The sequence below is a fragment of the Rhizobium sp. ERR 1071 genome (genome assembly GCF_007828675.1).
In the GTDB taxonomy this organism is placed as follows: domain Bacteria; phylum Pseudomonadota; class Alphaproteobacteria; order Rhizobiales; family Rhizobiaceae; genus Rhizobium; species Rhizobium dioscoreae.
Genome location: NZ_VITM01000004.1, coordinates 454,192 through 511,862 on the forward strand (window position 1 = coordinate 454,192; position 57,671 = coordinate 511,862).

52 protein-coding genes and 1 pseudogene (2 of these 53 only partly in view) are annotated in these 57,671 nt (G+C 59.6%); 24 read left to right on the forward strand and 29 right to left on the reverse strand.

Annotated features, from left to right (window positions below):
* On the forward strand, positions 1–253 hold the 3' portion of the coding sequence (locus FBZ99_RS16825) for a porin (protein ID WP_113390404.1). The gene continues 839 nt to the left of window position 1, outside the view; the window shows 253 of its 1,092 coding nt (coding positions 840–1,092); its start codon lies off the left edge, out of view; its stop codon occupies positions 251–253.
* 235 nt (positions 254–488) lie between these two features.
* Here the strand turns inward: FBZ99_RS16825 and FBZ99_RS16830 are convergent, their stop codons facing one another.
* Positions 489–1,130, reverse strand: a complete 642-nt coding sequence (locus FBZ99_RS16830; protein ID WP_113333244.1) for a TetR family transcriptional regulator — start codon at positions 1,128–1,130, stop codon at positions 489–491.
* 451 nt (positions 1,131–1,581) lie between these two features.
* Between FBZ99_RS16830 and FBZ99_RS16835 the strand changes: the two genes are divergently transcribed.
* From FBZ99_RS16835 to FBZ99_RS16860, 6 genes are all read left to right on the forward strand, one after another.
* Positions 1,582–2,415 carry an EF-hand domain-containing protein gene (locus FBZ99_RS16835; protein ID WP_113353652.1) on the forward strand — a complete coding sequence of 278 codons (834 nt, stop codon included), beginning with the start codon at positions 1,582–1,584 and terminating at the stop codon, positions 2,413–2,415.
* Positions 2,416–2,783: 368 nt separating this feature from the next.
* Positions 2,784–3,356 carry an RNA polymerase sigma factor gene (locus FBZ99_RS16840; RefSeq protein WP_113353653.1) on the forward strand — a complete coding sequence of 191 codons (573 nt, stop codon included), beginning with the start codon at positions 2,784–2,786 and terminating at the stop codon, positions 3,354–3,356.
* Complete coding sequence (locus tag FBZ99_RS16845; RefSeq protein ID WP_113333247.1) at positions 3,349–3,801, forward strand: hypothetical protein; 453 nt, start codon at positions 3,349–3,351, stop codon at positions 3,799–3,801. The genes FBZ99_RS16840 and FBZ99_RS16845 overlap by 8 nt, the downstream gene beginning before the upstream one ends.
* Entirely contained in the window at positions 3,798–4,247 is a 450-nt protein-coding gene (locus FBZ99_RS16850; protein WP_113333248.1) for a periplasmic heavy metal sensor, read from the forward strand. The genes FBZ99_RS16845 and FBZ99_RS16850 overlap by 4 nt, the downstream gene beginning before the upstream one ends.
* Before the next feature lie 75 nt (positions 4,248–4,322).
* Positions 4,323–5,855, forward strand: a complete 1,533-nt coding sequence (locus FBZ99_RS16855) for a DUF1800 domain-containing protein (RefSeq protein WP_113353732.1) — start codon at positions 4,323–4,325, stop codon at positions 5,853–5,855.
* A gap of 2 nt (positions 5,856–5,857) precedes the next feature.
* Positions 5,858–7,078 (forward strand): DUF1501 domain-containing protein, encoded by a 1,221-nt coding sequence (locus FBZ99_RS16860; protein WP_113333250.1) that lies wholly within the window; start codon positions 5,858–5,860, stop codon positions 7,076–7,078.
* Positions 7,079–7,123: 45 nt separating this feature from the next.
* Here FBZ99_RS16860 and FBZ99_RS16865 read toward each other — a convergent pair whose 3' ends face one another.
* Positions 7,124–8,305, reverse strand: a complete 1,182-nt coding sequence (locus FBZ99_RS16865) for an MFS transporter (RefSeq protein WP_186450317.1) — start codon at positions 8,303–8,305, stop codon at positions 7,124–7,126.
* Positions 8,306–8,495: 190 nt separating this feature from the next.
* Here FBZ99_RS16865 and FBZ99_RS16870 point away from each other — a divergent pair, with 190 nt between their 5' ends.
* A complete protein-coding gene (locus tag FBZ99_RS16870; protein WP_113353656.1) occupies positions 8,496–9,209 on the forward strand; it encodes a FadR/GntR family transcriptional regulator in 714 nt (237 codons plus the stop codon).
* Here the strand turns inward: FBZ99_RS16870 and aspA are convergent.
* Positions 9,181–10,608 (reverse strand): aspartate ammonia-lyase, encoded by a 1,428-nt coding sequence (aspA, locus tag FBZ99_RS16875; RefSeq protein WP_113353657.1) that lies wholly within the window; start codon positions 10,606–10,608, stop codon positions 9,181–9,183. The genes FBZ99_RS16870 and aspA overlap by 29 nt on opposite strands.
* Before the next feature lie 274 nt (positions 10,609–10,882).
* Between aspA and FBZ99_RS16880 the strand changes: the two genes are divergently transcribed.
* The 4 genes from FBZ99_RS16880 to FBZ99_RS16895 all read left to right on the forward strand — a co-directional run bounded on the left by FBZ99_RS16880 (position 10,883) and on the right by FBZ99_RS16895 (position 14,068).
* Positions 10,883–12,334, forward strand: a complete 1,452-nt coding sequence (locus FBZ99_RS16880; protein WP_113353658.1) for an amino acid permease — start codon at positions 10,883–10,885, stop codon at positions 12,332–12,334.
* Positions 12,331–13,290: an asparaginase domain-containing protein gene (locus FBZ99_RS16885; RefSeq protein ID WP_113353659.1), complete on the forward strand. Its 960-nt coding sequence runs from the start codon at positions 12,331–12,333 to the stop codon at positions 13,288–13,290. Before FBZ99_RS16880 ends, FBZ99_RS16885 begins: the two co-directional genes overlap by 4 nt.
* Before the next feature lie 107 nt (positions 13,291–13,397).
* Complete coding sequence (locus FBZ99_RS16890; RefSeq protein WP_113353660.1) at positions 13,398–13,667, forward strand: antitoxin; 270 nt, start codon at positions 13,398–13,400, stop codon at positions 13,665–13,667.
* Positions 13,664–14,068 carry a type II toxin-antitoxin system VapC family toxin gene (locus tag FBZ99_RS16895; RefSeq protein WP_113353661.1) on the forward strand — a complete coding sequence of 135 codons (405 nt, stop codon included), beginning with the start codon at positions 13,664–13,666 and terminating at the stop codon, positions 14,066–14,068. The genes FBZ99_RS16890 and FBZ99_RS16895 overlap by 4 nt, the downstream gene beginning before the upstream one ends.
* A 56-nt stretch (positions 14,069–14,124) precedes the next feature.
* On the opposite strand, the gene FBZ99_RS16900 is transcribed toward FBZ99_RS16895, so the two are convergent.
* Together FBZ99_RS16900 and aceA are read right to left on the reverse strand one after the other, a co-directional pair.
* A complete protein-coding gene (locus tag FBZ99_RS16900; RefSeq protein ID WP_069614529.1) occupies positions 14,125–14,370 on the reverse strand; it encodes an SMc00767 family acetate metabolism repressor in 246 nt (81 codons plus the stop codon).
* Between the two features lie 26 nt (positions 14,371–14,396).
* Positions 14,397–15,686 carry an isocitrate lyase gene (aceA, locus tag FBZ99_RS16905; protein ID WP_113353662.1) on the reverse strand — a complete coding sequence of 430 codons (1,290 nt, stop codon included), beginning with the start codon at positions 15,684–15,686 and terminating at the stop codon, positions 14,397–14,399.
* 207 nt (positions 15,687–15,893) lie between these two features.
* Between aceA and FBZ99_RS16910 the strand changes: the two genes are divergently transcribed.
* Positions 15,894–17,306, forward strand: a complete 1,413-nt coding sequence (locus tag FBZ99_RS16910) for a helix-turn-helix domain-containing protein (RefSeq protein WP_113353663.1) — start codon at positions 15,894–15,896, stop codon at positions 17,304–17,306.
* A gap of 78 nt (positions 17,307–17,384) precedes the next feature.
* Here the strand turns inward: FBZ99_RS16910 and FBZ99_RS16915 are convergent.
* The 15 genes and pseudogenes from FBZ99_RS16915 to FBZ99_RS16985 all read right to left on the reverse strand — a co-directional run bounded on the left by FBZ99_RS16915 (position 17,385) and on the right by FBZ99_RS16985 (position 34,344).
* Positions 17,385–19,105: pseudogene (locus tag FBZ99_RS16915) on the reverse strand (ABC transporter ATP-binding protein).
* 312 nt (positions 19,106–19,417) lie between these two features.
* The gene (locus tag FBZ99_RS16920; RefSeq protein WP_113353664.1) at positions 19,418–20,371 is read right to left on the reverse strand and encodes a sugar kinase; all 954 of its coding nucleotides are present in this window, start codon (positions 20,369–20,371) and stop codon (positions 19,418–19,420) included.
* On the reverse strand, positions 20,368–21,426 hold the full coding sequence (locus FBZ99_RS16925; RefSeq protein WP_113390413.1) for an ABC transporter ATP-binding protein: 1,059 nt from the start codon (positions 21,424–21,426) through the stop codon (positions 20,368–20,370). The genes FBZ99_RS16920 and FBZ99_RS16925 overlap by 4 nt, the downstream gene beginning before the upstream one ends.
* 33 nt (positions 21,427–21,459) lie before the next feature.
* A complete protein-coding gene (locus tag FBZ99_RS16930; RefSeq protein ID WP_113353666.1) occupies positions 21,460–22,275 on the reverse strand; it encodes a carbohydrate ABC transporter permease in 816 nt (271 codons plus the stop codon).
* Between the two features lies 1 nt (position 22,276).
* Positions 22,277–23,212 carry a carbohydrate ABC transporter permease gene (locus tag FBZ99_RS16935; RefSeq protein WP_113353733.1) on the reverse strand — a complete coding sequence of 312 codons (936 nt, stop codon included), beginning with the start codon at positions 23,210–23,212 and terminating at the stop codon, positions 22,277–22,279.
* A complete protein-coding gene (locus tag FBZ99_RS16940; protein WP_113353667.1) occupies positions 23,212–24,543 on the reverse strand; it encodes an ABC transporter substrate-binding protein in 1,332 nt (443 codons plus the stop codon). The genes FBZ99_RS16935 and FBZ99_RS16940 overlap by 1 nt, the downstream gene beginning before the upstream one ends.
* 59 nt (positions 24,544–24,602) lie before the next feature.
* A complete protein-coding gene (locus FBZ99_RS16945) occupies positions 24,603–25,262 on the reverse strand; it encodes a GntR family transcriptional regulator (RefSeq protein WP_113333262.1) in 660 nt (219 codons plus the stop codon).
* 21 nt (positions 25,263–25,283) lie between these two features.
* The gene (locus tag FBZ99_RS16950) at positions 25,284–26,168 is read right to left on the reverse strand and encodes a dihydrodipicolinate synthase family protein (RefSeq protein ID WP_113353668.1); all 885 of its coding nucleotides are present in this window, start codon (positions 26,166–26,168) and stop codon (positions 25,284–25,286) included.
* Positions 26,169–26,329: 161 nt separating this feature from the next.
* Positions 26,330–27,622 carry an amidohydrolase family protein gene (locus tag FBZ99_RS16955; protein ID WP_113353669.1) on the reverse strand — a complete coding sequence of 431 codons (1,293 nt, stop codon included), beginning with the start codon at positions 27,620–27,622 and terminating at the stop codon, positions 26,330–26,332.
* A gap of 15 nt (positions 27,623–27,637) precedes the next feature.
* Entirely contained in the window at positions 27,638–28,579 is a 942-nt protein-coding gene (locus FBZ99_RS16960; RefSeq protein ID WP_113353670.1) for an ABC transporter permease, read from the reverse strand.
* A complete protein-coding gene (locus tag FBZ99_RS16965) occupies positions 28,576–29,625 on the reverse strand; it encodes an ABC transporter permease (protein ID WP_113353671.1) in 1,050 nt (349 codons plus the stop codon). Before FBZ99_RS16965 ends, FBZ99_RS16960 begins: the two co-directional genes overlap by 4 nt.
* Positions 29,615–31,141 carry an ABC transporter ATP-binding protein gene (locus FBZ99_RS16970; protein ID WP_113353672.1) on the reverse strand — a complete coding sequence of 509 codons (1,527 nt, stop codon included), beginning with the start codon at positions 31,139–31,141 and terminating at the stop codon, positions 29,615–29,617. Before FBZ99_RS16970 ends, FBZ99_RS16965 begins: the two co-directional genes overlap by 11 nt.
* Positions 31,138–32,562, reverse strand: a complete 1,425-nt coding sequence (locus FBZ99_RS16975; RefSeq protein ID WP_113353673.1) for an amidase — start codon at positions 32,560–32,562, stop codon at positions 31,138–31,140. Before FBZ99_RS16975 ends, FBZ99_RS16970 begins: the two co-directional genes overlap by 4 nt.
* 15 nt (positions 32,563–32,577) lie before the next feature.
* Positions 32,578–33,564, reverse strand: a complete 987-nt coding sequence (locus FBZ99_RS16980; protein ID WP_113333269.1) for a BMP family protein — start codon at positions 33,562–33,564, stop codon at positions 32,578–32,580.
* Between the two features lie 198 nt (positions 33,565–33,762).
* On the reverse strand, positions 33,763–34,344 hold the full coding sequence (locus FBZ99_RS16985) for a TetR/AcrR family transcriptional regulator (protein ID WP_113353674.1): 582 nt from the start codon (positions 34,342–34,344) through the stop codon (positions 33,763–33,765).
* A 69-nt stretch (positions 34,345–34,413) separates the two neighbouring features.
* Between FBZ99_RS16985 and FBZ99_RS16990 the strand changes: the two genes are divergently transcribed.
* The 3 genes from FBZ99_RS16990 (at position 34,414) to FBZ99_RS17000 (ending at position 36,637) form a co-directional block, all read left to right on the forward strand.
* Positions 34,414–34,845 (forward strand): VOC family protein, encoded by a 432-nt coding sequence (locus FBZ99_RS16990; RefSeq protein ID WP_113353675.1) that lies wholly within the window; start codon positions 34,414–34,416, stop codon positions 34,843–34,845.
* 116 nt (positions 34,846–34,961) lie between these two features.
* The gene (locus tag FBZ99_RS16995) at positions 34,962–35,168 is read left to right on the forward strand and encodes a KTSC domain-containing protein (RefSeq protein WP_092706279.1); all 207 of its coding nucleotides are present in this window, start codon (positions 34,962–34,964) and stop codon (positions 35,166–35,168) included.
* Positions 35,169–35,326: 158 nt separating this feature from the next.
* Positions 35,327–36,637, forward strand: coding sequence for an MFS transporter (locus tag FBZ99_RS17000; RefSeq protein WP_113353676.1), 1,311 nt, complete (start codon positions 35,327–35,329; stop codon positions 36,635–36,637).
* 85 nt (positions 36,638–36,722) lie between these two features.
* Here the strand turns inward: FBZ99_RS17000 and FBZ99_RS17005 are convergent, their stop codons facing one another.
* The 5 genes from FBZ99_RS17005 to FBZ99_RS17025 form a co-directional block, all read right to left on the reverse strand.
* A complete protein-coding gene (locus FBZ99_RS17005; RefSeq protein WP_113333273.1) occupies positions 36,723–37,910 on the reverse strand; it encodes a galactarate dehydratase in 1,188 nt (395 codons plus the stop codon).
* 129 nt (positions 37,911–38,039) lie between these two features.
* Positions 38,040–39,761: an ABC transporter ATP-binding protein gene (locus FBZ99_RS17010; protein ID WP_113353677.1), complete on the reverse strand. Its 1,722-nt coding sequence runs from the start codon at positions 39,759–39,761 to the stop codon at positions 38,040–38,042.
* Between the two features lie 7 nt (positions 39,762–39,768).
* Positions 39,769–40,890 (reverse strand): ABC transporter permease, encoded by a 1,122-nt coding sequence (locus FBZ99_RS17015; RefSeq protein ID WP_113353678.1) that lies wholly within the window; start codon positions 40,888–40,890, stop codon positions 39,769–39,771.
* A gap of 9 nt (positions 40,891–40,899) precedes the next feature.
* Entirely contained in the window at positions 40,900–41,886 is a 987-nt protein-coding gene (locus FBZ99_RS17020) for an ABC transporter permease (protein ID WP_113353679.1), read from the reverse strand.
* Between the two features lie 86 nt (positions 41,887–41,972).
* Positions 41,973–43,919, reverse strand: a complete 1,947-nt coding sequence (locus FBZ99_RS17025) for an ABC transporter substrate-binding protein (protein ID WP_113353680.1) — start codon at positions 43,917–43,919, stop codon at positions 41,973–41,975.
* 212 nt (positions 43,920–44,131) lie between these two features.
* Between FBZ99_RS17025 and FBZ99_RS17030 the strand changes: the two genes are divergently transcribed.
* Both FBZ99_RS17030 and FBZ99_RS17035 read left to right on the forward strand, forming a co-directional pair.
* Positions 44,132–44,845: a FadR/GntR family transcriptional regulator gene (locus tag FBZ99_RS17030; protein ID WP_069614737.1), complete on the forward strand. Its 714-nt coding sequence runs from the start codon at positions 44,132–44,134 to the stop codon at positions 44,843–44,845.
* Between the two features lie 87 nt (positions 44,846–44,932).
* Positions 44,933–45,853, forward strand: a complete 921-nt coding sequence (locus tag FBZ99_RS17035) for a dihydrodipicolinate synthase family protein (RefSeq protein ID WP_113353681.1) — start codon at positions 44,933–44,935, stop codon at positions 45,851–45,853.
* Positions 45,854–46,036: 183 nt separating this feature from the next.
* Here FBZ99_RS17035 and ampC read toward each other — a convergent pair whose 3' ends face one another.
* The gene (ampC, locus tag FBZ99_RS17040; protein ID WP_371864857.1) at positions 46,037–47,209 is read right to left on the reverse strand and encodes a class C beta-lactamase; all 1,173 of its coding nucleotides are present in this window, start codon (positions 47,207–47,209) and stop codon (positions 46,037–46,039) included.
* A gap of 111 nt (positions 47,210–47,320) precedes the next feature.
* Positions 47,321–48,214, reverse strand: coding sequence for a class A beta-lactamase (bla, locus tag FBZ99_RS17045; RefSeq protein WP_145634096.1), 894 nt, complete (start codon positions 48,212–48,214; stop codon positions 47,321–47,323).
* Between the two features lie 171 nt (positions 48,215–48,385).
* On the opposite strand from bla, the gene FBZ99_RS17050 reads away from it, so the two are divergent.
* Entirely contained in the window at positions 48,386–49,264 is an 879-nt protein-coding gene (locus tag FBZ99_RS17050; RefSeq protein WP_113390416.1) for a LysR family transcriptional regulator, read from the forward strand.
* Between the two features lie 74 nt (positions 49,265–49,338).
* On the opposite strand, the gene FBZ99_RS17055 is transcribed toward FBZ99_RS17050, so the two are convergent.
* The gene (locus FBZ99_RS17055; protein ID WP_113353685.1) at positions 49,339–50,841 is read right to left on the reverse strand and encodes a globin-coupled sensor protein; all 1,503 of its coding nucleotides are present in this window, start codon (positions 50,839–50,841) and stop codon (positions 49,339–49,341) included.
* A 332-nt stretch (positions 50,842–51,173) separates the two neighbouring features.
* On the opposite strand from FBZ99_RS17055, the gene cml reads away from it, so the two are divergent.
* Positions 51,174–52,370 (forward strand): CmlA/FloR family chloramphenicol efflux MFS transporter, encoded by a 1,197-nt coding sequence (gene cml, locus FBZ99_RS17060; RefSeq protein ID WP_145634098.1) that lies wholly within the window; start codon positions 51,174–51,176, stop codon positions 52,368–52,370.
* Between the two features lie 149 nt (positions 52,371–52,519).
* Here the strand turns inward: cml and FBZ99_RS17065 are convergent, their stop codons facing one another.
* On the reverse strand, positions 52,520–53,542 hold the full coding sequence (locus FBZ99_RS17065) for an LLM class flavin-dependent oxidoreductase (protein WP_113333283.1): 1,023 nt from the start codon (positions 53,540–53,542) through the stop codon (positions 52,520–52,522).
* Between the two features lie 359 nt (positions 53,543–53,901).
* Here FBZ99_RS17065 and FBZ99_RS17070 point away from each other — a divergent pair, with 359 nt between their 5' ends.
* The 4 genes from FBZ99_RS17070 to FBZ99_RS17085 form a co-directional block, all read left to right on the forward strand.
* Positions 53,902–54,402, forward strand: coding sequence for an invasion associated locus B family protein (locus FBZ99_RS17070; RefSeq protein WP_113353687.1), 501 nt, complete (start codon positions 53,902–53,904; stop codon positions 54,400–54,402).
* A 181-nt stretch (positions 54,403–54,583) separates the two neighbouring features.
* Complete coding sequence (locus FBZ99_RS17075) at positions 54,584–55,513, forward strand: ArsR/SmtB family transcription factor (RefSeq protein WP_069614498.1); 930 nt, start codon at positions 54,584–54,586, stop codon at positions 55,511–55,513.
* Positions 55,514–55,731: 218 nt separating this feature from the next.
* Positions 55,732–57,240 (forward strand): arabinosylfuranosidase ArfA, encoded by a 1,509-nt coding sequence (gene arfA / locus FBZ99_RS17080; RefSeq protein WP_113353688.1) that lies wholly within the window; start codon positions 55,732–55,734, stop codon positions 57,238–57,240.
* Between the two features lie 191 nt (positions 57,241–57,431).
* A protein-coding gene (locus FBZ99_RS17085; protein ID WP_113353689.1) for an ABC transporter substrate-binding protein crosses the window boundary here: on the forward strand, positions 57,432–57,671 show its start. It continues 1,662 nt past the right edge of the window; only the first 240 of its 1,902 coding nucleotides appear in the window; the start codon lies at positions 57,432–57,434; its stop codon lies off the right edge, out of view.

Genomic DNA, 57,671 nt, shown 5'->3' on the forward strand with positions numbered 1-57,671 from the left:
TGTTAACGATGAATCGAAGTGCGGCTGGGGTGACTGGGCTGTCTGGGGCGGCGTTGGCGTTCCGATCAACGAAAAGCTGAAGTGGAACCTCCAGCTCGCCTACACCGACTCCAAGATCTTTGCCGCTACCACGAACGTCAAGTGGAACCCGGTCAAGAACCTGCTCATCGAGCCGGAAGTCTCCTACACCAACTTCGATTCCGTGAACCAGGATCAGTGGGCTGGTATCCTGCGCTTCGAGCGTAGCTTCTAATATTGAATTACCCGGCTTAGCGCCGGGTATGAGAAGCCTGACGTTCCAATCCGTCAGGCTTCTTCCATCGATCGGTTGACCTCCGATCAAAGCAAAGGATCTGGCTTTCCCTCCGGATCCTTTTTTATTTCCAGCTTTTGGCAATCGATTCAGCGCCCAGCAGAAGCTTAAGGCCGTTATCGTTGGTTCTCTTCACTTCAGAAGGGAAAACCGCTGTCTGCTTTTTCCGATATCGTCACATCGCGGTAATTGCCAGTTCCTGCGTCTGTGCCAGCGGGAACCAGGTCTTTAGCACCATCCTTATGAACATCTGTCCACACGGGACCAGTTCGAAACTGCCCCGGTCGAGCGTCCATTCGGTGATCAGGCCGCCGATGACCGCTGTCAGAGCGGAAGCAGCCGTATCCGGCGTCCACGGAGCCGGAAGCTTCGTCTTTTCATCCATCAAGGTGAAAATGCGTTCGAAATTTTCATGCATGTCGTGCCGGAACGAGCTCGCCCGGCTTGTCGTCCCGTCGCAAAATGCCATGTCAAGATGCATCATCACCTTCAACATGCTGCGCTTGCGCGGATCACCGTGAACGTCGTCGAATATCGCAGCTATCGTATCGGCAATGAGGTCGAGTGGATTGGGCGGCAGCTCCTTGGACATTCGCTCCGCCAATTCCTGAAACGGCTGCTGGGCCTCGTCGCGAATCGCGAACATCAACCCCTGCTTGTTCTTGAAATGCCAGTGTACTGCCCCCCGCGTGACACCAGCGGCTGCGGCTATCTCTTCTAGGCTGACATTCTCGTAGCCTTTGTCGAGGAACAAAGCCTTTGCAGACTGCAAAATCTCGCTCCTCGTTTCCGCCGCCTCCTCCTTAGTTCGCCTCATTCACCTCTCCACAGAAACCGATGTTCAAGCTGTGCCCCTCTTCTTGATATTCTTTATCCATCAATGCCGCTCAGTGCTGGAGCCCATATACCAGCAATGCGCAACAGAGTGGCGGAATTTATATATTCCCTAAAAATCGAGGAAGGAAATCGCAACAGGATGTTTTCGTCAAGCGTCTATAAGCCACGCGCAAGTTTCCTTGTGCAATTTCCCCGCGTTGGGAAGTGAAAATCGAAATGTGCAGATGCCGATATAGCCATGATGGCGACATACATATTGCTGGGGTGATCCCGGGTACGCCTGCTCTGGAAAAGATGCATCGGTCAAGTTGGGGCGCTAGATGCGTTTGATCGGCGGCGTTCGCAAGTCCATCCGCACATATCGATTGTGTTCAAGTCGCGTATGCATAAGCCATCCGAGTTCCTCTCAACGCTCGTATCTGGAGGCCCCAATGACGAGCATCTACTCGATCTCATCGAGCAATTATTATCAATACCAGACCTCGCGCTCGACAGCGTCGACGGCTGACGATTCTATCGCCTCCCTGCTGTCCGACAGCTCCTCCGGTAATTCGTCGGGCAGTTCTTCCGGCACGAGTTCCTCTTCGTCTTCGGACGATCAGTCTCAGATCGCTTCGGCAGAACAGCTCGTCGCGCAGCTGATGAACATGATTCTCAATCTGCAAGCCGGCATCGGCAGCGATAGTTCGACATCGGATTCCGACAGCAACTCCACCAGTTCGACGTCAAGTACTCAGCAGACTTCCGCAACCGGCAGCCAGGATGGCAGCCAAAGCGACATGATCAGCGCTATGGACACCAATGGCGACGGCAATATCAGCGAAGCGGAATTCGTGGCCGCACGCCCGTCGGACGTCAGCGAAACCCAGGCGCAACAATTGTTCCAGAGCTTCGACACCGACAATACAGGTTCTCTCACCGAGGCGCAGCTCGCAAAAGCCATGCAGGCAGGCCATCACGGCCGTCCCGCACCGGGCGGCGGGCAGATGAGCGAGGACGATCTCTCCACTGCATTTTCCTCCATGGACACGGACGGCGACGGTAGCGTCAGCGAATCCGAATTCGTGGCCGCCCGTCCTTCCGATGTAAGCGAGGACCAGGCAACATCGCTGTTCAAGAGCCTCGACACGTCCGGCGCCGGATCCTTGACGCAGAGCCAGTTCGAGCAGGCCATGAAGGCGCAGCAACCGCAGATGCCGGATTTCGGAAGCTTCTACGCGAACAATGAACAGGATCTGACGACGAGCGACTTATTGACGCTCTGATCGAGCCTGAACTTTCGCATTTCATCATGCGAAGTGCCGGCAAGCCCCGGGCAGGGAAGGTTGAAACTCCCGCCTCCGGGCGAGCCGGCTCTTTGTTTTTGCCTGATATTTTACCCGATAGATGCCTTTTGGGCTCGAAAAGAAAATTCGAAAACCTTCGACATGAAAGCGACGGAATTCGGCAAGTGCGGCGTTCAATCCTTGTGAGCCTGTGTTTGATGTCGAAGGATGATACGCTGACCGAGATGCTGCGATCTAAGTGGCGCCGCTTGCCGAAGTTGACGGCGAGGCGGGATTTGCCGGCCGAGAGTCCCGAGGCCCCGGTGTCATGGCGGTATCGCAGGAAATTGGAGCGGTAGCGATTGTCGATGAAGTGGGATCGCGCGCCCAAGAGTGGCGACCCTGATGAGGACCTGCTCGGTCGCATCGCTGCGGGCGATGTTCCGGCGATGCGCATGATGATAACACGGCAGTTGCCGCGCATCGTTGCCGTGGCAACCCGCATGCTTGGTGATGCGACCGAGGCCGAGGATGTAGCGCAGGAAACATTCCTGCGCGTCTGGCGCAATGCGGGCGGCTGGCGCCAGGGCAATGCCCGCTTCAGCACCTGGGTGCACCGCGTAGCGACCAACCTTTGTTATGATCGCCTGCGGCGTCGCAAGGACGTTCTTGCCGAGCATCCACCCGATGTCGAGTATGAAGGGCCGGCGCCGGATGCGGGCTTGATGAGCGAGGACGATCCGTCCAGGCGCGTGGAACGGGCCATGCAGATGATCGCGCCCAGGCAGCGCGAAGCGATCATTCTGGTTTACTATCAGGCGCTGTCGAATGCCGAGGCAGCTGAGATCATGGACGTCAGCGTCGACGCACTGGAAAGCCTGCTTGCGCGTGGACGGCGCTCCTTGCAGGCGCTTTTGTTGAAGGATGAGGGCGATGGTTGAGAATATCGCGGGTCCGATGAATGCCGATCGCTTTGAAGCGCTGACCGCGGCGTATGGCGGCGATATCGGCCGATGGCCGCAGGCTGAGCGGGCGGCCGCTCGGGATTTTGCCAAGAGCCCCGCCGCCGCCGAAACGCTTGCGCGCGCGGCCGATCTGGATGCGTTGCTCGACACCTACGTCGTCAAGCCTCGCCATGCCGGCCTTGAAGAGCGAATTCTCGCAAAGCTCGTTCGCCGCCTGACGATAAGAAACTGGTTTCGCTTCGGCTCGGCCGGCATCGGCCTCGTGGGTGTCGGCATAGCCGGCGCGCTTGCCGGCAGCATCGCCATCGCCGTCCTGGCCCCGAGCTTGACGTCCGATACCTCAGTCGTCTCCGACGGAACCGCGACCATGTTCGGCGATATAGGGCCGGACGCGGGTGCAGCACAGCAGGACAGCCAATGACGGAACGCAGCTTTCGAATAGTGGTCATTTTTCTTTTGGTACTGAATACGTTCCTGGTCGGAGCATTGGCCGGCGGTGGGCTGACCTGGATACGCAAGACGCAGGCGCGGGCCGGGATGATGCCGCTTGCCGGCGAGCAATTGCCTTCGGCGCAGAAGAAGGCTCTGCGCGCCGCGCTCAACGAAGCCCGCAAGGACGAACGTCAGATCATTCTCGAGGCACAACAGGCCAAGGTCGACGCCGCCTCCATTCTTGGGCAGCCGGCGTTGGATAAAGAGGCGCTCTCGGCCGCGCTGGCGAGGGCGCGCGATGCCGATATTGCCTTGAGGGCGAAGCTGGAGCAGCGTGCCGTCGATTTTGCGGCAGGGCTTTCCTACGACGAGCGTCGGGCGCTGGCGGAAAGCCTGGTCCGCCGCAGCATGCCTAAAGCCGCTGCCACAAAATGATCATACTTGCCGAGCGACGGATGGAAACCAGGCCTGCGTTAAAGAAGCAAGTTTGATGCAGGAGTTGGCATGGCCATGGCCCAGCAGTCCAATGATGTTTATGCCGCGCTCGCTCTTTCCCGCTTTGGGCTAGGAGCGGACCACAACGGCGCCACGTCGATCGCATCGGATCCGCGCGGCGCGTTGCTGGAAGAAATCACCGAGCGCTTCGTCCCGGTTCCGGTCGGGCCGCAGCTGCAATCGACGGCCGATCTTCTCGTTTCTCTCTACGCATTCCAGGAACAGCGCAAGGAGGCCAGACAGCAGGCCGCAGCCGCTGTCGCCGCCGTGCCGCAGGACAAGCAGATGCAAGGCCCGCAGCCGCCGCAGAAGCCGCCGCTACAGCCTTCCGGCGCCACGGCAGGGCAGCCGAACAATCAGGTCCAGCCAAGTAACCAGGCCATGGCGGCAGTCATCGGCAAGGCAGTCGAGAAGTTGGAAAAGCCCGCAATGCCCTACCTTCCGCAGCAGGTCCTGCTGGCCGAAGTGGATGCCCGCTTCAACGGCACGATCCGGCAGCCATTGATCGGCTTTGGCGAGCGGCTTGCCATGTTCTGGGCAAACCATTTCGCTGTCGCCGTGTCGAAGAGCGAGGAGGTGCATATGATTGCCGGCGCCTTCGAGCGCGAGGCGATCCGGCCGCATGTCTTCGGGCGCTTCGCCGACATGCTGCTCGCTGTCGAGACCCATCCGGCTATGCTCGGTTATCTCGACAACCAGCAATCGATCGGGCCGAACTCCAAGGCCAATGCCAACAAGAAACGTGGTCTCAATGAAAACCTTGCCCGGGAAACGCTGGAGCTCCACACGCTTGGTGTCAACGGCGGCTACACGCAGGCCGACGTGACGACGCTCGCCAAGATCATCACAGGCTGGACGGTGGCGCGCGCCGAGGGCAAGCTCGGGACACCCGGCACCTTCGTCTTCAATGCCGGTGCCCACGAGCCCGGCGATCAGACGCTGCTCGGTCTCACCTATGCCGATAATGGCGTGGGGCAGGGGCGGGAAGCGCTGCGCGATCTCGCCCGCCATCCGGCAACAGCGCAGCATATCGCCACCAAGCTTGTCCGGCATTTCGTCGCCGATACGCCACCACCAGGGCTTGTGCAAACCGTTGCGGCGACCTTTAGCAAGACGGATGGCGATCTTTCCGCCGTCTATCGGGCGCTCGTCGGCTCCGAGGAAGCATGGAACCCGACCCTGTCGAAAGTTCGCTCGCCAATCGAATTCATGACCGCGCTCTTGCGGGCAAGCGGCGAGACGCCGAAGCCGAATGTCATCCTCGGCGCCTTGACCGCGATGGGGCAGCCCTTCTGGGCGCCGGCCGGCCCCAACGGTTTTGCCGATACCGTCGATGTCTGGGCCTCCAGCGAGAGCCTCAGCATGCGCATGGATGTCGCCAATATGATCGCCAATGCGGTGCCGCCTCAGGTCGATCCTCGCAGTTTCGTGTCCGACAGCCTGGGGCCGCTTCTTTCGAATGAAACGTTGCAGGCGGTATCGCGCGCGGAAACCCGCAAGCAGGGCCTGATGATCGCTTATCTTTCCCCCGAATTTCAAAGGCGCTGACCATGACCTGCGAACTTATGACCCCCACCCGTCGTGCCGTACTTGGCGCCTCCGGCGCCTTGTTTGCCTGGGCCTTCATCCCGCGCTTCGCTCACGCCGCCGGCGGACGGGACCCGCGCTTCATCACCATCATCCTGCGCGGTGCGCTTGACGGTCTGACGGCTGTCCCACCCGTTGGCGATCCCGATTATCAGGCCCTGCGGCAGTCGATCGCCATGACGACGAGCGGCCCTGAGGCGGCTCTTCCGCTCGACAGCTTCTTTGCGCTGCATCCGTCGATGCCGAATTTCAATCGGCTCTATCTCGCGGGACAGGCGGCCGTCGTGCATGCCAGTGCGACGCCGTATCGCGACCGGTCGCATTTCGATGGTCAGGACGTGCTGGAGTCCGGTTACGAAATGCCCGGCCGTGTCGAATCCGGATGGCTGAACCGGATGCTCGAAGGACTGCCAAAGGGTGACAAGGTTTCACCGGGAGTTTCGGAGATCCGAGGTCTCTCGGTCGGAGCCAATGCACCGCTCGTTATTCGCGGCAAGGCGCCGGTACTCGGCTGGTCGCCATCAACCCTCCAGCCGGTGAGCGACGACCTGCCGCCGCGGCTGATGGATCTCTACAATCACACCGACCCGCTCTTTGCGAAAATCCTCGCTGAGGGCATTTCGACCGGCAAGATCGCCGCCGGCCTTGATGTCAAGGCGAAGGGAGGTCCCGGCGATCCCACCGGCATGGAACAGATGGCGAGAGGGGCCGCGCGCCTGCTGGCTCAAGACGATGGCCCGCGCGTCGCAGCGCTTGCCTTCGAAGGATGGGATACTCATGCCGGAGAGGTCGATCGGCTGAACAAGCTGCTCGTCGGGCTCGATAATTCGTTTGCCGCCTTCCAGCAGGAGCTTGGTCCGGCCTGGAAAGATACCGCCATTCTTGTTGCGACCGAATTCGGCCGCACCGCGCAGGTGAATGGCACCCAGGGCACCGACCACGGCACCGGAACGGCGGCCTTTCTCGCCGGCGGCGCGATCAAGGGCGGCCGCGTGATCGCCGACTGGCCCGGTCTTAAACAGGCGCAACTGCGCGACGGCCGTGACCTTGCCGCAACGACGGATCTGCGTGCTGTGGTCAAGGGGATCGCGGTCGATCTGCTTGGGGCGTCACCGACCCTGTTGACGCGCGATGTCTTTCCGGGCTCCGATCATGTCCTGCCCATGAAAGGGCTGATTGCCTGATTTGCGCTGGCGGCCTGGGTTAAGGGCCGCCGTCTTCCAATAGAATTACGTGAGAGCCGCATTGGGAGGAACGGCGCCGCTGCGCCTTTCGCGCGCTGCGGAGAGGATGGCAACCACGCAGGCCAGGGCAAGCGTGATCGCGCCAAGCACCGGCAAGCTGCGATAGCCATAGCCGCTCTCGAGCAGCGCCGCACCGACACTGGCTGCGATCGCAATGCCGATATTGAACCCTGACGGAATGAGCGAGGAGGCAAGGCCCGGCGCATCGGCGGTCCACATCAGGATGCGAGCCTGGATAGGGGTGCCGATTGCAAAATTGAGCGCGCCCCAAACGAAGATCGCCACGCTCATCGGTATGGGGTAGGGGCTGACCAGGTAGAGAATGACGAGTATCGCGGACTGGATGGCGAGCATCGCGATAAGCGAGGGCATCAGCTTCCAGTCCGACAGCCTGCCGCCGATCACAACACCCAATGTCGCTCCAACGCCATTGAGCAGGAGAACCCAGGGAATGAGCATGACATCGAGGCCCGTTACTTCGCTCAGGAGCGGCGTTATGTAGGTGAACGGCACCATCTGGCCGATCATCAATGCGAGCATCATGATAAGGGACGTCCAGACCTGCTGACGGCCGAGAACGCGCACTTCGCCGCTCAAATGGCCGGATTGCTGAGATTCTGCTTTCGTTTGCGGAATCAAGACCCATATCGCGACCAATGCGAGGACACCGACCAAGGTCATCGCCCAAAACGTCATCCGCCATCCCCAAAGCCCACCGATTGCCGCGCCCAGAGAAACGCCGACAATATTGGAGACCGTCAGGCCTGCGAGGATCACGGAGACTGCACGCCCTCGAAACGCTTGCGGCACGAGGCCGACCGCAACCACCATGGCGATGCCGAAATAGGCGCCGTGGGCGACGGCAGTCGCAACACGGAAGAAGAGCATGGCGGCGAAGTCAGGTGCAAGCGCGCAGGCGATCTGACCCAGGCAAAAGGCGATCGTCAGAGCAATCAGAATGGTTCGGCGCGAAATCTGTCGTGTCGCCATGGTCAGGAGCGGCCCGCCGAGGGCAATCCCCAGCGCATAGCCGGAAACCAGATAGCCGGCAAAGGGGATCGAGACATCAAGACCCTGTGCCACGTCCGGAAGGATGCCGGCAATGACAAACTCGGTCGTGCCGAAAGCAAACGCAGCCAGAAACAATGCGAAGAGGGGTAAGGGCACGTCCAGCTCCGATATAAAGGAATAAGGATTTCTTTATATTGCCATGGGGGATACATCAAGCACGAGTTATCGTCGGTGACATTCTTCACATAATGCCAGTTCTTTCGACGGGCTTTCAGCCGGAGAGACATGCACCAATTCGGGGTGCGATCGCTTGACAAGCGAAGAATGTTTGTGAAGTTTGACTGTTATGAGTGAGGTGGCTGATTGGTTATCTTATACAAGTCCGATCAGTCGGAAAAACGCTGCCGAGGCAGTGTTTGAGGATATTCGTTCGGCAATAACATCGGGACGGTTGGCGGTCGGGACACGGCTGCCCGCCGAGTCGCAGCTTGCGACGCGTTATGGTGTCAGCCGTCCGATCATCCGCGAAGCGCTCCGCTCGCTTCAGACGCTCGGCCTCACCCAGACGCGCACCGGCAGCGGCACCTACGTTCTGACCTCCACTCCCGGTCCGGAACTCCGCTATGGCGGTTATTCCGCCCGCGACCTGATCGAGGCGCGTCCGTTTATCGAAGTCCCGGCGGCAGGTTGGGCGGCGCTACGGCGCACGGAACAGCAGCTGGCGCGCCTGCTTGAACTTTGTGATGAGATGGACGGGGAAGAAGACCCATTGAAGTGGGTAACTCTGGACTCGGAATTCCATTCCATGATTGCCGAATCCTCCGGAAATGCCGTCTTTTCCAAGATCGTTTCCGACGCCCGCGACGCACTGATGCGCCAATCGGAGTTGGTCAACATGATGGCGCAGCGCCGCGTGGCGTCGAATGTCGAGCACCGCCGCATCGTCGAGGCGATTGCGGCGGCCTCGGAGGAGGAGGCCATCGAGGCGATGGAGGCCCATCTCGGTCAGGTCAAGCGCGTGGTGACCACGATCATCGGCGAGGGGCAACAGCCTCATTGAGAGCAATCGGCAGGTTGGCGAGCCGTTCCGGCCGTAGCGCCTCGAAAAGCTCTTCCGCGGTCAGATATCCATGATCCAGCACGATTTCCGGCACTGTGCGTCCTGTTGCCAGCGCCTCGCGAGCAACTTTGGTCGCCGCCTGGTAGCCGATCAAAGGATTGAGCGCTGTCGCAAGGCCAATCGATTCCTGCAGGCGTTGTGCCATCAGAGCCGGATTGGCCGTGATACCGTCAACGCAGCGTTCGGCTAGGATATGGCAGGCGGCGGTCAGATGCATGATGCTTTCCGATAGCGAGCGCACAATGATCGGCTCGAAGGCATTGAGCTGCAGTTGGCCCGCTTCCGCCGCCATGGTCACGGTAATGTCGTTGCCGATGACGGAGAACGCCACCTGGTTGACCATTTCCGGGATCACCGGATTGACCTTGCCGGGCATGATGCTCGAACCTGCCTGCATGGCAGGCAGCGTGATCTCGCCGATGCCGGCGCGAGGCCCGGAAGAGAGCAAGCGCAGGTCGTTGCAAGTCTTGGATAGCTTGACTGCGACGCGCTTCAGTACACCGGAGAGATGGACGAAGGCGCCAGGGTCCTGCGTTGCTTCGATGAGGTCGCTTGCGGTGACCAGCGGACGGCCCGTCAGCCGGGCGAGGTGGGAACAGGCAAGGGCGGCATAGCCGACAGGTGTATTGAGGCCGGTGCCGATGGCGGTGGCGCCGAGATTGACCTCATGCAAAAGGGCCGCCGATTCGATCAGGCGGGATCGATCTTCCCCGAGCATGACGGCAAAGGTCCTGAATTCCTGGCCGAGCGTCATCGGCACGGCATCCTGTAGCTGCGTGCGGCCGATCTTCAGAATGCCGTCGAATTCCTTGGCCTTGCGTTCGAAGGCCTCCTGCAGCGTCTCCATTGCCGCCGCCAGATTGTCGATCGCTTCGATCAGCGCGACATTGACGGCTGTCGGATAGGCGTCGTTGGTGGATTGGCTGAGATTGACGTGGTCGTTCGGATGAAGGTGAGCATAGTCGCCCTTGGCATGGCCGAGCAGTTCGAGCGCGCGGTTGGCGATGACCTCATTGGCGTTCATATTGGTGGAGGTGCCGGCGCCGCCTTGAATCACATCGACGACGAACTGGTCGTGAAGCTCGCCGGCGCGGATTTCGCGGCAGGTGCGCACGATGGCGTCGAGCCTTTCCTTGCTGAGCAAGCCAAGTTCGTGATTGGCAAGAGCCGCTGCTTCCTTGACGAAGGCCAGGCCTCGAATGAGATGTGCATAGCGGCTGATCGGCGTTCCCGTGACCTGGAAATTCTCGACGGCTCTTGCCGTATGTACCCCCCAATAAACCTCAGCCGGAATATCCTTTTCGCCCAGCAGGTCATACTCGCTTCGCGTCTTGACCACATTATCCTCCTATGGTCGAAATCAAGCTATATCTGTCAAGCTGTATGACAGATTTTGAAATCTGTTATCCGTTCGCTCCTGCCGCGTCAATAAGTGCTGCCCGGCTTGACCTGCGGACTTTTCTATGTCTAAGAGAAAATCTGTCATACAGCATTACAGCATGACCGGCGATCACTAGACTTGATCGGCGGCCAGATTAAGGCAGCGGCATCCGGTCGGGTGCGAAATCAGCACCCCGGATCCGCCCATGGACAAACGGCTCGAGGGAGGAGCAATGTCAGTCGAACCTATTCAGAATATTCCGGCGGATCGCCGGCCGCCGGTCAATGAGGATCTTGGCTACCACAAGGCGTTGAAGCCACGGCAGATCCAGATGATCGCGATCGGTGGCGCAATCGGCACCGGTCTCTTCCTCGGTGCGGGCGGACGCCTTGCCACAGCCGGGCCAGCGCTCATCTTCGTCTACGCGCTCTGCGGCTTCTTTGCCTTTTTGGTGCTGCGCGCGCTCGGCGAACTTATTATGCACCGCCCGAGCTCCGGCTCTTTCGTTTCCTATGCCCGCGAGTTCTATGGTGAGAAGATGGCCTTTGCCGTCGGCTGGATGTACTGGCTGAACTGGGCCATGACCTCGGTTGCCGATGTGACGGCCGTCGCCCTCTACATGAATTTCTTCAAGCATTACGTGCCCTGGCTTGCGGGCATCGATCAATGGGTCTTCGCGCTGATCGCGCTGATGGTCGTGCTGGCCATGAACCTCCTGTCGGTGAAGGTCTTCGGCGAACTCGAATTCTGGTTCAGTCTGGTGAAGGTTCTGGCGCTGGTCAGCTTCCTCGTCATCGGCATCTATTTCGTCGTTTCCGGCACGCCGATTGCCGGTCATTCGGCGGGCTTCAGTATCATCAGCGATAGCGGCGGTTTCTTCCCCAATGGCATCTTGCCCGCCTTCGTCATCATACAAGGCGTGGTCTTTGCCTATGCGTCGATCGAGCTGATCGGCACGACTGCGGGTGAAACAGAAGATCCGCGCAAGGTCATGCCTGGCGCGATCCGCACGGTGGTCGCCCGCCTGTTGGTCTTCTATGTCGGCTCGGTCCTGCTTCTGTCGCTGCTTCTGCCCTATACGGCCTACAAGGCAGGCGAGAGCCCGTTCGTCACCTTCTTCGGGACGATCGGTATTCAAGGTGCTGATATCATCATGAACCTCGTCGTGCTGACGGCCGTGCTGTCCTCACTCAATGCCGGCCTCTACTCCACCGGCCGCATCCTGCATTCGATGGCGGTTTCGGGCTCGGCACCGGCCGCGCTGGCCAAGATGAACAAGGCAGGCGTCCCCTATGGCGGCATTGCGGTGACGGCCGTCGTGACCGTCATCGGCGTGGCGCTGAACGCCGTCGTTCCGTCGGCCGCTTTCGAGATTGCCCTCAATATCTCGGCACTCGGCATCATCTCGGCCTGGGGCGTGATTGTGCTATGCCAGTTGAAGCTCTGGAAGCTCTCTAAGCGTGGCGAGATGGCTCGTCCGGATTTCCGCATGTTCGGCGCCCCTTATACCGGTATCCTGACGCTCGTCTTTCTCTTTGCGGTGTTGGTGCTGATGGCGCTCGACTATCCGGTCGGCACGTGGACGATCGCCTCGCTGATCCTGATCGCGCCGGCTCTCGTCATCGGCTGGTATCTGTTGCGTGACCGCATCTATCGGCTGGCAGCCGAGCGGGGCCAATCGTGACGGCTGGGCAAGTCAATCCGCTGGTGGCAGTCATTGCCACCGGCGGCACCATTGCGAGCGAGCGCACCGATAGCGGCGCCAGCATACCGTCGCTGACGGGAGAGAGCCTGTTGGCACTGCTCCCGGACATGCCTGTCGATCTCAGGCCCGTCGAGCTGATGGCAAAGGATTCGGCGAGCCTGACGCTCGCCGACATGCAGGGGATCAGCGACAAGGTCGGCGAATTGCTTGCAGATGATGCCATCAACGGTATCGTCATTTTGCATGGCACGGACGCGATGGAAGAGACGGCGCTGCTCGTCCATCTTCAGCACGGCCTGAATAAGCCCGTTGTGTTTACCGGTGCGCAATTTACCGCAGACCATCCCAAGGCCGACGGGCCGGCCAACCTTGCTGCTGCTGTTGCCGCAGCCGTCGATTCTGCAAACGCGAGGCGTGGCGTGCTCGTCTGTTTCGGTGGTCGGTTGTTGCCGGCTTGGGGGCTTTATAAGCATTCTTCGGATAGTGCTGATGCGTTCCGTCAATCGCGGCCGCTCGAAAATCCGCCAAGTCCGCGGCTTGCGGCGCCGCTCGATAATGTGCGGATTGATGTCGTCGCAATCTATCCTGGCTGTGACTCGGTGCATGTGGATGCAAGCCTGAGGGCAGACGCCCATGGCATCGTTCTGGCGGCTCTCGGTTCCGGCAATGCCAATCCGCGTCTGGTCGAGGCTGTCAGGCGCTGTGCCGATGTCAGCGTACCCGTCGTGGTTTCCAGCCGCGTACCGGAAGGCTTGCTCGTTTCAAGCTATGGCGGTGGCGGTGGCGGCCATGATCTTGCGGCGGCCGGTGCAATCCACTCCTCCACACTGCGACCGGGGCAGGCGAGAGTTTTGCTGGCAGCCCTGGTTGCCTCTGGAGCCACTGCGGACGTCGTCAAGCAGGCATTCTCTGATTTCGCAGACGTGAAGTCCTAAGCAAGGGCTTTCGCGGAAAAGTAATCTTGTGTCGTTGGATTCAGCGGGCTTGAAATCAGATCCGTTACGTTGCATATACATATGGATATGCAAGGAGGGAGGTTAGCATGCGCCATCTCCGAGATAACGAACCTAGTCCGCCACGAGAAGCCAAGCTGTTTCGTAACAACAAGAGTCAGGCCGTACGCATCCCGGCTGACTTCGAGCTTCCTGGCGATCGAGTGATGATTCACCGGGAAGGAGATCGGCTTATTATCGAGCCGGTGCGCCGCAAGAGCTTGCTTGACGTTTTGGCAAGTTTGGAGCCTCTCGGACCAGAGGATCAGTTTCCCGATATAGATGATACTCTGTTGCCAGCGAAGGAAATCGAGCTTTGAATAAGCTCTACATGCTGGATACCAATATCGTATCCGAACTTGCGCGAAACCCGCAGGGTACCGTTGCCAAGCGCATCGCAGATGTCGGGCCGAATGCAATTTGTGTCAGCATCGTTACAGCCGCAGAGTTGCGCTATGGCTGCGCTAAAAAGGGATCGCCGAAATTGCTGGCACAGATCGAGGCCATCCTGGGAAGCATACCGGTGCTCGCGCTCGATGTCCCTGCCGATGCCGAATACGGAGCCATTAGGGCCGAGCTGGAAGTTGCTGGCAAATCCATCGGCCCAAACGACCTGCTGATTGCTGCCCATGCTCGTGCGCTGGAGGCGGTCCTGGTAACAGCTAATATCGGCGAGTTTAAGCGCGTCCGCGATCTCCGTGTCGAAAACTGGCTGGATTGAGCGTCGGGCCGGCCGTTAATGACGGCGCGGCCCGAACATCGTTGTATCTATCTTCGTCAAGCCTGATGCGCAGCCTTGGCGACGACGACGGGGATCAAGAGGTCGCCCCAATTGCCGTTACCGCCATGGTGGCGGGCCGAGCGGACGAGCTCGACGGAAACGCCGGCTTCGACCGCATTCATGACCGCCTGGTTGAGGCGATGCAGTTCATTGGCCAGCATGCGGATGACCGCCTGCTGATCGGCATTCATGGTGAGAGATTGCTCCTCTGCTCTCTCGCGAACGCGTGCTATCGATGCCATGTCATTCTCCTCCTAAGATCCTGATATCACTCTGCTGCCGGTTTGAACTGGGCATGCTCCGTCGATCCGTGCATGGCGGTGGTGGACGACTGGCCGCCGGTGATTGCCAGCGAAACCGCATCGAAATAGCCGGTGCCGACTTCGCGTTGATGCTTGGTGGCGGTATAGCCATTGGCCTCGGCTGCAAATTCCGCCTGCTGTAGCTCCGAATAGGCGGCCATCTGGCGAGCCTTGTAGCCGCGGGCGAGCTCGAACATGCCGAAATTCAGCTGGTGGAAGCCGGCAAGCGTGATGAACTGGAACTTGTAGCCCATGGCGCCTAGTTCGCGCTGGAACTTGGCGATCGTCGCGTCATCCAGGTTCTTCTTCCAGTTGAAGGACGGCGAGCAATTGTAAGCGAGCAGCTTGCCGGGATGGATCCGATGCACGCCCTCGGCAAATTTACGCGCCTGCTCCAGATCCGGCTTCGACGTCTCGCACCAGATGAGATCGCAATGCGGCGCATAGGCGACAGCACGGGCGATGCAGGGTTCGATGCCGTTCCTGACCTGATAGAAGCCTTCGACCGTGCGGCCGGCGTCGTAGTCGACGAAGGGCTGATCGCGCTCATCGATGTCCGAGGTCAGAAGCTTGGCGGCCTCGGCGTCGGTACGCGCAACCACGAGGGTCGGCACGCCCATGACGTCGGCGGCAAGCCGTGCTGCGTTGAGATTGCGAATATGGGCCGCCGTCGGGATGAGGACCTTGCCGCCGAGATGGCCGCATTTCTTCTCCGATGCCAGCTGATCCTCGAAGTGGACGCCCGCAGCCCCCGCCTCGATATAGGCCTTCATGATCTCGAAGGCATTGAGGGGGCCACCGAAGCCCGCTTCGGCATCGGCAACGATCGGCGCAAACCACGTGTCGACGGAAAGCCCTTTGCCTTCCGCGGTCTCGATCTGGTCGGCCCTTTGCAGGGTGCGGTTGATGCGCTTGGCCAATTCCGGACCCGCATTGGCAGGATAGAGCGATTGGTCGGGGTACATGGCCGAAGCCGTGTTGGCGTCGGCGGCAACCTGCCATCCCGAGAGATAGATCGCCTTCAGGCCGGCGCGGACCATCTGCATGGCCTGATTGCCCGAGAGCGCGCCGAGCGCATTGACGAAATCCTCCTCGTGGATGAGCTGCCAGAGGCGGTTCGCACCCATCTCGGCCAGTGAATGACGGATGCTGACCGATCCGCGCAGCCGCTCCACATCCGCGGCCTTGTAGGGGCGCTCGATGCCATCGAAACGCCCAGTGGGTGCGCTGGGAACCAGTTTGTAAAAATCTGTCATGCTATTCTCCCGGTACTTCCTCTTGATCCTTCGATCGATCTCCGTTGCACGACTATTTTTACAATATCGATGCTGTAAGGGCGAGGAAAACTGGAAAATGCCGTTAGATAAAAGGGTTATGATGTGTTACTGTTGACATTAGTCTTCGGTAAAATTGTAAATCTTGTAAAAATCTTGCTGATGAGAGCTTTGTAAAAGGTATGACACATGGTTGAGCGCAAGATCTTTGCAGGTCCGAAGGTTCGGCGCATTCGCATGGGCCTCGGTCTGACACAGACGACGATGGCGCAGGCGCTCGATATCTCGCCATCCTATCTCAACCTCATCGAGCGCAACCAACGGCCGCTGACCGTGCAGCTGCTGTTGAAGCTGTCGGCGGTCTATAAGGTCGACCTCGACGAGCTGCAGGGCGGAGAGGCCGGCAGTGCAGGGCAATTGCGTGAAGTTTTTGCCGATCCACTGCTGTCAGGCGAGATCCCTGGGGATCAGGAGCTGATCGAGCTCGCCGAGGCCGCGCCGAATGCGGCAAACGGCATGATCCGGCTTTATCGCGCCTATCGCGAGCAGGCGGCAAGGTTGTCCGATCTCGCCGAGCTTCTGGGCCGCGAGGGCCGGGTTGCCGAGGTCGCCGGACCGCGACTGCCGCTCGACGAGGTTCACGATCGCCTTCAGTCGCGTCCGAATTTCTTTGCCCGCATCGAAGATGCTGCGGAAACCTTCCATGAGCGCCTGTCGCCCGGCGACGACCTGGCGGGCGCATTGAAGGCATGGCTAAAGGCCGAGCATGGCATCGCGGTGCGCCTGTTGCCAGTGCGCGCCATGCCTGGTTTGCGTCGTCGCTACGACCGGCATTCGATGCGGCTTTTCCTGTCGGAGCGTCTTTCGCCCTTCGATCAGATCCGGGAGATTGCGACTGAAGTCTCCCTTTTGGCCCTGCGTCAAGAGATCGCCGCCGAACTCGATGCTCTCGCGCTTTCGACGCCTGAGGCCAATCGCATCGCCCGTTTCGAGCTGGCGCGCTACGCTTCTCATGCGCTTCTGATGCCGTATGGCGCCTATCTCTCGGCAGCACAGCGACTGCATTATGATATCGATCGTCTGAGTGGCCGTTTCGGCGTTTCTTACGAGCAGGCCGCCACGCGGCTGACCAGCCTGCAGCGCCCCGGCGCATCCGGCATTCCGTTTTTCCTGATGGAGATCGATAATGCCGGCCATCGCCTGCGCAAGGCAGGCGCCCAAGGTTTTCCGCAGGCGCGTTTCGGTGGCGCCTGTCCGAAGCTCAATATCCATGCCGCTTTCACCCAGCCCGGCCAGATATTGGTGGACGCTGCCCAAATGCCTGACGGGGGCGGCTTTCTGACAATCTCGAGAACGATCGAGGGGCCGCGGGCCGATTTCGGCGAAAGGGTGCGCCGCACCGCACTTCTGATCGGCTGCGATATCTCCCATTGCGACGAGGTGGTCTACGGGAAGGCGCTGGGTAGCAATCAGGTCATGATCGGTCCTGCCTGCCGCCTATGCGAACGGCAGGGCTGTCTGGCGAGAGCCGAACCGCCGGTCACGCGCCCGCTTGGCCTCGATGAAATGGCGGCTGGTCTGAGTGTGTTCGATTTTCAGTAACGGCATTGATTATCGCTGGTTAGAAGAAGGCCGGGCCGCCGAGCCCGGCTCCTGTTTTTTTTGATGTTTCAGCCAAAATCAGGCATAAAGCCCGAACTGTGCATCATATAGCCGCGCATAAGCGCCGCGCCCGGCGAGCAGCTCGTCATGCGATCCCTCTTCGACAATGCCCTTGTCGCCCATAACGATGATGCGGTCGGCATTGCGGATGGTCGACAGTCGATGAGCGACGACCAGTGTCGTGCGTCCCTTTGCAAGCTCGAGCTGTGCCTGCTGGATGGCGTATTCGGTGGCCGTATCGAGCGCCGAGGTGGCCTCGTCAAGGATGAGGATCGGCGGGTCTTTCAAGAAGATGCGGGCGATCGCAAGGCGCTGTTTCTGTCCGCCCGAAAGCTTGACGCCGCGCTCGCCTGTCGGCGTATCGAGGCCGGCGGGCAGGGAGCGGACGAATTCGTCAAGCGAGGCGCGCCGCAGCGCCTTCATGATATCGTCGTCCGTCGCGCCGAGCTTCCATAGGCGATGTTCTCGCGGATGGTCGAACCGAACAGGAAGACGTCCTGCTGCACGATGCCGATCTGGCTGCGTAGCGAGGTCTGCGTCATATCGCGAATGTCGGTGCCGTCGATGGTAATGCTGCCAGCCGTCACATCGTAGAAGCGCGGCAGCAACGAGCAGATCGTTGTCTTGCCGGTGCCGGAGGCGCCGACGAAGGCCACCGTCTCGCCCGATGCGATAGTCAGGTTCAGATCCTTGAAGATCGTCGCCTGATCGGAATAGCCGAAGGTAACGCCCTGGTAGGCGATATCGCCTTTCAGGTGATCGATCGCGACAGCATTCGGCCGATCGGCAAGATCCGGTTCCGTGTCGATCAATGATAGGAAGCGTTTGAAGCCGGCAATACCCTTGGGATAGGTCTCGATGACCGATGTGATCTTGTCGATCGGCCGGAAGAAGACGTTGATGAGCAGCAGGAAGCTGATGAAGCCGCCATAGCTCAGCTCCCCCGATATGACGAACCAGGTACCCGCCATCATCACGATCAGCTGGACGAGGCGCGTGCTGAAATAGCTGAGTGCGATGCTTGCCGTCATATAGGCATAGCCGTCGAGCTTGGTCGCCTTGTAATCCTCGTTGTCGCTGGCAAACAGCTGGCTTTCGTATCGTTCATTGGCAAAAGCCTTGACCACACGGATGCCGCCGACTGTTTCCTGCATGCGCGTGTTGAAGTTGCCGACCTTGCCGAACAGGCTGCGCGAATTCAGCGTCATTTTCGAGCCGTAGCGGCTGACGAGCCAGGTCATGAACGGCACGATGATCGTCGTCAGCAGCGCCAGCTTCCAATGGACGCTGAACATCAGCAGGAAGGCCCCGACGAAGGTCATGATCGCGATGAACAGGTCCTCGGGGCCATGGTGGGCGATCTCGCCCACTTCCTCGAGATCCTTGGTGACGTGGGTAATCAGATGGCCGGTGCGGTTGTTGTCGAAATAACGGAAGGAAAGCTTCTGGATATGATCGAAGGCCTGGCGGCGCATGTCGGATTCGATCGAGATACCAAGCGCATGGCCCCAATAGTTGACGATCGCCGAAAGGCCGGTCGCCACCGCGTAGACGACGAGGAGCAGCACCGCCGTCGTAAAGATCAGGCTCCAGTCGCGGCTTGGAAGCAGTTCATCAACGAAAAGCTTGACTGCCAGAGGGAAGCCGAGTTCCAGCAGGCCGGCGAGCACGGCGCAGCCGAAATCCAGGAAAAACAGCGTCTTGTAACGCGCGTAATATGAAACGAAACGACGAAGCATGAATGCCCTCCATGGGCACTGAAGAGGATATGGGAGACAAGAACGGACTGAGCGGCAGCCCGAATTCGGCATCGCCGTTCAGCGTTAATTGGTGCCGAAATTTCTCATCTGGCGATCCTCCTGTTTCGGTCGCGCGTTTGGTATAGCCGACGCATGCAGGCATGTCACCCCCATAAAGGAGGGGTGACGACCGTTGCAGATGGCCTGCCGTACCGATGTAGAAAACGCTCGCTTAGGACGAACAACGGCTGGAGGTAAATGCCTCCAGCGGGTCATGAATTCGCGACAGGTTTCGACGGCATCCTCATGCCGTCAGAGCCTATGAAGCAGCCCGGAACGTTTGATCACATCGACACGCCTCGGCGCACCGGTACGCCCTCCGAAGAATTCGCATTTGATCGCCGCGGCGATAGAGGAGAAGCGGATGGCATCTTCCGCCGCCATGCCCTCGGCAATCGCAAGAGCGAAGGCGCCGTGGAAGATGTCTCCGGCGGCAAGCGTATCGACGGTCTTGATGGATATGGTCGGGCAATGCTCGACCTTGCCGGTATCATCATTGAACCAGTGACTGCCCGCTGCACCCGCCGTTACGCAGATGAAGGCATGGTCGAACCGTTGTTTCAGACGCCGCGCCCTCTCGGGCACATCGCTTGTTCCCGCGATACGCTGTGCGGCTGGCTCCGAAAAGATGATGTGGGTCGCTTCCGGCGCCAGCTCCTCGATGACGCCGTCAGGAGCCACGTCGCCGTCTAGAATGGCTGGCCTGCCCATGGCTCTTGCGGTCTTGAGAACTTGCAGCGCCAACGCCGGCCAGCGGACGTCGACGAGTACGGCATCGAAGGCGGCGATCTCGTCGGCCGAGAATGCCTTGACGGTGTGGTGCAGTTCCGGATCGTAGAAGGGAACGATCAGTCTTTCGCCGTCATCGTCCACCAGGATGGTCGAGACGGCAGAGCGTGCGCCCTCTATGCGCGACATGCCTCCGACGTCGATGCCGGCGGCGTCCAGATCGCGGATAATGCGCTCGCCGGTATCGTCGCGGCCAACGGCACCCCACAGGCTTGCCTTGCCGCCGAGCCGGATAATGGCATAGGCTGCGCTGGAGGCCATGCCTTCCGCGATCTGCAGCATGTCGTAAGGCAGAACCTTTCCCTGACCCTGCGGAAGGGTGCGGACGCGAAAAAGCGTATCGAGAACGGCAGCGCCGACACAAAGGACGTGCCTGGCCCTACCGGCCGGTGGATCGAAGATGGACAGAGCGCTCAAAGCCGCTTTCCGCTCGCCTTGTCGAAAAGATGGATGCTGGCCGGGTCGATGCCGATTTCGATCTTGTCGCCGAAGCGGATGTTGAGCCGCTCGCGGAACAGACAGGAGATGTCTTCTCCGCCGCAGTCGAGTTTGGCGTAGATCTCGGAACCTGTGCCTTCGACGATGCCGACCTTGGCCGACAGGCCGCTTGCCACAGCTCGGATATGCTCGGGCCGGACACCGTAGACGAGTGGGTGCCCACCATGCTGCGCGATCGGAAAGCCTTCCGGCAAGGGCAGGATCAGACCTTTGTCGCTGCGGAAGACGCCCTCCTCAATCCTGCCGTCGATGAAGTTCATTGAGGGCGAGCCGATGAAACCGGCGACGAAGAGGTTGGCCGGACGATCGTAGAGATCGAGCGGCGCGCCAACCTGTTCGATGAGGCCGCCATGCAGCACGACGATCTTGTCGGCCATGGTCATCGCCTCGACCTGGTCATGCGTCACGTAGATCGTCGTCGTGCCAATGCGCTGATGCATGGATTTGATCTCGCCGCGCATCTGGACGCGCAGCTTTGCATCGAGATTGGAGAGCGGTTCGTCGAACAGGAAAACTTGAGGATCGCGGACCAGTGCGCGGCCCATGGCGACGCGCTGGCGCTGGCCGCCGGAAAGCTGACGAGGCAGGCGGTCCAGCAAATTTTCCAGGCCAAGGACGGCGGCCGCCTTCTGCACTTTAGCGGCGATTTCCGAAGCCTCTGCCTTTTTCAGCTTTAGCGCAAAGCCCATGTTTTCGGCGACCGTCATATGCGGATAGAGCGCGTAGTTCTGGAAGACCATCGCAATGTCGCGGTCGCGCGCCGGCAGATGGCTGACTTCGCGCCGACCGATATGGATCTCGCCGCCGCTCACCTCTTCAAGCCCGGCAATCATGCGCAGCAGCGTGGACTTGCCGCAGCCCGAAGGGCCGACGAGGACGACGAATTCGCCGTCGGCGATATCGACGCTGATATCGTGAATGACCTTTACCTGGCCGTAGCGCTTCTGGATGCTCTGTATATTGACGGGTGCCATGAATGTGATCCTATCCAAAAGATAAAGGCTGCGTCACTTGACGGCGCCGGCTGTTAGACCGGCGATGATCTGTCGTTGTGCGAACATCGTCAGCACGAGCACCGGCAGCGTCACGATCAGGGCGGCAGCAGCAAGCGGTCCCCAGCTCACCTGCTCGAAGGAGAGCATGTTATAGACGGCCACCGGCAGCGTGCGGGTCTCGCGGCTCGCAAGCACGATGCCGAAGACGAAATTGTTCCACGAGAAGATCACCGAGAGAATGAAGGCGACGACGATACCGGGCCGGGCGATGGGCAGAGCGACGAGCCGGAAGACCTGCCACGGTGTCGCGCCGTCGATGCTTGCTGCCTCCTCCAGTTCCATCGGGGTCGTCTCGAAATAGCCGATCATGATCCAGACGACGATCGGGACGGTGACGACGAGGTGGATAATGATCTGCGGCCAGAGCGTTCCCAGCAGATTGAGCCATTGGAACAGCAGGAACAGCGGGATGAGGAAGGAAAGACCGGGCGTCATGCGGGCAATCATGATGATGACGGCAGACTTCTCAGCCTTCAGCCGTGCAATGCCATAACCGGCCGGCACGCCGATGACGAGTGCGAGCAGGGTCGCTGCGCCCGTCACAAGAATGGAGTTCCAGAAATAGAGAAAGAAGTTGTTTTCCTGGAAGACATTGACGTAGTTCGTCCAGGCGAAACGATCGGGAATAAGGATCGGCGGATAGGCGCCGTTGTCGATCTCGTATTTCAGCGATAGCGAGATCATCCAGAGGAAGAACAGAATAACGGGTGAGACGATAACCAGGGCCACGAAGAATAGGCCGATACGGTTGAGTGTCGAACGCTTCATCTCAATGTCCCTCCGCGTCGATCCATTTCGTCCGCTGCCGCATCATCAGGAGGATGAAGGAAAGCGCGACGATGAGGATGAAGAACACCACTGCCATGGCCGAACCATAGCCGATGTCGTAATAGGAAAAGGCAGTGTTGTAGAGGTAGATGTTGATTGTTTCGGATGCCGTTCCCGGACCACCCTGCGTCATCGCATAGATGATGTCGAAGCTCTTGATCGCGTCGATACCGCGGATGATGACGGCGATCATCAGGAAAGGTGAGATCATCGGCAGCGTCAGATAGCGGAACTTCTGCCAGGCATTCGCACCGTCGATTTCGGCACTTTCATAGGGTTCGCGCGGCACGGAGGCGAGACCGCCGAGCACGATCAGCATGACCAGCGGCGTCCATTGCCACACCTCGACGAGGACAAGTGAGGGGATGACGCTCGCCTGATTGTAGATCCATTCCTGCGGTCCGATGCCCACCAGCGACAGCAGGTAGTTGAGCACGCCGAGCTGTGGGTGGAACATCATCGTCCACACAAGCGCCACGGCGACCGGCGTTGCCATCATCGGCATAACGAAGATACCGCGCAGGAAACCGCGCAGCGGAAAATTGGCATCGAAGATCAGCGCGGCCAGCGTTCCGAAGAACAAGGGGCCGACGACGGAAAGCACGGTATAGAGAACCGTGTGCCAAAGGGATTCCCAAAATCGTACGTCGGTCGCCAGCCGGACATAATTGTCCCAGCCGACGAAACTCTGCGATTGACCGAGCGTCCACTTGTTCACGCTCATCCAGAGAGTGAAGACCCAGGGGAAGACGATGACAGCGGCAATGACGATCAATGCAGGAATGACAAAGGGCCAGTAGTTGGTAGCAAGCCGTTGCGGCTTGCTCCTTCCTTTGGTTGCCTTCGCGGCGGTATCTTCAATGCTCACGGAAGCCATCATCCCTCGCTTCGTGCCAGAACAGGCTCGAACTGGGCGGTTGCCGTCTTCAGTTCGGCTGCCGGATCTGCGCCGCCGATCATGTTTGTCAGCGCGACACCATAGATGTCGCGGAACTCGGTGACCGGGATGATGACGGGTAGCGCCAGCTGGGAGACCTTGGCGGAGCCGGCGACGGCATCGAGCCAGGCGCCTGGCATTTTCACACCTTCGCGAACCTTCTGATCCTCCAGAATGGATTGACGGAAGGGAACACCGGCGCCGGCCTGCAGAAGACGCGCGCCCATGTCATGCGAGATCGCCCATTGGCAGAAGAGATAGGCGGCTTCCTTCTTCTGGCTGGCAGCAGTCACGCCTATGCCGTCGCCGGTCGTGGCAGCTGCCTGTGCGTTCGGCCCTTTCGGCATGACGCCGTAGCCGACCTGGCCGACGACGCGGGATTTCTCCGGATTTTCGATGGGCGGCGCAAAGCCGACGCCATCGACCCACATGCCGATCTTGCCTTGCAGGAAGGCTGATTGCGCTTCCGCCCAGTTGAAGCCGGAAACTCCGGGAGGTGCCGATTTCGTCATCAGGCGTTGATAAAGCTTGGCGGCGTCGACGGCGCCCTGCGATTCCGTCTGCAGCTTGCCGTCGGCCGAAAGCGGCGTCGTACCGTAGCCGAGCATGAAGGTCGTCCAGACCGGCGCGTTGGCATTCTTCAGGCCGCGGGCGACGAAGCCGTAAGTGTTGGTCGATTTGTCCGTCAGCGCCTCGGCGGCTTTCGCCATATCTTCGAAGGTTTCGGGATAGGCCAGGCCCTTCTTCTCAAACAGGGCCTTGTTCCAGTAGACGATCCAGTAGTCCACCGAGAAGGGCAGGGAGCGCATGACGCCTGCGGAATCCTTGGCGAACTTCAGTCCGGCCTCGGCGAAATCGCTTTCCGTCAGCGAGGGATCGGTGAGCGACGGATCCTTCATGAAGCCGCTGATATCGGCGAGCCAGCCGCCCTTTTCGAACTGACGCTTCTGAACGTGGTAGCTCAGATGGACGACGTCGAAGCTGGGCTTGCCGGAGCTGAGCTCGATCGTGGTTTTCTGACGCTGCTGCTGCTCGGGTGTCGCCTCGGCATTGACCTTGATGCCGGTCAGAGCCTCGAATTCGCTTAAGTATTTGAGGATCGTTTCGCTGCGCGGGCTCTTGACCAGATTGACTTCGAGCGTCGTGCCGGCAAAGCGCTTCCAGTCGACGGCTGCCGAAGCGGTGCGGACACCGAGAAGGCTTGCTGCGCCGAGTGCAGCCGTGCCGGCCATGAAGCCGCGACGTGTCGGATTGAAAAGTGACGATGACATTGGTTCCTCCTCCTTTTGGCCGAAAATCTCCTCATTCGCGGCCCGTTATCCAAAGCTATTTACATCTTCAACGCGCGATCCCGGGCTCCGCCGATGTGGGCGACCAGCGCGGTAACCGCCTCTTCGGCGGATCGTCGCTCGATGGCCTCAAGCACTTTCAAATGCTCGTCCATGACCGGCCCGACATGGCCGTTGATGCGGAACCTGTCCTGACTGATCAGTCGCATCTTGATCGAATTGACCCGATAGGCGTTCGAGATGATCGTATTGCCGAGCGCATCGATGAAGGCATCATGCATGCCCCAGTCCACCGATTGCGCGTGAAGCTCCAGCTCCGGGGAATTGTCGCCGGAGCGGATGGCATCGGCGATATCGCGATGATCCTTCAGAAGCTTGGCGATCGTCTCGTCCGATGCTGAATGGGTAAACAGCGCAACGGCTTCCTTCTCCAGAAAAAGACGAAGCTGGAACGCTTCGCGGATCAGGTCCAGATCGATATGGGCGATCTGCAATCCACGCTGCGGAACCGTCTTGATCAGACCTTCCGCTTCCAGACGCGGGATCAATTCGCGGATCGCGCCGAGCGTCAGTCCCGTCAGCTCGACCAGCCGCCGCTGCGAGATGAATTGCCCGGGACGAACGTCGCGCGCCAAGAGATGGCGTGTGAAGCTCTCATAGGCTTTCTCTCTCAACGTTGTCTGTTCGCCTGGTCCGTCCATCGGCAGCTCCGGGCTGTTCGGTTAGGCTGCTTTGGCGCGAAACAGTGCGCCGAAAGCAGCAAAGAGCGTGTCGGAATCTTGGCTGTTCAATGCCACGAGCGGCGGGCGCACGGCAAGCCAGCTATCGTCCTCCGTCAACCGGGCGAGAATAGCCTTGATCGAAGGAATGACCGGATAGTTCAGCAGCTGTTCGACGAAACGCTCGACATTGGCGTCAGCGATACCTTTTTCCGCCATGGCCTGCACTTCGCGAGGAAGAAGATTTGCCATGCCGGAGATTGCTCCCTGTCCGCCGAGCCGAACGCCGCGGGCAAGATGCCGCTCGTCGCCAATCAGAATGATGAGATCGCCATGCGTCTTCAGCAGTTCCTCGGTATAGGGCCAATCGCCCGAGGAGTCCTTGACGCCGACAACAACATCCGGAAATGCGGCGTGCAGGCGGCCAACGAGGGAAATGGAGAGCGGCACCATCGTTACCGACGGAATATTATAGACGATCACGTCGCGGGCATGCGTGCCGAGCATAGTGAAAACGGCCGCGAACCATTTGAAGAGGCCATCGTCGCTGACGTTCTTGAAGTAGGAGGGCGGGGCAAGGAGAATGTTGCGGACACCCTGCGCCAGCGCTTGTCCAGCCTGCGCTGCCGCATCTTCTGCGGCATCGACGAGCACGCCCATGACGATCTGCTTCGGCGCAATGCCGGCGGCGAGCATGGCGGCCAGAACTTGCTTGCGCTCCTGCATGCCAATCGAAGCGCCTTCGCCCGTGGTCCCGAACAGGGTGACGCTCTTGCAGCCATTGGCAAGGCAATGCTTTGCCTGCTCGATCACACCCGGGATTGCAATCTCGCCATCAGCGTCGAAAGGTGTTGCCAGCGCGGCCGACAGGCCAAAATTCTCACTCATCCGATCCTCCCGATCTTGTGAGATCAGTGCGTAGCATGCTGACATGTTAGTTGTAAAGCGAAGTTTATATCAGTCGCCTATATGTGATTACACTGACGTCGAATTGGCGGCGGTAGGAGTTGATGGCTGGGGACTTTATAGAGCCTCGGCCCCGGCCTCTGTTAGCCCCTTGCAGGCACGTAGTCGAGCCCGCCATCGATTTGTGAAGGCCGGCCATCGAGGAAGAGTTCGCCGATGCGCGGCGCGGAGCGGGCAATGACCTTGCCGCGCCTAATGACGGCGAGGCGAGTTGGCTTCAGGCGCAGCGCTTCCAGCGTGTCGACGGCCTGCAGCACTACAAAATCGGCATTGCAGCCCTTTTCCAGGCCGTAGCCTTCCAGGCCGAGCGTCTTGGCGGAGTTGATGGTGAGCGCATCGAAAATCTTCTTCTTGTCTTCGATGCCGGCCATTTGTGCGACGTGGATAGCCATGTGGCCAACTTCGAGCATGTCACCCGAGCCCATCGAATACCAGGGGTCCATCACGCAATCATGGCCGAAGGAGACGTTGAGCCCGGCATCCATCAGTTCGCGCACGCGCGTCATGCCGCGGCGCTTCGGATAGGTGTCGTGCCGGCCTTGCAGCATGATGTTGATGAGCGGGTTAGAAATTACATTGATCTTCGCCTCTGCCATCAGCGGGATGAGCTTGGAGACGTAGTAATTGTCCATCGAATGCATCGAGGTCAGATGCGAGCCGGCAACACGTCCCTGCAAACCGAAGCGGACCGTCTCTGCCGCAAGCGTTTCGATGTGACGCGACATCGGGTCGTCGGTTTCGTCGCAATGCATGTCGACGGGAAGACCGCGATCGGCGGCGATCCTGCAAAGCGCCTCTACTGAGGCTCTGCCCTCATCCATCGTGCGCTCGAAATGCGGAATGCCGCCGACGATATCGACGCCCATGTCGAGCGCGCGTGCGAGCGAAGCCACGCCATCCTTGGCGCGATAGTATCCATCCTGCGGGAAGGCGACGAGCTGCAGATCGATATAGGGCTTGACCCTGTCCTTCACCTCCAGAAGCGCCTCGGCCGTCACCAGCTTGGGATCGGACGTGTCGACATGGCTGCGGATGAACAGCAGTCCTTGCGTGACGGCGAGATCGCAGTATCGTAGCGCGCGCTCGACAAGCTCCTCCTTCGTCACGATGGGGCGCAATTCTCCCCAGAGGGCGATGCCTTCCAGAAGCGTGCCGGATATATTCATGCGCGGCAGGCCGAGCGAAAGCGTGGCATCCATATGGAAATGCGGGTCGACGAAGGGCGGGCTCACCAGCCGATCGGTCGCATCTATTTCTTCCTTGCTCTCGGTGGTAATCGAGGCTTCGATTGCTGCGATCCTGCCATCCTTGACGGCGATGTCGATGCCTGTGCGGCCATCTGGCAGATTGGCATTGCGAATGATCAGATCGAACATGAACGGCTCCTCGGATTATCTTTCGCCACGGCGATAGGGTTGCATCAGCGCCTGCGGCACGCGGGCGCGTCTGCTCATGACGGCAAGGGCAACGATGGACAGGATATAGGGTGTCATCAGGAAGAGCTGATAGGGGACACCCTGGACTGCGGTCTGCAGGCGCAATTGGAACGCGTCGAAGAAGGCGAAGAGCAGCGCACCGAACAGCGCCCGGCCCGGCCTCCAGGACGAAAAGACGACGAGCGCGATGCAGATCCAGCCGCGTCCCTGCACCATCGTCGGAAAGAAGCTGTTGAAGGCGGAAAGCGTCAGGAAAGCGCCGCCCATGCCCATCAATGCGCTGCCGGCGATGATGGCGCCATAGCGGATCCTCATGGGGTTGAGGCCCTGTGCCTCGGCTGCATGCGGATTTTCGCCCGTCATGCGGATCGCAAGCCCGACCGGCGTGCGGAAGATCAGATAGGCCATGACCAGCGCCACCAGGATCGCGAGATAGGTCGGGACGGTCTGCGTGAAGAGAGCGGGGCCGATGAAGGGCAGGGTGGAAAGCCCGGGAATGGCGATCGGCTGAAACGGCGTGATGGTCGGCGGCGTCCCGGCGACGGGAACGATCAACCGGAAGGCGTAGTAACTGAAGCTGGATGCAAAAAGCGTCACGCCGAGGCCGGAAACATGCTGCGACAGGCCCAGCGTCACCGTCAGGGCCGAATGCAAAAGCCCGAAAATGCCGCCCGCAATCGCCGCGATGAGAAGGCCGGTCCACAGATCGGCACCGTGATAGACGGAGAGCCAACCGATCATCGCGCCAAAGGTCATGATGCCCTCGATGCCGAGATTAAGAACGCCGGCCCGCTCGCAAAGAAGCGCGCCGAGCGTGCCGAAGATCAAGGGTGTCGCAATCCGCAACACGGCAGCCCAAAGCCCGGCCGAAGCAATGATGTCGATCAACGTGCTCATCGGCGGATCCTGTACTGCGTGAAGAACAAAGCGATCAGCATGGTCAACAGCGACAGGGCGACCGTGACGTCGGCGATGTAAGTTGGGATGCCGAGACTCCGGCTCATGCCGTCAGCGCCGACAAACATCGTGGCCGTAAAGATCGCCGCAAGAACGACACCAAGCGGGTTGAGGTTTGCAAGCATGGCGACGACGATGCCGGCATAGCCGAAGCCCGGGGACAGATCGGTTGTGACATAGCCTTTGACACCCATGACTTCGATGGCGCCTGCAAGGCCGGCAAGCCCGCCCGAAAGACAGGCAACTTTGACGAGGGTCGAGCCGAGACGAACGCCTGCAAAAACGGCGCCCGAAGGATTGAGGCCGGCTGCCCGCGACTGCATGCCGAAGACGGTGCGCGACTGGACGAAATAGACGATCGCCGCGATGACGATCGCAATTGCAAAACCGATATGAAGACGCGATCGCGCAATCAGCTTCGGCAGCATGGCATGATCGCCAAGCGCCTGGGATTGCGGCCAGCCGAATGCCGTCGGGTCCTTCAGCACGCCGTCGATCAGCATGGAGACGAAAAGGACGGCGATGAAATTCAGGATAAGGCTGGTGACGACTTCATCGACGGAAAAGCGCAACCGCAGCCATAGTGGCACGAGGATCAGGACCATGCCGGCAATGGCACCGATCACCATCAAGAGCGGAATAAGGATCGGGCCGGGCAGGCCGGCGAGCATTTTTGACCCGAAGGCCGCAACGGCAATGGCGCCGAAATAAAATTGTCCCTCGGCGCCGATATTCCACAGACGGGCGCGAAAGGCGACTGCGGCGGCCAATCCCGTTAGGATCAATGGCGTCGCGCGGGTGAGCGTCTCCGTTGCCGAAAGCCGCGAACCGAAGGCTCCAAGCAGAATCCGCCGATAGGCTTCGAGGACGGGTGCGCCGGCAATCGCGATCAGTATGCCGGCGAGCGCAAGGGCCGCGACGACCGAGAGCACGGGAGCGAGGATCATCATAGACAGTGGGCGGTGTTCGCGCCGTTCAAATCGCATGATTGGCCCCACTCTTTTCTTTCCATTCTCCCGCCATCATCAGTCCCAGCAGGCGCGCATCGGCCTTATCGGCATCGATAGGCGCCGAAAGGCGTCCGCCGACGATTGCCTGGATGCGATCGGCCAATGCAATGACCTCGTCCAGATCCTCCGAGATCAAGAGAACGGCAGTGCCTTGCCGGCGCGCTTCCAGAATGCGTCCGTGAATGGCGGCCACTGCACCTTCGTCCAGCCCGCGCGCTGGCTGGGCGGCGATCAGGATTCGTGGTCGCTCATGGAGATTGCGACCGAGGATCAGCTTCTGCATATTGCCGCCCGATAATAGCCGGGTGCGTGTCGCAGCATTGCCGCCGCGCACGTCGAATGCCTCGATGATCTCCTGCGCAAAGGCCATGCCGGCACCCTTGTCGACCAGACCATGTTTCGAATAGGAAGGCAGGCGCTCGAGCACGGCATTCTCCCAGATCGCCATTTCGCCGATGGCACCATCACGGTTTCGGTCTTCCGGAATGCGCCCGATGCCAGCCTCGATAATCGCGGCAACGTCGAGATCGCCGACTGGCTTGCCGAACAGAAGAAGCTCGCCGGATGTGCGGTTCGACATGCCGGACAGAATTTGCCCCAAGGTCGCCTGACCGTTGCCCGATACGCCGATGATCCCCAGAACCTCGCCGGCCCGGACATGGAAGCTGATCTTTTTCAACCGTTCGACGCCACCGGTCTTGACGATGATATCGCGAGCTTCGAGCACGATGTCGCCCGGCGTCGACGCTTCGCGGGTCGGGCGTGTGACGCGATGTCCGACCATCAGCTCCGCAAGCTCGGCCTTGCTGGTCTGAGATGCCTGTCTTTCGGCCGCGACCTTGCCGCCGCGCAGGACGACGATACGATCGGCCGTCGCCATGACTTCATCGAGCTTGTGCGAAATGAAGATCAAGGACAGGCCTTGTGCGGCCATCTGTTTCAACGTCGAAAAGAGCTTTTCTGCCTCGATCTGGGTCAGAACGGCGGTCGGTTCGTCGAGGATCAAGATGCGTGCATCATTGTAGAGTGCCTTCAGTATTTCCACCCGCTGCTGCTCGCCAACGGAGAGATCGCCCAGGCGCGCATCCGGATCGACTTTCAAGCCGAAGCGTTCGGCAATCGCCAGAAGCTTGTTGCGGGCCGCTGCCGTTTGGGACTTGAGCGACCAAAGTCCCTCCGTGCCCGTCATGATGTTTTCCAGCACAGTCAGGTTCGGCGCGAGCGAGAAATGCTGATGCACCATGCCGACGCCGGCCCGGATCGCCGCGCGCGGCTTGCCCTGCGGCAATTCCACATTATCGATCAGGATGCGACCGGCATCGGGCACATAGTGCCCGAAGAGGATGCTCATCAGCGTCGTCTTGCCGGCACCGTTCTCGCCGAGCAGGGCAACGATCTCACCCTTTGCTAGAGACAGCGAAATATTGTCATTGGCAATCGTGCTGCCGAAGCGTTTGCTGACACCTTCGATGGAAAGGACGAGGATGGTCATGCCGGAAAGCCTGCAATCGGGAAGCGGTGTTGCCAACGTTGCTCGGCCTCGAGCACGGATGCAAGCTGCAGCAACAGCTTATCCTCACCCATGGGGGCCATCAGTTGGACCGGCAGCGGCAATCCCGCTTCATCTTCGCCGAAGGGAAGTGTGATGGCCGGAAAACCGGAAATGTTGGCGAGCGCGGCAAGAGGGGCAAAGGATGTCATGCGCTCGAGGTGCAATTGAGTGTCCGAATGATCCGTCGGAAAGGATCCGATGGGTGGCGGTGCCGAAGCGAGCATCGGCATGACGATGACGTCGACCCTGTCGAAGATCTCCCACAGAATGCGGCTAGCCTTCACGGCGCCATTGACGGAGCTCCAAAGGGTGGTTGCCCGCATGGCGCGCCCGCGCATGATGAAGGCTTGCGTCATCGTCTCGGCGAGACGCGTGTCCAGTTCGAGATCATCAATCAGGTGGGCGATATTGACGGAAATGATATCACCAAAAGCGCGGCTGCTGGCCTGAACGGCGCTTTCCATCTCGTCCCAACGGATGGATATCTGCTCGTTTCCCCGGCTTTCGAGGAAACTGGCCGCTGCTTCCACCGCTTGGGCCCGATCCTGGTCGATTGCGTAACGCTGGCCAGTGTCTGCAAGGAGTCCAATGCGAAGCTTACCCGTTTTGGGCGGGAGTTGAGCGATATCCGCGTATGGCCCTCTTGTCTTTCCCCGGACAACATCGAAGATTTGTGCGGTGTCGCGAACGGAGCGGGTGACCGCAAGTTCGCTGGCGATGCCGCCGAGATGATTGCCGAAGGAGGGGCCGGCGGGCACGGCGCCGCGTGTCGGCTTCAGTCCGACAAGGCCGCAGCAGGCAGCCGGCACGCGGATCGAGCCGCCCGCGTCCGTCGCATGCGCGATCGCAACGATACCGGCGGCGACTGCAGCCGCGGCTCCACCCGACGAGCCGCCGGCAGTTCTGACAGGATTCAACGGGTTTCGGCAGATCGGACCGATTGCCGGTTCGGATGCGAGTGAGAAGCCGAATTCCGGACTGGTGGTCAAGCCGAAGGCGCAGAGACCGGCATCGCGAAAACGCTCTGCCAAATCGCTGTCCGCGCCTTTGCCCGTGCGGGCGAACAGGCGAGAGCCAGCGGTCACCGGCAGCCCCGGGAAGGGGCCGCCGAGATCTTTGGCGACCGTCGGTACGCCGGCAAAGGCGCGCTGCGCAAAGCGCTCGGGATACGCCGATGCCTCCTGATCCAGGGCATGTGCTGCCGCGAGCCCGGCTTCAGGATTGACATAGGTAATGGCGCCAAGCTCATCTTTCATGGCGCAGGCGGCAAGTGCCGCCTGCATGGCATCCACACAGGTAAGCTTGCCGGACTTGATCGCGCCGGCCAGCTCCGTGGCGTCAGTGAATGACGGTCTGGTCATGATCGAGCCGAAGGATTACTTCGGCTGATCCGCTACCTTCGGCACTTCGAAGCTGCCGGCCTTGATGTCGGCGCGGACCTTCTCCATTGCAGCTTCGGCCTCTGCTGGTGCTGTGCCCTTCACATAGACGATATCGCTGCCGCCTTCCTTCATCAGGCCGTAGGCCGTGTAGTTGCGGCCAACCGGCTTGCCGGCGGCAACATCGGCGATTGCGGCATTGAGAATGGGGCGGAAATACCACATGGCATTGGCGAAAACGGTGTCGGGATAGCGCGGCGTGTAATCGATCAGCGATCCCACTGATTTGATATGCCGCTCCTTGGCGGCATCAGCCGTGCCGATGCGCTCACCGAAGAGCACGTCGGCACCGGCGTCGATCTGCGCGAGACCGGCTTCACGCGCCTTCGGCGGGTCGAAGAAGGTGCCGATGAAGGAGACGAGGTGCTTGCAATCGGGGTTGACCGCTTTGACGCCCGCGGCAAAGGCATTGATCAGCATGTTGACTTCGGGAATCGGGATGGCGCCGACGGAGCCGACGACGTTCGACTTGGTCATCTTGCCCGCCAGCATACCGGCGAGATAGGCGCCGTCATAGTTCCAGGTGCCGAAGACGCCGAAATTGCTCCCGGCAGCCTCGCCGCTGGACCCGAGAACGAAAGCCGTATCCGGATAGTCGGCAGCAACCTGGCGCGCTTCCTTCTCTACAGCATAGGCCTCGCCGATGATCAGCTTGTTGCCCTGTTCGGCATATTCGCGCATGGCACGCGGATAGTCCGTGCCCGAAACGCCTTCGGAAAAGACATATTCGATAACGCCTTCCTTGGCGGCATCCTGAAGCGCCTTGTGAAGACAGGAATTCCACGCGTTTTCGACCGGCGAGGCATGAATGCCTGCGACCTTGAGCGGCGCTGCGGCGCGGGCGGCTGGCGCAAGAGCGCTGACGCCGAGCGCGATGCCGGATGCGATGACAGCGCGGCGTGACAGTATGATTTCATTGGTCATTTTTCAGTTCCCCTGGTTTTTGATCGTTTGGTAAAAATCATAGGAGGGGGCTAAAAAAGTGTCAAGCAATTGGCGTGCTTAAATAATATGCGAGAGCGCTCGAAATCTACTCGTCGCTTACAGCATTAGATAGCCCGAGCGGGTATTCAATTGTTTTTCGGGCGACCACCGTTTGTGGTCTGGCGAGCAAGCATGATGTCAAGCTGCAATACGGTCGATCATATGTGCAATGGCTGCGCGATAGCGATCCACATCACCCCCCGCATCGATGGCGAGGGCGGCGCGATCGAAGGCCGCTGAGAGAATGTCGGCGAGGGCCTCAACGGCGATATCCGACCCCTGCCCACGACTGAGCGCTGCTTCCAGACCATGTTTCAGTGTAAGGGTAGTGGTTTCCTCATCCAGTTGCTTCATATCGACAAAACCAAGCACAGTCGGTCCTTCAATCAGCAGAAGTCGCGTGCGGCCGACAACCCGCATTGCATCGAGATAGGCATTGCTGCCGGCGATCAGGGCGGCGCGGGGCGCAAGATGATCAGGGGTTGCCTTCTCTATGGCGCGGGTCACCGCCAGAGCTTCCTCTGTGACAACTGCGCGAAACAGCGCACGCTTGTCCTCGAAATGATGATAGAGCGCGCCGCGCGTGATGCCGGCGGCGGCCACGATCTCCGGCGTCGAGGTCTCGGCATAGCCCTTTTCCACGAATAGGGCGCGGGCAGCCGCGATGAGTGCAGCCTTGGTCTTTTCGGTTCTCTCACGGTTTGAGCGTGGATCTTGCATGCATGCAGCCTGTATGTCATTCGAAATAATACAGACAGATTGTATGTCTTTTGAGGGGGGAAGTGAAGCATGAAGGTAACGAGCTATTATCCGGTGATCATGACTGAGCGCGTCGAGGAGACCGCTGCCTTTTACGTGAAGCATTTCGGCTTCCAGGAGAGTTTCACCAGTGATTGGTACGTCCATCTGCAGTCGGCTGAGGACAGCGCTGTCAATCTCGCTATTCTGAATGGGCAGCATGAGACGATTCCGCTACAGGGGCGCGGTAAGGTCGCAGGCCTATTGCTCAACTTTGAAGTGGATGATGTCGATGCCGTTCATGGGCGCTTGCGGGCGGCCGGCTTGCCGATTCTGCTTGCCATCTGCAATGAGGATTTCGGTCAGCGTCATTTCATCACGTCCGATCCGAACGGCGTCTTGATCGACATCATCAAGCCGATACCGCCAAGTGCGGAGTTCGCATCTCTCTATGCCGAGCACGCACTTCCGCGGGATCGTTAAGGTGCTGGGCGCAATCGATAAAATCGAGCGATACAACTCTATCTTTGATTAACTAGGTCGCTTCACCCAATATTTCGGTTTTCATGCGACAAAGCGGGCCAGAGGTAAGGTGACCCATGCAAGAGCTCCCGGTTTCGTCAAAAATCATCAAATCAGTCTATTTCCGCCCGGATGACGGACGGCTTTACATCCGCTTCAAGAACGGTGAAGAACGTCAATTCACCGGCGTTCCGCAGAAGGCGGCGATCGCCATGGTGAAAGCGCCGTCGCCCGGCCAGCACTATATCGAGCATATCCGCACGCAGTTCGAACGCGTCGCTTGAGGCGAAGGCCGCACGGCTGACGCCCGCTTGGCAGAAGGGATTTGCGGTGCTGCCATTTGAATTCTGTGGGCAGGATGTGCTTTATCAATCAGCGCATTGATAAACGCTTAGTTGCGCTATCTATATCAATCACAAACATCTTTCAGGGAGGAAGAGGCGTGGTTGATGAAAAGCAGCTTATATCCAAGATCACCTGGAGGCTTATGCCCTTTCTGGGCATTCTCTATCTGATCGCCTATATCGATCGCCAGAATGTCAGCTACGCGAAGCTTCAGATGGTCGATGCGCTCGGCATGAGCGAATATGCCTATGGTCTCGGCGCCTCGCTGTTCTTCATCGGCTATTTCATCTTCGAGGTGCCGAGCAACCTGCTTCTCGACAGGTTCGGAGCCAGCAGGTGGTTTGCGCGCATTCTGATCTCTTGGGGTGCGGTCACGGTCGCGCTTGCCTATACGCAGAATGCGACCATGTTCTATATTCTCCGTTTTCTGCTCGGTGCCTGCGAGGCCGGATTTTTTCCAGGCGTACTTTATCTGCTGACCCTTTGGTATCCTTCGGCCTATCGCGGCACGATGGTCGGGCTTTTCATGATCTTCAGCGCTTTCGCCAATGCGATCGGCGCGCCACTTGGTGGCGTGCTTCTGGACCTGAACGGCCTTTATGGTATTGCCGGCTGGCAATGGGTCTTCCTGGTGACCGGTATCCCAGCCATTATTGCCGGCTTCATAACGCTGTTTTACCTGCCGGATCTGCCATCCAAAGCGACGTTCCTCGACGATACGGAAAAGAACTGGCTGAAGGACCGGCTCGAGGTGGAAAATTCCGGGATGGAGCAGAACGCCGCCGACGGCTTCAAGGCGCTCGTCAATCCGCGCGTGCTGCTGATGGCGCTTTGCTATATCGGTTTCCCGCTCGCCGCCTATGGACTTAGCTACTGGCTGCCGACGATCGTCAAGAATTTCGGCGTCAGCAACACGACGAACGGTTTCCTGAACATTATCCCGTGGATTCTCGTCGCCATCGCTCTGTATGCCGTCCCGCGTACAGCGGACAAGGCGGAGTCCAAGACGCCCTATATCGTCATTCCCGCGCTGGTCGGCGCCGTAAGCCTGGTATTATCTGCCGTTATTCCCGACCATACGCTGCAGTTTGTTTTCCTCTCCATTGCGGCGGCCGGCATCTTCGCGGGTCAGCCGGTGTTCTGGAGCTTGCCGTCGCGCTTCCTACAGGGAGCGGGTGCGGCAGCGGGCCTTGCTGCCATCAATTCAGTTGGCAATCTCGGCGGCTTCATCGCTCAGAACGTCGTGCCCTGGATCAAGGATTCCACGGGAAGCACGATCGCGCCGATGTTCTTCTTGGCCGCCTGCCTTCTGATTGCGGTGCTGTTGGTCCTTGTGATCGGACGCATGATACCGCGCACACCCCGGCCGGAAGATCTTGGCAATCCTAACGCAGCCCGCGTGAAATGATTGCGCTCATGCTCGCAAAAGCATCCGCCAAATGAGAGGGGCGGCCTGATGGCCGCCCCAATTTTTTTAGGTGCTGATACCAAGCTCACGCAAAGGCGTAGGAACCATCCGGACGCTTGGGCACGCGCCGCTGCCAATGGATATAACCTTCCTCTTCCATGGCCTTTTCGTCCATCTCGACGCCCCAGCCGGGCCGATCGGGTCTAAGCTCGAGATAACCGTCCTTCGGCAGATAGGGGTCGACGACATAGCGGGTTTCGCCTTGTCGCTGTTCGACTTCGTTGCCGCCATAGACGTAGGCCTGACCCTTCGGCAGCCGGTATTCGAGTATCCGAAAGTTCTGTGCGGCGGCCGAGAAATGCACGTTGACGGCGGTCGCGAGCGGCCCCATCGGGTTGTGCGGAGCAACGCCGACGAAATGCGCCTCGGCGATCGTCGCGATGCGCCGCATCTCGCTGATGCCGCCGACGACGCAGATGTCGGGCTGGATCAGGTCGGCGCCCTTGACCTGCAGCAGGCGCAGGAACTCGTTGCGATTATAGAGGGACTCGCCGGTCGCGAGCACGCAATTGAGGCCCTGTTTCAACTCGCCCCACATCTCGATGTTTTCGGGCCGGAGCGGCTCTTCATAGAAAAGCGGATCATAAGGAGCCAGCGCATTGCCGAGCTGGCGAGCGGCGACCGGCTCGAAAATTTTCGCATGGGCGTCGAAGGCGATCTCATAGTCGTCGCGCACGGTCTCGCGCAGCGAACGGAAATAGTCGGCCGATGCCTTGACGACATTGCCCCAGCGATGAGCGTGCATGTCGATGCGCCATGGGCTGAGCTTGAAGGCGGTAAAGCCCCATTCGGCGTTCAGACGGTCGAGCTCATCGCGCGCAGCCGGCGCATCCGGAGCGGTATAGACGCCGGCATAGACCTTGATGCGATCGCGCACCGCGCCGCCGAGCAGCTTGTAGACCGGAACGTTGAGGGCCTTGGCCGAGAGATCCCAGAGGCAGTGATCGAGCGCGGAAATCGCCGAAAGGCCAAGCGCGCCCGGCGGGAAGCGGCTCTGCTGGATCAGCAGGTTGACGAGATAGTCGATCCGGCTTGGATCCTGGCCGGCGAGGAAACCGTAGAGATAGTCGAGAATCGGCGGCAGTGCCAAATCGGGGCCGTGATTGTAGCACTCGCCCCAGCCCGTCAGTCCATCGTCCGTATCCAGCGCCACGATGACGCGCGGACGATCCTTGTCGCGGGTCACGAATACCCGCATGCGGTCGATCTTCATCTTATCTTCCTTCTATCGATTGACATGAATGCGGCATGGGAGCTGCCGCAGGTGGGGAAATCATTGCGCGCATCGCGGGGAAGCCTGGCTCGTGGAAAATGGGCGTTGCGGCGTTGTCGAGGGAAGGCATCACGTCGCGCTCCCGTTCTTCACGGTTTCGGGCTCGACATAGCGGAACCGCCGCGAGTGATCCCTGTCGCGAGGGTCAGGGCGAGGGATCGCCGAAATCAGCGCCTGCGTGTAGGCATGTTCGGGTGCATTGCAGACCTTGTCGGCATCGCCGACCTCGACGAGGCGCCCTTTGTACATGACGCCGACGCGGTCGCACATGTAGCGGATGACGCCGATATCATGACTGATGAAGATATAAGCGAGGCCAAGTTCGTCCTGCAGCCGCATAAGGAGATCGAGCACCTGCGAGCGGACGGAAACATCGAGAGCCGAGGTCGCCTCGTCGGCGACGATCACGCGAGGATTGAGGGTAATGGCTCGGGCAATGCCGATGCGCTGGCGCTGGCCGCCTGAGAAGGCATGCGGATAGCGCTCGCGCGCCCTCGGATCGAGACCGACCTGCTCCATCAGATGGCAGACGCGCTCGTCGAGCGCCCGGCCCCTGGCAATGCCGTTGACAAGCAATGGCTCGCCGATGATCTGTGAAACCGTCATGCGCGGATTGAGCGAGCCGAATGGGTCCTGGAACACCATGCGCAGCTCGCGACGCGCTGCCGCAAGGGTCGTGCCCTTGGCGCTTGCGAGATCGGTGACGTCGCCATCAGTGTGGCGATAGAGAATTTCGCCTGCACTCGGGTCGATAAGGCGCATGATCGAGCGGCCCATCGTCGTCTTGCCCGATCCGCTCTCGCCGACGATCCCAAGAGTTTCGCGCGGCAGAAGCGAGATCGAGACGTCGTTGAGAGCACGAACCTCGCCGAAGGCCATCGACACGTTGCGCAGTTCAAGGATCGGGGCGGCGCCTCTGTCGAGCGGCGGTCGCGCCAGCCGGATTTCGGCCTTCCTCTCGAGCTTCAGCACCGAGCCGATCAGCATGCGGGTATAATCGTCCTTCGGCGCATGGAAGATCTGCTCGACTGGACCGTATTCCCTGACGACGCCATTGTGCATGACGAGCACGTCATCGGCGATCTGAGCGACCACGCCCATGTCGTGGGTGATGAACAGTACCGCCATGCCATTGGCCTTCTGCAGCCGGGCAATGAGGTCGAGGATTTCGGCCTGCGTCGTGACATCAAGTGCCGTCGTCGGCTCGTCGGCGATCAGAAGCTGCGGCTTGCAGGCAAGCGCCATGGCGATCATGGCACGCTGACGCATGCCGCCCGAATATTGAAAAGCGTAGCGGTCGATCGCCTTTTCGGGCGAGGGGATTTCCACCTGTTTCAAAAGCGAGATCGCTTCGGCTCGCGCCTCGGCCTTGCTCATCCTCGTATGAAGGCGCAGCGCCTCCATGATCTGGTCGCCGACCGTGTGGACCGGCGAGAGCGATGCCATCGGCTCCTGAAAGATCATGGCAATGTCGCGCCCGCGGATCGATCTGATCTGCCGCCCGCGCGGATTGAACCTGACGAGATCGACCGAACTGCCGCCAGCACCGTTGAGAATGATCGAGCCGCCGGTGATGCGGCCGGGGGCATCGACGATCTGCAGGATCGAGCGTGCGGTAACAGATTTGCCCGATCCGCTCTCGCCGACGACGCAGAGCGTCTTTCCGGGCTCGATCGCAAAGGAGAGATTGTCGACCGCGCGGAAAATACCCTTTCTCAAGGGAAAGTCGACGGTGAGATTCTTGACCTGCAGCAAAGGGCGGGCGGTGTTCATGGAAACGATATCGGTCATGCCCGCCTCATTTATTGTAGGGATCGGCCGCATCGCGCAGGCCATCGCCGAGAAGGTTCAGGGCCATGACGGCGATAACGACGGCGACACCCGGCAGAAAGAGCCATGGTGCGGTTGCGATCGAGCGGATGTTCTGCGCCTCGCGCAACAGCACGCCCCAGGAAATGGTCGGCGGCTGCAGGCCGAGCCCCAGAAAGGAGAGGGACGTCTCGGCTAGGATCATCGCCGGCACGGCAAGGGTGATGGAAGCGATGATGTGGCTGGCGAAGCTCGGCAGCATATGGCGGAAGATGATGCGCCCTTCGCTGGCGCCGTCGAGTCTGGCTGCGGCGACAAACTCTTCCGTTCGCAGCGACAGAAAGCGGCCGCGCACGACGCGGGCAAGCTGCGCCCAGCCGGTCAAGGACAGGATGATCGTGATCATCATATATTGCAGTGCCGCCGGCCAGCCCTGCGGCAGGGCCGCCGCCATGGCAAGCCAGATCGGAATGGTCGGCAGCGACAGCACGAAATCGATCAGGCGCTGGATGAAGAAGTCGAGCTTTCCGCCGTAATAGCCTGAAATTCCCCCCAGAACGATGCCGAGCAGGAGCGAGAAGAACACACCGACGAGGCCGATCGATAGCGAAATCTGCGCACCTTGGACGGTGCGGCTGAAGACGTCACGGCCGAGCCGATCTGCGCCGAACAGCAAAAGCGGTGTCGTCTTGTCCGAGGAGGCCAGCAGGTGAATGTTGCTCGTGAAAAGGCCGAGTACGGAATATTCGTAGCCGCGACCGAACAGGCTGATTGAGACGCGCTTGGTCGTGTCTTCCTTGAAGATCGGCGCAAGCGTTTCCGGATCGCGTGTGAGCTTTAGCGAATAGTAGTGCAGCCCGAAGGAAAAGCCGTTGTCCGTATCGAAGAAGTGGACCTTCTGCGGCGGGTGAAAGGTTGCGCGTGCATTCTGCTGATTGGGGTCATTGATGGCAAAGAAGCCGGGCGCGACCGCGACGATATACATCAATATGGTGACGACGAGGGCGACCATGGCAAGCTTGTGGCGGCGGAAAGCCCACCAGATCAGCTGCCATTGCGAGGCGACGGCGTTTCGGTCGGGGCGCAGGTTCGTGACGGCGATATCGGCCATGGGCTGCTCCTATTCCAACCGGATACGGGGATCGACAAGGGCAAGCAGAATGTCACTGATGAGTGACCCGATCAGCGTCAGCGCGCAGATCAGCAGCACGAAGGCACCGGCCAGATACATGTCTTGCGCCATCAGCGCCTGCAGCAGCAATGGCGCCGCCGTTGGCAGGTTGAGAACGATCGCGACGACGACTGAGCCCGAAATGAGATTGGGCAGCAGCCATGCGATGGTGGAGATGAACGGATTGAGCGCTATGCGCAGCGGATATTTGATCAGTAGCCGGAATTCGGAGAGGCCTTTCGCGCGCGCCGTCGTCACATAGGGTTTCGGCAGCTCATCGAGCATATTGGCGCGCATGACGCGGATGAGGCTTGCGGTAGAAGAAACGGCAAGAATGACGACCGGCAGCCACAAATGCGAGAGCAGATCCACCATCTTGGCGATGCTCCAGGGTGCCGTCTCGAATTCGGTGGAGAACAGACCGCCGACATCCTGGCCGAACTCGACGGCTGCGACATACATCAGCACCAGCGCCAGCAGGAAGGAGGGGATGGCAAGCCCGAGAAAGGTGAAGGCGGTAAAGAAATAATCGCCGATCGAATATTTCTTGACGGCGGAATAGACGCCGATCGGCAGCGCGATCGCCCAGGTCGCGATCAGCGCTGCAAGCGCCAGAATGAGCGTCAGCGCCATGCGCTCCCAGATGAGGCCCGAGACCGGTTGCTGCCATTCGAACGAAATACCGAAATCGCCGCGCGAAAGAATGCCCCACATCCATTTCAGATATTGGATGAGCATCGGCTGATCGAGGCCGAAGCGTTCGCGCAATTGCGCAGCTGTGTTCTGATCGACCACTTCATTCGAAGAGGCGAGCGTGGCGATGTAGGTCGTCACATAGTCGCCGGGAGGCAGCTGGATCAGCACGAAGGCCAGGAAGCTGATGGCGAAAAGGGATGGGATCATCCACAAGAGGCGTTTACCGATGAAGACCAGCATGGCTGTTTCTCGCAGTGAGTGCTGCCACGGGCAGCTCCGCATCAAGGAAAGCGCCGCCCGTGCAAGGCGGCGCTTGATCGGCGCAATCAACTGGTGAAGAAGAATTGCTGCGGCATGGCCGGTCCCGGATTGGGCCAGGACCAGCTGTCCGGCTGCTTTTCCGGAACATTGTGCAGGTTATTGCGGATGATGCCGAAGCCGCCGACGGCAAGGCAAAGCCCAACAGTTTCAAATTCTTCGGCGGCGATGTCGAAGATCTGCTTCATGACGGCGCCGCGCTTGTCGAGATCGGCCGTCGAGCGCGCCTCGTCAAAAAGCTTCATGCGCTTTTTCTGGCTCTCCGGCGGCTCCTCGCCCTGTTTGCCATTCGAGGTGTACCAGACCGACCATGGAATGGCGTAGCGCGAACCCTGTGGGTGGAAAGCGAAGAAATCGCGCGGATCGAGCATCGGATCGAGGCCGCCAGGCCCCGGCCAGACCTGAGCATCATGGGCATTGTCGTCGCCACGGGTGTAGTAGAGCGCACGCTCGATCGTATTGACCTTCATGTCGACGCCGATCTGGGCCCAATGCGCCTTCACCAGTTCGAGGGCATCGACCAGATCGGGATAGAGGGTCGGTATGACGTCGACGGCGAAGAAGACTTTCTGGCCGTCCGGCCTCAGGCGGAAGCCGTTTGCATCCTTCTTGCCGTAGCCGGCCTGATCGAGCATGGATCCGGCCTTGTCCGGATCGTAGTTGGTGAATTGGCGGGCATATTTTTCATTGTACCAGGGATGCTCCGGTCGCGGCCCGGCCTGGTATCCCTCGCTCTGGCCGAAATAGACGATGTCGATGATTTCCTGTCGATTGATCCCGAGCGAGAGCGCCTGCCGGACCGACTTGTCGGCAAACATCTTGCGCATGGCCGGATCTTTATGGGTGATGTTGAAATAGATCTGGCATTGCTGCGAGGTGGAAGGGACAAGGGTTAAAAGGCGATAATCGCCTTTCTTCATGTTCTGCGAGAGCGTCGGCTTGTTGGCGAGCACGCTGATATGGCGCTCCTGAATATCGATCTTGCCGGAAATGACGTTCAGCATCAGCGATTCCACATCCTGCGAGATGCCGAAATTGATCTCGTCGACATACGGAAGCTGGTTCCCTGAGGTATCGACCTGCCAGAAGTATGGGTTGCGGGTCATGACGACACGGGTTGCTCCGCCGGTATAGGGTTCCTTGACGACCCAGGGATCGAGCGTCGGCTTGTCCGGATTGCCCCAGCGTGAGGGTATTTCGATGTCGCCGCAGCGTGCGCGGAAGAGTTCGGGCCAACTGCTGACGCCGGCCTTCTTCGCATCCTCCGCGACGTTCGGATTGTATTTGGGCAAGAACTGGCTGCAATAGTGCTTCGGAAACAGCGTTGGATGCTGGCCGAGCGGGGTTGCGAGATTTTCCAGATAAAGCGCGTTCGGAGCAGCAAAGGTGAATTTCACCGTATAGTCGTCAATCTTCGTGACATCGACTGCCTTGCCGGCAACGGAGAGCTGAGCCGGCGTTGCGCTATAGAGATCGGTATTCTTGACGCAGTCCTCGATGGCGAAAACGACGTCATCCGCCGTGAATGGCTGACCGTCGGACCAGCGTGCACCTTGAATGAGATAGAAGGTGAACTGCGAGGCGTCGGCATTGACGTCCCAGCGCTCGGCGAGGTTCGGCAGAACCTGTGTGAATTCGAGATTCCAGCGCACCAGACTCTGGTTGCCCACCATGCGCAGGATACCGTTGTGGTCGGACGAGCCTCGCAGGCCGCGCCGTAAGGTGCCGCCATAGGTGCCGACTTTTTCATAAGGGGTGACGACCATCGGCTTTTTCGGCAGCCGGTCGGCCAGTGGCGGCAGCTTGCCATCCTTGACGAGCGCAGCCAGGGCGGGTGCCTCACCGCCTGCATCGGCAGCGTTGACACGACCGGCCAGAGACAGGGTTGCCATGCCAGCCATACCGCCGAGGACGGCACGCCTGCTCACGCCGCGGGACAATATTTCATCGCGCATCGAATCCCTCCCGTTTTGATTTCGGCCGGGTTTTGCCTCGACCGATGCGACAGGCTCCCGTCCCGTCGCCATGCACCCCTCTGGCGCAGCGTCGAGACCATATTACGTTCTCAGATAATTACAAGAGTTGACAGATTTTTACAGATTTAGTAGCCCTGTCGCGCAGGAAATGCGCTATGGCTGTCGCCGGCCAGCATTCACGAAGGACGATGATGAAACTCTCTGTCGCCAACGATTCCGGTGCGGGCGCGACGCGCTTCGGCGACATCATCTATGAGAGGATCGTCGCCATGATTGCGGATGGAACCTTTCCGGTGAATGAGCGGCTGCCAGCGGAAGCGAAGCTTGCGGACATGTTCGGCGCGTCACGACCCGTTGTGCGCGATGCCCTGGAGCGGCTGCGTGCCGACAGCCTGATCGTGTCGCGCAAGGGGTCGGGTTCCTATGTGAGGCAAAGGCCGGATTCCTCGGTCCTGAAAATGGTGCCCGTAGGGTCGCTTGCCGATGTCCAGCGCTTTTTCGAATTTCGCGCCGGGCTCGAGGCCGAGGCCGCCGAGCTTGCGGCGCGCAACTGGCAGGCTGACGACAAGGAACGGATCACCGCAGCGCTTCAAAAGATAGAACAATGTCTTCGCGAGGGCCGGCTTGGCGCGGAAGAGGATCAGGAGCTGCACGACGCCATTGCGATCGCGACTGGCAATCAGTTCCATATTACCGTCCGTGAATTGTTCCGGCCGCATTTCGCTATCGGTCATTCCGTGACCCGCAGCCTCAGCCTCAAGCGGACGCCCGAGCAGATCCGCAGTGTTCAGGATGAGCACGCCGTCATCGTGCAGGCGATTTTCGCGCGGCAGGAGACTGAGGCTCACGATGCCATGAAGCGACATATCTTGAATGCACGCGCCCGCATGTTTCAGGGCGTATAGGGAATTGGATGGGCGAAGGCGAGGTGATGACTTCTTTACGCCTCCTCGTTTGCGTCTCGATGGATGATAAAGGGTAAGGGTAGGAAGATGAGCATTGAAACCATGCGGCAGGTGCTGACCGGCGTCTCCGGTGTTCCGGTCACGGCCTATGATGGGAGTGGCGAAGTGGAACCGCGCGTGACCGCTCAGGTCTATCAGCGGGTAGCGGCTGCCGGGATTCATAACATCGTCGCAGCGGGCAATACGGGCGAATTCTATGCACTTACTCCGGGAGAGATCCGCCAAGTCTACAAAGCTGCGATCAAGGGTGTCGACGGCAAGGCGCCGGTGACGGCGGCGATCGGCCGTTCATTACGCGAGGCGATCCAGATGGCGAAGAATGCTGCCTCGATCGGCGCCTCCGCCGTCATGTCGCATCAACCGGTGGATCCGTTCGCCGCACCCGGTTCGCAGATCGACTATTTTCGCGATCTGGCGGAGGCTTCGCCGCTCCCGCTCGTTGCCTATGTCCGTGCCGAAGGCTTCAGCGTTGACGACATGGTCCGTCTGGCCGGTCACGGCAATATTGCCGGCATCAAGTTCGCGACAACGGATTTGATGCTGCTTTCACGGGCGATTGCAGCTTCCGATCCGAACGGCGCGCTGTTTGTCTGCGGTCTCGCTGAGAGCTGGGCCCCGACATTCGCCGCCGCCGGCGCAAGGGGCTTCACGTCGGGCCTCGTCAATGTTGCTCCGAAACTGTCGCTTGCTGTGCACGCGGCTTTGGAGAAAAGTGATTTTGCCGCTGCCCGCGCCATCGTCAACAAGCTCGAGCCCTTCGAACGCATGCGCACCAAGTTCCGCAACGGAACAAACGTCACCGTCGTCAAGGAGGCCGTCACCTTTTCCGGCCTGAAGGTCGGCCCTGTTCGCGTTCCCGGTGTGCCGCAGCTCGATGTGAAGGATCGCGAGGAGCTTTTTGCCTTGTTGCGCAATTGGCAGAAAGCAGGCGAACTTGCCACCGCCTGACCCGGCGGTATCCGGCGATCGCGGCCTCTTCATGAACTGAACTTAGCGTTCTATGGGGTATCGTCATAATATATATGTCAGCGGCTTAGCGAATGGTGCTGTGTGAAATGATACTGGCCGACCCGTCAGCTTTTGCCGGGGTCGGCCGTTCGTTGGAGCGGACCAAGCCTTAGAGCCCGGTCTCTACTTTACCTCCTCCGATCCCGCCAGATTTTCGACGGCAGTCAGGATCTTGTAGGCCGACGAAACGCGTGCAGGGATCGGAAAATTCCTGTTTGCCAGCAGAACGATGCCGATCTGCCGACCCGGTATGAAGGCTGCGTAAGCGCCAAAGCCATTCGTTGAGCCTGTCTTATTGAGAAGGACATCCTTGCGTGGCTGTTGAGGCGGGTCGAGCCGGGTGATCTTGTGGGGCTCAAGCGCCATGTCGGACGAATTGCCGGCAAGCAGCCGGGCAAGCGTCGTCGGATAGGCATAGATTTCCCAGCCGAGCGCCTGCGTCGTGTTGTCGACGCGGTAATAACCGACATGCGTTGCATCGATTGCCTGCCGAAGTGTGGCGTCGAGCTTTGCTTCACCCATATTGGCCTCGAGAAAAGCAAGCATGTCGGAGCCTGTAGTCTTGATGCCATAGGCCTGCGTGTCGAAGACGCCGCCACTGACGCGGATCGGCTTGCCCTGCTTCGAATAGCCATAGGCATAGTTGCTCATCTCAGCCGGTGGAACGCGGATATAGGTGTGGCTGAGGTTGAGACCGGAAAGAATTTTGTCCTGCATCAGCCTGTCGAACGGCTCGCCCATTGCCTGCGCTGCCAGATAACCGAACAGGCCGATGCTGGGATTGGAATATTGCCGATACGTGCCGGGCGCGAAGGAAGGATGCCAGTTGCGATAATAGGCAACCATCTTGTCCTGATCCGTTACCCCGTTGGGAAACTGCAGAGGCAGACCGCCGGCCGAATATGTGGCGAGATCGAGGAGGCTGATCTTGTCGAAACTGGTACCCGCAAGTTCCGGCATATATTTCGTCGCCTTGTCGGAGAAGGAGAGCTTTCCGCTGATCTGGGCGTAGGAGCCAAGGGCTGCCGTAAAGGTCTTGCTGATGGAGCCGAGCTCGAAGATCGTGTCGTTCGTCACCTTCTGGCCGCTCTCCTTCGAGGCGACGCCGTAGTTGAAGATGTAGCGCTTGCCCCTGACAGTAATCGCGATCGCCATGCCCGGTACGTCGTTATCCTTCATGAGCGGACGAATGATTTCGTTGACTGCTCGCTCCAGCTGCTCTGGGTCATTGACTTCGGCGGCGTGGGCACCGACCCCATAGAAAAGGCAGCCTGCGACGATACCGAGCTTCTGCAAAGAATTGGCACGTATATTCAAGATGATATCCTCAGTGTGATGATCGACCGTGAAAGATCGCAAGGTCGAAAAGGAAGCGATGATTGGCGGCTGTTATCCGGCGCGATGAACTCAGATCGCTGCGGCGATGCGGCCGATTTCAGCAATGATGGCGTTGCGTTCGTCAGCTGCGATGGCGGGGATCTCGCAATAGGCCGTTACGATGATGGGGGCGTGCTTCGATGGCCATAGCACCGCGATGTCGTTGGCATTGCCGTATTTGTCACCGTTTGTTCCGGTCTTGTCGCCCACCAGCCAATCCTTCGGAAGGCCGGCGCGCAGTCGGGTGTCTCCCGTCTTGTTGGTGATCAGCCAGGCGGCCAGTTGCGATCGCGAGGCGGCTGTCAGTATATCGGTGAACAGAAGCCGACGCAGGTTTTCCAGCATCGCCGAAGCTGTCGTCGTGTCACGCTCATCGGTCGGAGTGTCATGATAATTCAGCGTTGGCTCGGTGCGGTCCAGACGGGTGATCTCGTCGCCCATGCTGCGGCAGAAAGTCGTAATTGCCTCCGGCCCGCCGAAACTCGCGAGCAGCAGGTTGGCCGCGGTATTGTCGCTGAGCGTGACGGCGGCCGCACAAAGTTCGCCAACCGTCATGCCATTGTCTCCGGCATTGGGTTCGGTCGCCGGAGAATAGTCGACGAGATCGCTCTTCTTGTAATGAATGCGCCGGTCGAGCTTTTCATCGCCCTTGTCGACCCGGGCAAGCACCAGAGCTGCGGCCAGTGCCTTGAAGGTGCTGCACATCAGGATGCGCTCGCCGGCGCGATGCTCGATGCGCTTGCCCCTTGCCAAGTCGAGAATGCTGACGCAGATGCGGCCCGGATGCTTGCTTTCGAGTGCGGCAAGCTGCGCCTCGCCCGTATTATCGTCTGCAGTACGTCCAACCGCGCTTAGCCCCGCCAGAACAGGCAGCGCAAGCAAGCTGCCGGCAAGGCTTTGCCGGCGCGACAATAAGATCGTCATCACGTTTCCACTTCGATTGATGTTTGAGCAAAGAGGTGCGTCTCGGATCTCGTGGACGTCATTGGGACCCTGCAAATCACCTTGCGAGGCAGACTATGGCTCTGCTTTCTGCCCTAGACAAACGATCAATTCTGAGCTTAGACATGAGAAAAACTTGGCCTTAGGACACAAATGGACATCTCCCAGCTGCCATTGAACGCGCTGCGCGTGTTCGAAGCCTCGGCGCGGCACTGCAGCTTCACGCGGGCGGGCCTTGAACTCCGGGTCACGCAGACGGCGATCAGCCATCAGGTCAAGGCATTGGAGGACGTGCTGGGCGTGACCCTCTTCAAGCGCCTGCCGCGCGGCCTAGCCCTGACCGATGAGGGGCACGCACTGCTGCCAGTGCTGACGGACGCCTTCCGACGGATGAGCGCCACGCTCAGTCAACTGGAAGAGGGGAATTTTGCCGAAATCCTCACCGTCGGCGTCGTCGGGACTTTCGCGATCGGCTGGCTTTTGCCGCGCCTCGCGAGCTTCAAGGCGCAGCACCCGCATGTCGATCTGCGCCTGAAGACCAACAACAATCGCGCCGATATGGTGCTCGACGGACTGGATTTCTTCCTGCGCTTCGGTGACGGCGCCTGGCATGGAACGGAAGCGATCCATCTGATGGATGCGCCGCTCTCCCCGGTTTGCACGCCCGATATCGGCGCGCGATTGCGCAAGCCTGCCGATCTCGCCGATGTCGAGCTGTTACGATCCTATCGGGTGGACGAATGGTCGCTCTGGTTCAGGGTGGCGGGTCTGCCACCGCCGCATCTTCGCGGTTGGATGTTCGATTCGTCGCTGACGCTCGTGGAGGCGGCTGCGCGAGGCGTCGGCGTCGCGCTCGTGCCCGTCGCGATGTTTTCGCATGACATCGAGGCCGGCAGGATCATGCAGCCGTTCCAGATCACGGCGATGACCGGCAGCTACTGGCTAACGCGCTTGAAATCCCGAGCGGAAACGGCTTCGATGAAGGTGTTTCGCCAATGGCTATTGGCGGAAATCGAGGAGATGCCGGGCTAAATGTGCGGCAAAACGGCCCCGAACTATTGTCCGAAGCCATCTCATTGAAAGTGCTAACGATGTTGTCGGCCGCGTCAGCTCGCGATTTTCAGCCTGACGGCTCCGGTCCGCGTTCCCGAACGCACCGTTTTGAACCGTCCAACCAGACCGGCGAGTTCGTTGCTGATATCGGCGAGGTGCCGCGTCGAGGCATTCGTCTCTTCCATGAGCGCGACATTCTGCTGGGTCATCTGGTCCATGTTGCGGACAGCGGAGTTGATCTCGCTGATGCCGACGGCCTGTTCCTGCGTCGAGCGGGCAATGGCGCCGACATTCCGGTCGATGGACGCGACCTGATTGCCGATCAAGGCCAGCGCCTCGCCAGTCCGGTTGACCAGTTCTACGCCGCGCCGCACGTCATTTGACGACCTGTCGATCAGATCCTTGATTTCCTTTGCCGCCGTTGCCGAGCGTTGCGCCAGTTCGCGGACTTCCTGGGCAACGACGGCGAAGCCCTTGCCCTGTTCGCCCGCTCTGGCGGCTTCGACGCCGGCATTCAACGCCAGAAGGTTCGTCTGGAAGGCAATGTCGTCGATGACGGAGATGATGTCGGTCATCTTGCGCGACGAGGTTTCGATATCGCCCATGGCGGACACGGCCTGCTGCACGACCTCGCGCGAGCGTTCCGCCTCCGAGGCGGATTCCTTGACGATTGCCTGCACCTCGCGCGTCCGCTCGGCGGTCTGTTCCGAAATGGTGGTGATCTGGTCGATAGCAGCGGCACTTTCTTCAAGCGCTGAGGCCTGCTGTTCCGTGCGCCTTGCCATGTTGTCAGCAGCAGACGAGATCGAACCGGCTTCATCGCGAACACGGGTTACCGAAGCTTCGATGCGCTGCATTGCAGTGCCCAGGGATGCAAGCGACTCGTTGTAGTTCCTCTTCAGGACCTCGAATTCAGCCGAAAGGGCTTCTGTGATATCAGCCGTTAGGTCGCCGTTCGCAAGGCCGTTCAGCGCTATGCCGAGTGCATCAAGCGCGCGTTCCTGCTCGCGCTGTGCAGCAGCCCGCTCGGACTCCGCGCGGTCGCGCTCATCGGCGAGCACCTGCAGGTAAACCGAGATGCCGTAATCCATATCGAGCAGAGCGGCCTTGACGATCGCCGAGAGCCGCCGTGACAAGGCTTGTTCATGCTTGCGCTGCATGAAGCCATTGAGCTGTTGCGCAACGATCGATCGCACCATCCCTTCGAGGATCAAGGCGTAGCCGCCAATATACCAGCGCGGCTCGAGACCGAGGCGGGCATGCGTCCTGCCGACCGCCGAGACCGCTTCGACATAATCGGGTCCGTATTTGCCTGACGCGATCGTCTTCCAATGGTCCTGCTGCTTGGATTTGGCGTGGTGCACATGCTGCTGCGACGAAAAGAATTTCGACATTGCCGGATGTTTGGTGATCTTCTCGTAAAAGCTGTCGAGAGCGTCTTTGACGGCCGATTCGATAGTCGGCTGCAACTCCGAAAGAGCCTGCCTGGCATCCTGTCCCAGTCCAACAAAGTCGAGCCGATCGTTCAACTCGTCCATTTTCGATGCGCGCACCATAATCTGCTCCAAGAAAGAAATTACAAGCAGTTAGGGCATAGTCATGGTTAAAAATTCATTAGATTTTCACCTCATTTTCGGTGCGCGGCTAGCCGCATTGCATGTGGTGGTTGCGACCATGCCCGTCCCAACATCATTGCCCGGTCCGATGTCATCTGCTATACGCTGTGGTCATCACGTATCTCGCCACGAGGCCATCGGCATGGGGAACTCCAAGTCAGCAGATAGATAAGCCGCAACAGCTTTTTGTTGTTGCGGCGTGCTGTCGAACTCATTCCCATTGATGCCAGTGGCAGGCGCCGCCCGATCTCTCTTTCGAGCGGAATTTTCTCATGTCTGACATACGCCCGTCCTGGGCTTATTCGCTGCCGGCGGCACTGCTGCTGATGGCGCCTTTTGATATCCTCGCTTCACTGGCCATGGATATCTACCTTCCTGTCGTGCCGTCGATGCCCGGTATTCTCAACACGACGCCTGCGGTGATCCAGCTGACGTTGAGCCTCTATATGATCATGCTGGGTCTCGGACAGGTCGTGTTCGGCCCTCTTTCGGATCGCATCGGCCGCCGCCCGGTCCTGCTTTCCGGTGCCGTTCTATTTGCCGTCGCCTCTCTCGGAGCAGCCCTTTCATGGGGTGCGCCTATCTTCGTGCTATGCCGCCTGCTGCAGGCCATAGGCGCGTCGGCAGCCTTGGTCGCGACCTTCGCGACCGTGCGGGATGTCTACGGCAATCGTCCTGAACAGGCCATTATCTATGCCACATTCGGCTCGATTCTGTCCTTCGTGCCGGCCTTTGGACCGATAGCCGGTGCGATGATCGCCGACCGGTTCGGATGGCGTGCCATCTTCATGGTGCTCGCGATGCTGACGCTTCTTGCAAGTATCCATGCTGTTGTGAAATGGCATGAAACGTGCCCCGAGGGCGCCCCCGGTCCACGCCGTTCCATATGGCCGATCTTTAAAAGCCGATCGTTCTGGACCTATACACTGGCCTTCAGCGCGGGCATGGGCACATTCTTCGTGTTCTTCTCGACCGCTCCGCGCGTGCTGATCGGCCGGGCCGGTTATTCCGAGCTCGGTTTCAGCATCGCATTTGCGACGGTCGCCGTCGTGATGATTATCACGGCGCGCTTTGCCCGATTGTTTGTGGAAAGATGGGGCGTTGCGGGCTGTGCTGCACGGGGTATGGGACTGCTTCTGATCGGTGCGGCAGCTCTTGGTCTCGGTCAGCTCTATGGGATGCCGTCCTTTGCAAGCTTCGTGCTTCCGATGCGGATCATGGCGGTCGGCATCGTCTTTGCGGGATCGGTGACGGCAAATGGGGCGCTGGCGGAGTTCGGCGATATCGCCGGATCGGCCGTGGCATTCTATTTCTGCATTCAGAGTCTGATCGTAAGTCTCATCGGGACTCTGGCCGTCACAGCGCTGGATGGCGATAGTGCATGGCCTCTGGTCGGCTTTGCCACGCTGATGGCGTTGCTGGTGCTGGCAGCGCTTCATCTGTTGCGGCGTCACAATGCCCTGGCTTGATCTGCGGAGCCCTGCGCCGCTCATGATGTAAAATCTGAAACGACCGCCCGCGAAAGCTGGCTTTCGCGGGCGGTCAATTTCGTTTCTTCCATTTTCTGCCTCACGCAACCCCGCCGTCGGCAGACGTACCTTCGCCATTCGCAGCCGTCCTAGCGCCAACCTAATGCCGGCGCGACATGGGTCAGGATGGACTCGATGACATGGGCGTTATAGTCGACCCCGAGCTGGTTCGGCACGGTCAAGAGCAGCGTGTCTGCCGCGGCGATGGCTTCGTCCTTTGCCAACTGTTCGATCAGCACATCCGGCTCTGCGGCATAGCTGCGGCCGAAGATGGCGCGCGTCTTTTCATCGATGAAGCCGATCTTGTCTGCATCCTGGCCGCTCTGGCCGAAATAGGCTCGGTCGAGATCGTTGACCAGCGCGAAGATGCTGCGGCTGACCGAAACCCGCGGCTCGCGCTTGTGCCCGGCTTCTTTCCAGGCCTCGCGATAGAGCCTGATCTGATCGGCCTGCTGGACGTGGAAGGGCAGGCCGCTTTCATCGTCTTTGAGCGTCGAGCTCTGCAGGTTCATGCCAAGCTTTGCGGCCCATACGGCCGTGGCATTAGAGCCGGCACCCCACCAGATCCGCTCGCGCAAACCCTCGGAGTAGGGTTCGAGGCGCAGCAGGCCAGGCGGGTTGGGGAACATTGGCCGAGGATTGGGCTGTGCGAAGCCCTCGCCGCGCAGCAGATCGAGCAGCACTTCCGTATGCCTGCGGCCCATGTCGGCGTCGCTCTCGCCCTCCATCGGCGCATAACCGAAGTGGCGCCATCCATCGATCACCTGTTCGGGCGAGCCGCGGCTGATGCCGAGCTGCAGCCGACCGCCGGCGATAAGATCGGCAGCGCCCGCATCCTCGGCCATGTAGAACGGGTTTTCATAGCGCATGTCGATGACGGCGGTGCCGGTTTCGATGCGGCTGGTCTTGGCGCCGACAGCCGCCAGCAGCGGGAAGGGCGATGCGAGCTGGCGAGCGAAATGATGCACGCGAAAATAAGCGCCGTCCGCTCCCAGCTGTTCCGCCGCGACGGCGAGATCAATCGACTGTAGCAGCGTGTCGGCTGCCGAGCGCGTCTGCGATTGCGGCGACGGCGTCCAGTGGCCGAATGAAAGGAAACCGATCTTCTTCATGGTACAATCCTATTATATCCGGTTAGCACGGCCTGCTTTTGCATCACGCATGTCCATGCAGAAACCGGCGCGTCAAAGGCGCCGCTTGCTTGCGTCTTCATGGCATGGCTTGCAAAAGCCGAAGGTTCAGGCGGCTATATGTGCATGGATGCAGCGGATGGAACAGCGCAAACTGTGAACTGATCGTCAATGCCGACGAGGTTGCGTTCTTCCCACATATGGTTTCTTACGCGCTTCCTAACATGAACAAATTTTAACGAAGACGTTAACAATCGGATAACGCACCGCACCGAAACTGCCGCGCGTGTGAGTGCATCTCTCGCTTTCAATGTCCTTGAAACAAGAAATGGCAGGAAACTATGTTTGCAAGAAATTTCGCCCCGGCTCTGGTCCTCGTCGCATTCAGCGCCGGTATCGCGCATGCGGAAGTGCCCGTCCGTATCGATCAATTCGATCATTGGGGCGCGTATTCTTATAAGTCCGGCGACAGCGTCAGTTGCTATGTTTTATCGAGACCGGTTGCGCAGCAGCCCGCCAGCGTCGACCACGGCGACAATTTCTTCATCGTCTCGCGCCTGTCTCCCGGTGACAAACTGGTTCCGGAGGCGGCAATGGGCTATGACCTGAAAGACGGGGCGCAGATGACGGCGACGGTTGGCGATAAGACATTCCCGATGTTTACGAAAGACCGGCACGGCTGGGTAAGGAACGAGGCGCAGGAGCCGACCATGGTCAACGCCATGAAAGGCGGCGCGCAGCTGCAGCTGCAGGCAACCTCGAAACGAGGCACTGAGACGAGCTATTCCTACTCTCTTTCCGGCATTACAGCCGCGTTGAAGCGAATAGAGACTTGCCGGTGAGGCCGGCGGCGTCCGAGGATCTACCGGCGATTTCGTTGCAGCGGGTTGTGTAGCGGACAAGCGGATTGGCGTCTTCTCATTCCGCGGAGAAGGCGCCAGTCAGGGCTTTCGAACTGATATCTCTTGTGAAATCAAAAATCCTGATATAAATGAGATCTATTGATGGGGAATTCAGGATTCAATGAAGCGCGGCTTTCTGACAATTTATGCGGGTGAGAACGCTGCAGTCTTCAGGGCGCTTTCGGCGCCAGCGCGCGTCGACATGCTGAAGCTGCTTTGCGCCCGAGGCTCACTGAATGTCAACGAGATCGCCCGGGAACTGGATCTGCCGCAATCGACTGTCGCGACGGGCATCATGATCCTGGAGGAGGCCGGTCTTGTCGAAACCAAGGCTGCGAAAGCGCGAAAAGGCTACCAAAAGATCTGCACCGCGCTTTACGACGAAATCCTGTTGAGCTTCGAGGACCAGGCCTTCAAGCATGATGAGGACGTGATCGAAGTTGCCATGCCAATCGGTCTCTACACGAGCTGCGAGACGCATGCGCCTTGTGGCCTGTGCTCCACCGAGGGCGTCATCGGCCTACTCGATGTTCCCGATTATTTCCTCGACCCACAACGCATGCAGGCCGGTCTTCTCTGGTTCGGCCGCGGCCATGTCGAATATAAATTCCCCAACAATGCCAAGATCTTGAATCGAAACGTCAACGCCATCGAATTCTCGATGGAGCTCTCATCCGAAGTGCCCGGCACCAATCCGGATTGGCCGTCCGACATCACTGTCTGGATCAACGGCGTTGCCGTTGGCACATGGACCTCTCCCGGCGATTACGGCGACAAGCGCGGGGCCTTCACGCCAAGCTGGTGGAAGCTGGAAGGTTCTCAATACGGCAAGCTCAAGACCTGGCGAATCTCCAAGAAGGGCACGTTCATCGACGGGGTCGCCTCTTCCGATGTAACGATCGATGACCTTGCCATCAGTCAGCATTCCTCGATCCGTCTGCGGATCGGTATCGCCGACGATGCGCGCAACACCGGTGGCATCAATATCTTCGGCCGCGGCTTCGGCAATTATGGCCGCGATATCCTCATGCGCATCGATTTGGCGCAATAGTATCGTAATTTATGATACATAGCATATTGTCGGAGTTGAATTCCGATAAGTCATATTTTTCATAAATCACTGATTTCACGGAGAGTTTTGTCATTCCGTGCGTGCCGCTCCTGTGGTTTCTGCGATATTTTCCTCCGTGAGTGCGTTGACGGCCTTTCAAAAGTGTATCAAGATCAAGGTATAAGAACGAAATATCTGATATATATGGGAGGAAGGCCGTGAAGGCGCATGTGATCGTCCATCGTGATTTCCGAATTGCCGACATCGATGATCGGCTCTACAGCTCTTTTCTGGAGCATCTGGGTCGGGCGATCTATGGCGGCATCTACGAGCCGGGCCACCCGACTGCCGATGAGAACGGTTTCCGTAAGGATGTGATTGAGCTGGTGCGCGAGCTCAACTCGCCCTACTGCCGTTATCCGGGGGGTAATTTCGTCTCAGCCTATAATTGGGAAGATGGCGTTGGGCCCCGTTCTGAGCGGCCGGTGCGCCTCGATCTTGCCTGGCGGACGCGCGAGAGCAACCAGATCGGCGTCAATGAATTCGTGGATTGGTGCAAGAAGGCCAATACCAAGCCGATGCTTGCCGTCAATCTCGGCTCGCGCGGGCTGGATGCGGCACGAAACTTCCTTGAATATTGCAATCATCCGAGCGGCACATACTGGTCGGACTTGCGGCGCAAGCACGGCTGGGCTGATCCGCATGGAGTGAAGCTCTGGTGCCTGGGCAATGAGATGGATGGTCCCTGGCAGGTCGGTCACAAGTCTGCCTACGAATATGGCCGCCTGGCCGACGAGACCGCCAAGGCCATGCGCGGCTTCGATAAATCGCTTGAACTGGTGGTCTGCGGCTCGTCCAACTCGGACATGAAGACTTACCCCGATTGGGAAGCCCAGGTTCTGGAGCAGTGCTACGACAGCGCTGATCATATCTCGCTGCACATGTATTTCGCCAATCGCGAGAAGAATACGCTGAACTATCTCGCCAAAGCCGAGAAACTCGATCGCTATATCGTCACCATCGGCGGCGTCATCGACTATATCAAGGCTAAGAAGCGCTCGAAGAAGACGATCGGCATTTCCTTCGACGAATGGAACGTCTGGTATCACTCCAACCAGCAGGACAAGGAGATCCTTGCGCGCGACGAATGGCCGGATGCGCCGCATCTGCTTGAGGATGTCTATAATTTCGAGGACGTGCTGCAGGTCGGCGGCATTCTCAACACCTTCATTCGCCGTTCCGACCGCGTGCGCATTGCCTGTATTGCCCAGCTCGTCAACGTCATCGCGCCAATTATGACGGAGGACGGAGGCCCGGCATGGCGGCAGACGATTTACTATCCGCTCTATTTCGCCTCGAAATATGGCCGCGGCTACGCGCTGCGCCTGGTCACCGACGGCCCGACCTATGACAGCGACGAGGCCGACGACGTGCCCTATCTCGATGTGTCGGCCGTTCACGACGAGATCGGAAAGATGGTTACGCTCTTTGCCGTCAACCGCCATCCCGACATCGCGCTCGATCTAGATACGCGCCTCGAAGGCTTTGCCGGAGCCCGTGTCGTCGAACAGCATGAAATGGTTCACAGCGATTTGCAGGCGACCAACACGGCAGCGCATCCGAACGCAGTCGTCCCAACCAATACGGGCGACGCCAAGATCGAGGATGGACGGCTTCGCGCGACACTGAAGCCGCTATCCTACACGGTGATCCGACTGGCAGTCTGACACCTTGTGGCCGGGGCGAATGCACCCGGCACTGAAAACGGTCTGATGGTCGCGAGGAGGCGGCTGAGGACCCATTGCAGGCCCGGACAGCCGCACGCCACTTTGTGCCGCCGGCCGGGAAAAAGGGTGAAATCGCGGTCTGCTCACTATCGCTTGAGCGTCCGCGCAGTCGATAAAAATGGGAGGAGATCATGAAGCAGTGGAAGAAGCTTGCCTTCGGCGCCGCGCTGGCCACGTTCGGCCTCATCGCTGCGGCCAAGGCTCAGGACTATACCTCTTTGCCCCGCAAGGAGACCTTGATCGTCGAAAACCCTGAAGGAACGATCAAGAATCCAGGCTGGTTCAACATCTGGGTCAATGGTGGCGGCGGTGTTTCGACTGGCCTTCAGCAGCTGACGATGGACACGCTCTGGTACATCGATCCGGAGAAA

Coding starts and splice junctions, on each gene's coding strand:
- FBZ99_RS17035 (WP_113353681.1), top strand. CDS start 44,933: ATGAGCATTGAAACCATGCGGCAGGTGCTGACCGGCGTCTCCGGTGTT.
- FBZ99_RS16965 (WP_113353671.1), bottom strand. CDS start 29,625: ATGCGATTTGAACGGCGCGAACACCGCCCACTGTCTATGATGATCCTC.
- FBZ99_RS16980 (WP_113333269.1), bottom strand. CDS start 33,564: ATGACCAATGAAATCATACTGTCACGCCGCGCTGTCATCGCATCCGGC.
- FBZ99_RS16985 (WP_113353674.1), bottom strand. CDS start 34,344: ATGCAAGATCCACGCTCAAACCGTGAGAGAACCGAAAAGACCAAGGCT.
- FBZ99_RS17005 (WP_113333273.1), bottom strand. CDS start 37,910: ATGAAGATCGACCGCATGCGGGTATTCGTGACCCGCGACAAGGATCGT.
- FBZ99_RS16975 (WP_113353673.1), bottom strand. CDS start 32,562: ATGACCAGACCGTCATTCACTGACGCCACGGAGCTGGCCGGCGCGATC.
- FBZ99_RS16900 (WP_069614529.1), bottom strand. CDS start 14,370: ATGGCATCGATAGCACGCGTTCGCGAGAGAGCAGAGGAGCAATCTCTC.
- FBZ99_RS17075 (WP_069614498.1), top strand. CDS start 54,584: ATGAAGCGCGGCTTTCTGACAATTTATGCGGGTGAGAACGCTGCAGTC.
- FBZ99_RS17065 (WP_113333283.1), bottom strand. CDS start 53,542: ATGAAGAAGATCGGTTTCCTTTCATTCGGCCACTGGACGCCGTCGCCG.
- FBZ99_RS17010 (WP_113353677.1), bottom strand. CDS start 39,761: ATGACCGATATCGTTTCCATGAACACCGCCCGCCCTTTGCTGCAGGTC.
- FBZ99_RS17050 (WP_113390416.1), top strand. CDS start 48,386: ATGGACATCTCCCAGCTGCCATTGAACGCGCTGCGCGTGTTCGAAGCC.
- FBZ99_RS16955 (WP_113353669.1), bottom strand. CDS start 27,622: ATGTTCGATCTGATCATTCGCAATGCCAATCTGCCAGATGGCCGCACA.
- cml (WP_145634098.1), top strand. CDS start 51,174: ATGTCTGACATACGCCCGTCCTGGGCTTATTCGCTGCCGGCGGCACTG.
- FBZ99_RS16860 (WP_113333250.1), top strand. CDS start 5,858: ATGACCTGCGAACTTATGACCCCCACCCGTCGTGCCGTACTTGGCGCC.
- FBZ99_RS16850 (WP_113333248.1), top strand. CDS start 3,798: ATGACGGAACGCAGCTTTCGAATAGTGGTCATTTTTCTTTTGGTACTG.
- FBZ99_RS16925 (WP_113390413.1), bottom strand. CDS start 21,426: ATGGCACCCGTCAATATACAGAGCATCCAGAAGCGCTACGGCCAGGTA.
- FBZ99_RS16835 (WP_113353652.1), top strand. CDS start 1,582: ATGACGAGCATCTACTCGATCTCATCGAGCAATTATTATCAATACCAG.
- FBZ99_RS16960 (WP_113353670.1), bottom strand. CDS start 28,579: ATGAGCACGTTGATCGACATCATTGCTTCGGCCGGGCTTTGGGCTGCC.
- FBZ99_RS17030 (WP_069614737.1), top strand. CDS start 44,132: ATGAAACTCTCTGTCGCCAACGATTCCGGTGCGGGCGCGACGCGCTTC.
- FBZ99_RS16970 (WP_113353672.1), bottom strand. CDS start 31,141: ATGACCATCCTCGTCCTTTCCATCGAAGGTGTCAGCAAACGCTTCGGC.
- FBZ99_RS16880 (WP_113353658.1), top strand. CDS start 10,883: ATGTCAGTCGAACCTATTCAGAATATTCCGGCGGATCGCCGGCCGCCG.
- FBZ99_RS16890 (WP_113353660.1), top strand. CDS start 13,398: ATGCGCCATCTCCGAGATAACGAACCTAGTCCGCCACGAGAAGCCAAG.
- FBZ99_RS17015 (WP_113353678.1), bottom strand. CDS start 40,890: ATGGCCGATATCGCCGTCACGAACCTGCGCCCCGACCGAAACGCCGTC.
- FBZ99_RS16995 (WP_092706279.1), top strand. CDS start 34,962: ATGCAAGAGCTCCCGGTTTCGTCAAAAATCATCAAATCAGTCTATTTC.
- FBZ99_RS16830 (WP_113333244.1), bottom strand. CDS start 1,130: ATGAGGCGAACTAAGGAGGAGGCGGCGGAAACGAGGAGCGAGATTTTG.
- FBZ99_RS17025 (WP_113353680.1), bottom strand. CDS start 43,919: ATGCGCGATGAAATATTGTCCCGCGGCGTGAGCAGGCGTGCCGTCCTC.
- FBZ99_RS16945 (WP_113333262.1), bottom strand. CDS start 25,262: ATGGACGGACCAGGCGAACAGACAACGTTGAGAGAGAAAGCCTATGAG.
- aceA (WP_113353662.1), bottom strand. CDS start 15,686: ATGACAGATTTTTACAAACTGGTTCCCAGCGCACCCACTGGGCGTTTC.
- FBZ99_RS17070 (WP_113353687.1), top strand. CDS start 53,902: ATGTTTGCAAGAAATTTCGCCCCGGCTCTGGTCCTCGTCGCATTCAGC.
- FBZ99_RS17020 (WP_113353679.1), bottom strand. CDS start 41,886: ATGCTGGTCTTCATCGGTAAACGCCTCTTGTGGATGATCCCATCCCTT.
- FBZ99_RS16845 (WP_113333247.1), top strand. CDS start 3,349: ATGGTTGAGAATATCGCGGGTCCGATGAATGCCGATCGCTTTGAAGCG.
- bla (WP_145634096.1), bottom strand. CDS start 48,214: ATGACGATCTTATTGTCGCGCCGGCAAAGCCTTGCCGGCAGCTTGCTT.
- FBZ99_RS16935 (WP_113353733.1), bottom strand. CDS start 23,212: ATGGCTTCCGTGAGCATTGAAGATACCGCCGCGAAGGCAACCAAAGGA.
- FBZ99_RS16870 (WP_113353656.1), top strand. CDS start 8,496: ATGAGTGAGGTGGCTGATTGGTTATCTTATACAAGTCCGATCAGTCGG.
- FBZ99_RS16840 (WP_113353653.1), top strand. CDS start 2,784: ATGAAGTGGGATCGCGCGCCCAAGAGTGGCGACCCTGATGAGGACCTG.
- FBZ99_RS17055 (WP_113353685.1), bottom strand. CDS start 50,841: ATGGTGCGCGCATCGAAAATGGACGAGTTGAACGATCGGCTCGACTTT.
- FBZ99_RS16990 (WP_113353675.1), top strand. CDS start 34,414: ATGAAGGTAACGAGCTATTATCCGGTGATCATGACTGAGCGCGTCGAG.
- FBZ99_RS16855 (WP_113353732.1), top strand. CDS start 4,323: ATGGCCCAGCAGTCCAATGATGTTTATGCCGCGCTCGCTCTTTCCCGC.
- FBZ99_RS16950 (WP_113353668.1), bottom strand. CDS start 26,168: ATGAGTGAGAATTTTGGCCTGTCGGCCGCGCTGGCAACACCTTTCGAC.
- FBZ99_RS16910 (WP_113353663.1), top strand. CDS start 15,894: ATGGTTGAGCGCAAGATCTTTGCAGGTCCGAAGGTTCGGCGCATTCGC.
- FBZ99_RS16940 (WP_113353667.1), bottom strand. CDS start 24,543: ATGTCATCGTCACTTTTCAATCCGACACGTCGCGGCTTCATGGCCGGC.
- FBZ99_RS16930 (WP_113353666.1), bottom strand. CDS start 22,275: ATGAAGCGTTCGACACTCAACCGTATCGGCCTATTCTTCGTGGCCCTG.